This is a genomic window from Alcaligenes sp. RM2, assembly GCF_052931795.1.
Genome location: NZ_JBRFIO010000002.1, coordinates 115016 through 170974, shown reverse-complemented (window position 1 = coordinate 170974; position 55959 = coordinate 115016). Strand labels below are relative to the sequence as shown.

Below are 55959 nucleotides of genomic sequence, written 5' to 3'. Positions count from 1 at the left end.
CGTTGTCAAAGAGGCCGATGCCCCTTTGAGCTTTGTCGAGTGGACACCCGAGACCGAAATGGAAAAGGGTCGCTACGGCATCGAAATCCCCATTTCCACTAAAACCATGCAACCGGATATTGTCCTGGTCCCAACCCTGGGCTACACCAGACAGGGTGATCGTCTGGGGTATGGCAAGGGTTACTACGACCGGACCTTGGCGGCGCTGAAAGAACAAAACCACGCTTTTACCAGCATTGGCATTGCCTGGGCAGTGGGCGATTTATCCGGCCAGGCCTACCAGCCCGCCCCGCACGACCAACGCCTGGACAGTATTCTGACTGATAAAGGCTGGGCTGTGCCCGCTCCGGAACTATAAGTAACCCGCTACCACAAACTGTTTAATCCACAACTCTGTTTGCCAAGCAGCTGATTAAACCGGGTCAGATGCTGGCTAGTCAGTTCCCCATGAAAAAACCCGCCAAATGAATGTGGCGGGTTTCTTATCGCGACGCGAAGTGCTTAGCGCCAGGTCAGATTCGGCAAAATAGCCATGCTCGCATCTGCCCCGTTCAGGGTGTACATGTGAATGCCAGGAGCGCCGCCATCGAGCAGGTCCTGACACAAGCGCGCCACCACATCGATACCGAAAGCACGAATCGATGCACGATCATCACCAAAATCGGCCAGTCGCAGGCGAATCCAGCGCGGCACTTCTGCACCGCACATGGTCGAGAACCGCAGCAACTGGGACGAGTTGGTAATGGGCATGATGCCCGGTGTGATCGGAATCGTGACTCCTTGCGCCTGGGCTCGCTCAACAAAGCTGAAATACGAGTCCGGGTTGAAGAAGTACTGCGTGATCGCACCGTGCGCACCAGCCTTGACCTTGTTCACAAAGTGACCCAGGTCGTCGCTAAAGCCTGTGGCCTGAGGGTGCATCTCGGGATAAGCGGCCACTTCGATATGGAAGTGTTCGCCATAGTTTTCACGAATGAATGACACCAGATCGCTGGCATAGCGCAGTTCGCCCGCGTCACCACCCATACCCGAAGGCAAGTCACCGCGCAGGGCCACGATACGTCGTATGCCCTGATCGCGGTAATTGTCCAGCATCTCGCCAAGCTGCGCGGGCGCCGTACCAATGCACGACAAGTGCGGTGCGACATCAAAGCCCAGTTTTTGCAGCAGTGCTACCGCATCGACCGTGCCAGCACGGGTGGAGCCACCGGCTCCAAACGTCATGCTGACATAGGCGGGGTTCAAGCCCATCAAGGACTTGGCGGTGCGCACCAGTTTTTCCTGCGCCGCGATATCTCGCGGCGGGAAAAACTCCAGGCTCAAGGTTTGCTTGTTGCTCATTTCATTAACAATCCCGACAGCAGCCCGGAAACCAGACTGTAGACGATCGCCCCAATCACGGCCCACCAGAAGCCTTCAACCTGGAAGCCTTTGAGGATGGAGCCCGCAAACCAGAACACCAAGGCGTTGAGCACCAGAAGGAACAAGCCCAACGTCACAATAGTGATGGGCAAGGTCAGCACAATCAGCAAAGGTTTGACCAAGGTATTGAGCAGGCCCAGTACCAGCGCAGCGATCATTGCCGAGCCAAACGAGGCAACCGTAATACCAGGCAGGATGTAGGCGACAACCAGCAGGGCAACAGCATTCAGGATCCAGACAAGTAGCAAAGTCATGATAGGGCTCCAAGAATAGGCGTCCGAAGACGCCGGTGCGTTTTAGTAGCGGTAGTGCTCAGCCTTAAATGGCCCTTGCACAGGTACGTTGATGTAATCCGCCTGCGCCTGAGACAAGGTCGACAAGTTCACACCCAATTTCTTCAAGTGCAAACGAGCGACTTTTTCGTCCAGATGCTTGGGCAGTACATATACTTTACCCGTTTCGTAGTTCTCGCCACGAGTGAACAGTTCAATTTGTGCAATGGTCTGGTTCGTGAACGAAGCCGACATCACAAAAGAGGGGTGACCAGTAGCACAACCCAGGTTCACCAGACGGCCCTTGGCCAGCAGAATGATGCGCTTGCCATCAGGGAAAATGATGTGATCAACCTGAGGCTTGATCTCTTCCCACTCCAGATCTTCCACCGAGGCCACGTCAATTTCATTGTCGAAGTGACCGATATTGCACACGATGGCCTGATCTTTCATGCGTTCCATGTGCGAGCGGTCGATCACGTGGTAGTTACCGGTGGCAGTCACGAAGATGTCGGCCTTGTCGGCGGCTTCTTCCATGGTCACAACGCGGTAGCCTTCCATCGAGGCTTGCAGGGCGCAGATAGGGTCAATTTCGGTAACCCAAACCTGGGCGCGCAAGGCGGCCAGTGCTTGGGCACAACCTTTACCCACGTCACCGAAGCCGCAAACCACGGCGATCTTGCCGGCAACCATCACATCGGTAGCACGCTTGATACCGTCTACCAGGGACTCGCGGCAGCCGTACAGGTTGTCGAACTTGGACTTGGTCACCGAGTCGTTCACGTTGATGGCAGGGAAAGCCAGTTCGCCTTTCTTGGCCATCTGGTACAGACGATGCACGCCTGTGGTGGTCTCTTCGGTCACACCCTTGATTTGGGCCAGACGGGTGGAGTACCAGGTTTTGTCGTTTTGCAGACGGGCACGAATGGAGGTGAACATGACGCGCTCTTCTTCGCTGCCGGGTTTGTCCAGAACGGACAGGTCTTTTTCTGCACGGGCACCCAGGTGCAGCAACAAGGTTGCGTCGCCACCGTCATCCAGAATCATGTTGGCCTGTTCGCCGGGCCAGTCGAAAATGTCGTGGGCGTATTGCCAGTACTCTTCCAGGGTTTCGCCCTTGACGGCGAACACAGGCACGCCAGATGCGGCAATGGCAGCGGCTGCGTGGTCTTGAGTCGAGAAGATATTGCATGATGCCCAGCGCACTTCAGCGCCCAGGGCGGTCAGGGTTTCAATCAGAACCCCGGTTTGGATTGTCATGTGCAAACTGCCGGCAATGCGTGCGCCCTTCAGGGGCTGGGAGGCAGCAAATTCCTCGCGGGTGGCCATCAGGCCAGGCATTTCGGTCTCGGCAATGGTCAGCTCGCGGCGGCCCCATTCAGCCAAGGAAATATCGGCAATTTTGTAATCGGTAAAAGTCACAGTCGGGCTCCGTTATACGGCACGCAGACTGCAGGGAGAGCAAATGAATTCTCACCAGCAGCCCGCCATGCAGGTCGTGGTGAGCGTCGTTCTCCAAGGTGGATACCACCTATCCATGCCCCGAGCCTGGCAAGACCGTGAGTCTTGTCGCAACGCCCCTCGAGGATGGCAAATGAATGTGGGTGATTGTACCCGTTTGGATCATCTTGGGAAGACAGCCCCACGGGTAAAAATCATAATTTCTTCTCATGAGACTGGCACTTGCCCGTCCCACCCAGCGTTGCTGGCTGACTGGTTTCCCGGCCCCGACAACGCTGTCAAACTGCAGCAAAGCGCCGCCCGCAAGCGGCCTTTGCCTATCTGCACATCGCTTAGATAGCCTGACGCAAAGCCTGGGCCTTGTCCGTAGCTTCCCAGCTGAACTCGGGTTCGCTGCGGCCAAAGTGACCGTAGGCAGCAGTCTTGGAGTAGATGGGACGCTGCAGATCCAGCATTTCGATGATGCCGCGTGGGCGCAGATCGAAATGTTGGCGAACCAGCTTGGCGATCTCGGTGTCCGGGATCACGCCTGTGCCTTCGGTGTAGATGGTGATATTGATAGGCTCGGCCACACCAATGGCGTAGCTCAGTTGCACCTGACACTGGCGGGCCAGACCGGCTGCCACAATGTTCTTGGCCACATAACGGGCGGCGTAGGCAGCGGAACGATCCACTTTGGAGGGGTCCTTGCCGGAGAAAGCACCACCGCCGTGAGGGCATGCGCCACCGTAGGTGTCCACAATGATCTTGCGACCAGTCAGACCGCAATCGCCTTGAGGGCCACCAATCACGAACTTGCCGGTGGGGTTCACCAGGAAGCGGGTTTTCTCGGTCAGCAGATCCGAAGGGAAGCATGGACGAATGATGTGTTCGATCACGGCTTCGTGAATGTCTTTCTGGGACATTTCAGGCGCGTGCTGAGTGGACAGCACCACAGTATCCACTTCGGTAGGACGGCCATCCACGTAGCGGAAGGTCACCTGGGACTTGGCGTCAGGACGCAACCAGGGCAAACGGCCATCTTTGCGCAGCTCGCTCTGGCGCTGTACCAGGCGGTGGGCGTACCAGATAGGAGCAGGCATCAGATCAGGGGTTTCGTCGCACGCGTAGCCAAACATCAGACCCTGGTCGCCAGCGCCCTGGTTCAGCAACTCTTCTGGGCTGCGATCCACACCTTGGGCGATATCGGGCGACTGCTTGTCATAGGCCACCAGAACGGCGCAGGACTTGTAATCAATGCCGTAATCGCCATTGTCATAGCCAATGCGCTTGATGGTGTCACGGGCAACCTGGATGTAATCCACGTTGGCGTGCGTGGTGATCTCGCCAGCCAGCACCACCAGACCGGTATTGCACAAGGTCTCGGCAGCAACACGTGCCTGAGGATCTTGCTCGAAAATAGCGTCCAGGATGGCGTCGGAGATCTGGTCGGCTACCTTGTCGGGGTGGCCTTCAGAAACGGATTCGGATGTAAAGAGAAAGTCGTTGTTGTTCACAGCGTAGCTTCCTTGAATAAGGGCTGATAATCAGCACGAGGTTGAACAAACTGCGTTGCACCTCGAAGCCAGCGATGTGGATACGATAGACGGGGCGCGACGCTTTAGCGGTTTATAGTGGGCAGCTTGCTGCCCGATCGCTCCGCAAGTTGTCGTTTAACTCAGCGATACAATCCATTTTAAGCGAAAATACGTATTTATTTCAGCAAAACTTCATTTTCAAGGATTGCCTGGCCCATGCTAGTGGCTCTTTTGCGCTTGATGGCTCGCCTGCCTTTACCCGTCCTGCATGGCTTGGGTAGAGCTATAGGCCGACTGATTTACGCCTTTCCCGGACGCTATCGCCGCCGTCTGCAAAGCAACTGTCGTCAAGCGGGCTACAACTCTCCGGCGTTCTTCCGACAAGCTGCCGGAGAAACGGGGGCCATGATAGTGGAAACCCCGCGCGTATGGCTGCACCCGCAAGCCTGTCTGGAACACTGCACAATCGACAATCTGCCCCTAGTACAAGCAACCTTGGCCGAAGGGCGCGGCATACTCTACCTGACCCCGCACCTGGGCTGTTTTGAGATGATTGCGCGCTACTTTTCCGGTGTGGATCCGATGACCGTTCTGTTCCGCCCGCCTCGTCAAGCGTTTCTGGAACCCTTGATGGTGGAGTCACGTGAGCTGCCAGGCCTGCATGCCGTACCCGCCAATATCAAAGGCGTGCGCGAACTGGTTCGCGCGTTTCGCCGAGGTGAGTCGGTAGGCATGTTGCCCGACCAGGTCCCCAGTGGTGGCGATGGTGTGTGGGCCCCATTTTTTGGTCGCCCTGCCCTGACCATGACACTGGCTGGCAAATTGGCCCGTCAGTCCAATGTGCCTGTGATTGTGACCGCTGCCGAGCGCCTGCCTAAAGGGCGCGGCTGGCATATTCACACCTTGCGCCTGCCCGAGCCGTTGCCCGAAGACCCGACGGAACTGGCCACCCTGATCAACGAATCCATGGAAAGCTTGATACGCCGTTTCCCCACCCAGTATCTGTGGGGCTATAACCGCTACAAGATTCCCCACGATGCGCCCCCTTTGCCTGGCGATACCACCCCATGAGTTTTAATTCTTACCCGCTGCTCAAATCCGTTTTCACCTACTTTGGCCGTGCCTCGGTACGCACGCGCCAGCGTTGGGGTGCTGTGCTGGGCGGGCTGGTGCATCGCTTTGCCTCCCGCCGCCGTCATATCGTGCGTACCAATCTGGATCTATGCTTTCCAGACACGCCCGAGAGCACCCGTCGCGAGTGGGAAAAGCAGCACTTTCGCCTGCTGGCCCAATCCTATCTGGACCGGGGCCTGCTCTGGTTTGGTTTGCCCAGCACTATTCTGAACACTCTGCACCTGACGGGCGAAGAACACATCACCCAAGCTCTGGAACAGGGTCGCAAGGTCATGCTGCTGGTGCCTCACTTTCTGGGTATGGATGCGGCGGGTACACGCCTGTCCATGTCCATCTCGCCGTTGGTTGCCTTTTACACTCCCCAACGCGACCCCCATGTGGATCGCCTGATGTACGAAGGCCGTAGCCGCTTCTCCTCCGTCCCGCTGATTTCTCGCAAAGACGGCATTCGCGGTCTGATGCGTGCGCTGCAAAAGGGCCAGCCGATTTATTACCTGCCTGATATGGACTTCGGCACCAAGGGCTCGGCCTTTGTGCCCTTTTTCAATGTACCGGCGGCCACGCTCTTGTCCACAGCCCAGATCGCACGCAACCAGGACGCGCTGGTGATTCCGGTCATTTCCCGCGTGGACGCCGAGACTGGTCACTACCATATTCAGGTGCTGGAACCCATGTCCGACTTTCCGGGTGAAGGCAGCCTGGAAGAAGCCACGGAACGCATGAATGCCCTGATCGAAAAATATGTGCGCGAAGACCCGCCGCAGTATTATTGGGTACATCGACGCTTCAAAACCCGCCCTGAAGGTCAACCCGGCATCTACTAGGCCCCATCATGCACAGCCCCACCACACCCCAGCCCGCTTCCTCGCTTTGGCGTTTCAGCAAAATGCACGGCGCGGGCAATGACTTTGTCATGCTGGATGGTGTCAGGCAAAGCATTGAAATGACTCCCGAACGCGCCCGCGCGCTGGCGGATCGTCACTTTGGCATTGGGGCGGACCAGATCTTGCTGGTTGAAGCCGCAACCGAACCCGGCGCGGATTTCCGATACCGCATATTCAACGCTGACGGTGGCGAGGTCGAACATTGCGGCAACGGCGCTCGCTGCTTTGTCCGCTTCGTACACGAACAAGGCCTGTCCTCGGCCAACCCTTTACGAGCACAAATTCGTACCGGCATCATCAGTTTGAATGACGATCCGGAGCTTGGCGTGGATGTCATGATGGGCACCACCCGGTTTGCCCCTGCCGATGTCGCTTTTGACCCTAGCGGGCTAGAACAGAAAGCTCAGGGCGAAGATACGCTGTGGCTTCTGCCCGTACCCGATCAAGCCGAACCTGTCGCCCTGTCGCTGGTGTCCATCTCCAATCCGCACGCCGTGCAGGTGGTAGACGATGTGCTGCAGGCGCCGGTTGCCAGCGTCGGCCCCTTCATCGAATCTCACCCGCGTTTTGCTCAGAAGGTCAACGCCGGTTTCATGCAGATTCTGGACGCCCATCACATCAAGCTGCGCGTCTACGAGCGCGGCGCTGGTGAGACCCTGGCCTGCGGTACAGGCGCTTGTGCGGCTGTGGTGGCAGGCATACGGCGGGGATTGCTCCAAAGCCCGGTTGTCGTTGATACTCGTGGAGGCAGTCTGCGCATTGAATGGGACGGACAGGCGCTACGCATGAGCGGCCCGGCCCAAACCGTCTTTACCGGACAAGTCGATATAGATGCACTGTGTGCGTCCCTAGCCAGAAAGGAAACCTTCTAGACATGGATACCCCCAACAGCCTTAGCGCCGTGGAAGTGGCCCAGTTTTTGAAAGCCAACCCTGATTTCTTCGACGCGCATGCCGATGTTTTTTCCAAACTGATGGTGCCGCACCCCCATCAAAGCCGCGCTATTTCACTGGGCGAGCGCCAGATCATGCTGCTGCGCGAGCGCGGCAAGAAAACCGAGCGCCAACTGGCCACACTGGTCGCCAATGCTCGTGGCAATGAAAAGATCTCGCGCCAACTACATCAATGGAACTGCCAGATGCTGGCCGAGTCCGATCCCGGTGCCCTCCCCGCTCTTATCTGCAGCAGCCTGGAGCGCATTTTTGAAATGCCCGTTGTCCGCCTGCACTGCTGGAATCCGGACGAAGTGCTGGCTGACGACGCGCTGGTCAGCTGGGCCTACACCTTGATCAATCCCTATTGCGGCGTCCGACGCGAACAGGAGTTCCTGGCCGATTTGCAGCAAGACGCGCAATCGGTGGCCATTGTGCCCTTGACGTTTCCGGAGTCGAACACCCTGTTTGGTCTGCTGGTTCTGGGCTCGCCTGAAGCCACGCGTTTTACGGTCGATATGGGTACGGACTTTCTGGAAGGCATTGGCGAATTGTGCAGCGCCGCCCTGCAGCGTTTGTACAAGCCCAGCAGTGTTGATCAAAGCGAATGTCCGGCCTGAAAAAACAAGATCACTCCCCTTCTGGGGACACGCCTCAAAAGCAGCCAGCCGCCCCCCAGGCCCTCAGCCCGGCCATGCAAAGCTGGCTGCATCAACTAAGCCACGAAAAACGCTATTCGGAACACACCCTTAGTGCGTACCGTAATGATTTGCGCCACTTGCTGGCGCAGTACCCAGGTACAGACCCCGACACACTGACTCAAAGCCAGTTGCGACAGGCTGCCGCCCGCTTGCATGCGCAGGGCCTGGCACCACGCAGCCTGGCCCGCATTCTGGCAGCCTGGCGTGGCTACTATCAAGCGCGCACTAAAGAACTGGGTTGGCCCTTGAACCCTGCAGCCAGCCTGAAGGCACCCAAGATAGGCCGCCCTCTGCCCAAGGCCTTGTCCGTAGACCAGACCCAGCAGCTATTGGACCGCCCCACCGCCCCCATTCAGGACGACCCGGTCAGCTGGCGCAATCAGGCCATGTTTGAATTGTTTTATTCCAGCGGACTACGTTTGTCCGAGCTGGTCAGCCTGGACACGCACTATCACCAGGACGCGCACTATCAGTCCAAGAGCTGGTTACTGCTGGATGATCGTGAGCTGGTGGTCAGTGGCAAAGGCGGCAAGACGCGCCGCCTGCCTGTCGGGGAGAAAGCGCTGCATGCCTTGCAGCAGTGGCTGGAAAAGCGCCCGGCTTTGGCATCACTGGCGACCAGCGCAGATGCCAGCGCGGCCCTGTTTCTGGGTGCCCGTGGAGCCCGCATTCACCCACGCGTGGTGCAGCAAGAACTGGAAAACTATGCCCGCGCCAGCGGCCTGCCAGTGCATGTCCACCCGCACAGCTTGCGTCACAGCTTTGCCAGCCATTTGCTGCAATCAGCACAAGACTTGCGGGCGGTGCAGGAACTATTGGGTCATACCAATATTTCCACGACTCAGATTTATACCCGTCTGGACTTCCAGCATCTGGCCCAGGCTTACGATCAGGCCCATCCTCGGGCACAACGCAAGAACCGGGCCAGTGACAAGCCGGAGGAGTGAATCAGGGCTGCAAGGCCTTGACCAACTGGTCTGTGTTCGAGCGCATCATGCCCAGGTAGGTATCCACGCCCGAGCCTGGGGCTCCCAAAGCATCGGAATACAAGGTGCCCCCAACTTTGGCACCAGTCTCCCGTGCCACTTGCTCGACCAGTTTTGCGCTGACCGTGTTTTCCACAAAAATGGCCTGAATCTGCTCGCTACGCGCTTGCTGGATGATCTGCGCAATATCACGGGCTGAAGGCTCCGCCTGGCTGGATACCCCCACCAAGGGAATGAAACGGATGTCGTAAGCCTTGCCCATATAAGAGAAAGCATCGTGCGAGGTAATGACCTTGCGCTTTTCTACCGGCACCGCCTGCAGGCGGGTTTTGATGGAATCGTCCATCTCCTGAATGCGCTGTGCGTAATCCTTGGCGCGACGCTGGTAGTACTCGGCATTGGCCGGATCAGCCTGCTCCAGACCTTTGCTGATATTACGAACATAGATCTGTGCCAGGCCCAGGCTTTGCCAGGCGTGGGGGTCCTGGCTGCCGTGCTGATGACTATGGTCATGCCCGCCGTGGGACTGTGTATCCTCTTTGGCGTGGGTCTGCTCATGGTCGTGGGCATGCTCAGGTTCGGAGTCGTGACCGTGGTCATGGTCATGGTCATGGTCATGGTCATGGTCATGGTCATGGTCATGGTCATGGTCATGGTCATGGTCATGGTCATGACCAGCATGATCCTCGTGTCCGCCACCTTCAAATGCCAAAGGCGTAATACCTTCTGTCGCCACGACTTGCGGCCCTTTATAGCCTGCTGCCTGCTGCAAGCGTGGCAACCAGGTCTCGAACTCCAGACCATTGATCACCAGCAGTTGCGCGTTAGCCAAAGTCTTTGCATCACTGGGACGCGGCTCAAACGAATGGGCATCCCCATTGGCGGGCACAATCGTGCTGGCCATAACCTTGTCGCCGCCTATCTCCTTGACCATATCGTTCAAAATCGAGAAGCTGCTGACCACACGCAAAGGCTCCGCTTGCACCGACAGGCTGGCCGCCAGCAAGCCCAGGGCCAGCACCGTGCGGCCTGAGTAAATGTCTCGCATTTTCATCAATCGTGCTCCAAGAGAGAGGCCATGCGCCGACGCCGTGCACGCCATTGGGAATAAGCACGCAGCAAACCGCCTTGGGGGCCAAAGGTGATAGAAAGAAAATAGAAGGCGCCGGCTGCCAAAATAATCGCGGGCGAAGCAGGCACGTTGTAGTAGTACGAGAACAGCAGGCCCAGATAGGCGCTGATCATGCCCAGCAAGGCCGCCACCAGCATCTGACGACCAACGGAATACACCCAGAATCGGGCCGAGGCAGCGGGCAGCATCATGATCCCCACCACCATCAAGGTTCCCAGCACCTGGAAGCCAGCCACCAGCGTGATGACCAGCATGAACAAGAACAACATATGGACGACGGAACCGCGCCCGCCTTGCGTGCGCAAAAAGATCGGGTCCATGCACTCCAGCACCAGAGGCCGGAATACCAAAGCCAGAATAATCAGCGTAACCGTCGTGCTGCTGGTCACCAGCAGCAAGGAGGCATCATCCAGGCCCAGCACCGTGCCAAACAGCACATGGATCAAATCCATATTGGAGCCGCGCAAGGACACCAGCAGCACCCCCAGCCCCAGGGATACCAGGTAGAAGGCCGCAAAACTGGCGTCCTCCCGTTGTGGTGTCAGGCGGGCCACCAGTCCGGCCAGCAAGGCGACAACCAGGCCGGTAATCATGCCGCCTATGGCCATCGCGCTTAAAGACAGGCCCGCCGTCAGAAATCCAACCGCCACACCGGGCAGGATGGCATGTGCCATGGCATCGCCCATCAGGCTCATGCGGCGCAACACCAGGAATACCCCCAAAGGTCCGGCCGCTGCAGCCAGGGCGAAAGAACCAGCCAGTGCGCGCTTCATGAAACCAAAGTCCATGAAGGGGCCAAACAGCACATCAATCAGCGCCATCATAGGTAGTCCCCCGCGCACAAATGGCGAGCCAGATGCAGGTTCTCCGGCGTCAGCACCGCCTCGGTCTCACCCCAGCCCACCACCTGCCCGGCAAGCAGCACGGTTTGCGGAAAACAGCTACGCACCATATCCAGATCATGCAGCACGGCCATCACGGTACGGCCCTGTTTGTGCCAGTCCAGAATCAGGTTCATCAATTCGTCCGAGGTTGCACGGTCCACCGCAGCAAAAGGCTCGTCCAGCAACAATATCTGGGCGTCCTGCATGATCATGCGGGCAAACAGGGCTCGCTGTAATTGCCCACCCGACAAAGTGCCAATGGAGCGACGCGCAAAGTCGGCCAGCCCCACCTGCTCCAGCGCATGGCCAATACGTTCATGTTCTGCCTTGGGAAATCCGCCCCAGGCACCCACGCGCTTCCAGGCTCCCATGGCCACCAGGTCATGCACTGTCACAGGGAAGCTTTTATCCAGATCGCCCATTTGCGGCAACAAGGCCAACTGATCCAGAAAACCGCTATCGACGGCAATGCGCCCTTTCAGGGGATTGATCTGCCCTGTCAGCCCTTTCAACAAGGTGGATTTGCCCGCCCCATTTGGCCCCACAATGGCCGTCAGCGAACCGCGTTTGAAACAGCCGCTGATGTCGCGCAAGGCTATCTTGTCTTTCCAGCCCAGCGCCACATGGTCAAGCTCGATCAAGGTTTGGTGTGAACTCATGCCTCTACCACGCACCCAATGCCCAGGTGGTCAGCAACCACAGGACTGCTGACACGCACAAAGCGCCCAGTACGCGCTGCCCGGCCGAAGCCAGCAGGAGCGAACGGCGGGGTGCCGCACTACGGGGAGTCGAGGAAAATTGAGAACAGGACATGAAACAGGGATAATGCGGCTAGATTGGGAATTTAATTTTTCCAAATATGTTATAACATAACAAACACCTCATCAAGCGCCATGCCTGTACATATTCTTACGCCCAACGCCATTGAAGATCAGCTTGCTACCGCTGAACAGCTTTGTCTGGAACGCGGTAAACGGCTGACTTCAATTCGCCGCCAGGTGCTGGAAATCCTGATTCAGGCCCAGCGCAGTTTGCGCGCCTACGAACTGCTGGATCTGGTTCGCGAGTTCCAGCCCGGCGCCAAACCCCCTACCGTTTACCGCGCCCTGGACTTTCTGACGGAAGAAGGCCTGATCCACCGCCTGGATGCCGTCAATGCCTGGACGGCCTGTGTGGATGCCGGCGGCCACCCCCACGACTTGCTGATTGTCTGCACCCAGTGCGGCACCGTGGTGGAGCTGTGCGCTCCGGACCTGAGCCAAAGGCTGGCCGACTGTGTGCGCGGAGCGGGCTTTGCCCTGTCCGGCCACGAAACTGAACTGCGCGGCCTGTGCCAACGTTGCGTTGCAGCTAAAAACGAGCGAAAACCCTTATCTGCCCCCTAAAACGTGGTATTTTGCCGCCAATCGGTATATATTCCCCGATCTATTGGCAAACCTCTGTGAATTTTTACAGATCACCGTTTGCCCAACAGGCAAGGCTGTGATGTAATCGCACGTTGTTTTCGTGCGGAGCAGATGGGTGCAGGAAGCCGCGGTTGGTGCCGTGCCTTGTACCTTTCGCCCGCCACTGCGAGGCATGTTTATGAACGCGGCATCAGATCTGAACAACATGGTTCCAGTCACTGTTCTGACTGGTTTTTTGGGCGCTGGTAAAACCACGCTGCTCAAGCGCATCCTGAGCGAATATCACGGTCGACGCATTGCCGTCATCGAGAACGAATTCGGGCCCGAAGGTATCGACAACGAACTGTTGGTGCAGGACTCCGAAGAAGAAATCGTTGAACTGAGCAATGGTTGCGTATGTTGCACCGTGCGTGGTGACCTGATGCGCACCCTGAATGATTTGCGCGTTCGCCGCCAGGCAGGCGAACTGAAGTTCGAGCGCGTCATCATCGAGACCACCGGCATGGCTAACCCCGGCCCGGTCTGCCAAACCTTCTTCATGGACGATGATATTGCCGACTACTATCGGCTGGACGCGGTCATCACGGTCGTGGATGCCAAACACGGCATGGCCACACTGGACCAGCAAGAAGAAGCTCAAAAACAAGTTGGTTTTGCGGACCGCCTGCTGATCTCCAAAAAAGATCTGGTCAACGATGTGGATTACGAGGCCCTGCGTGCCCGTCTGATCCGCATCAACCCGCGAGCCACGATTACGCCGGTTCACTTCGGTGAAACCGACATCAAGGATTTGCTGGAAGTCAGCGGTTTCAACCTGAATTCCATTTTGGACATTGATCCTCAATTCCTGGCAGAGCAACACCCCGATGCGGCGGACGGCCATGATCACCACCACGATCATGCCCACGGCGACGAAGGCGAGTGCGGTCCGGGCTGCGGACACGATCACCATCATCACCACCACGAGCACGCAGCTCACAATGACGAAATCGGGGCTTTCGTGTTCCGTTCGGACCGTCCTTTCGATCCCGAGCGTCTGGAAGATTTCCTGTCGGGCATTGTCCAGGTATTTGGACCAGATCTGATGCGCTACAAGGGCATCCTGTATCTGAAGGGCATCAATCGCCGTATGCTGTTTCAGGGCGTACACATGATGATGAGCGCCGAGCCTGGCAATGCCTGGCTGGCCAAAGATAAAAAGGGCACCAAGCTGGTCTTTATTGGCCGCAAATTGCCACAAGACATATTCACCCAGGGCCTGGAGAATTGCCTGGTTTGAATTAATAATTATTCAGTAAATGCGGAGCGATTGCGCGTGACGACAGTTACAGGCTCCCAGACGTCAACAAGAGGTAAGCATCATGGCAACTAAGTCACATGACAGTACTACAACCCTGCTGACCGAGCAGGAGCTTTTGGCGATGCCTGAGTCAGACTACATGAACGCCGCCCAGCTGGAGTTTTTCAAGCATCGCTTGCGCCAGCTGGAGCAAGACATTCTGGCCAACGCGGGTGCTACAACGGAAAACCTGCGTGAAACCCAGTTCGTTCCTGACCCGGCTGACCGTGCCACGATCGAAGAAGAACACGCTCTGGAGCTGCGTACCCGCGACCGCGAACGCAAACTGCTCAAGAAAGTGCAACAGTCCATCGCCCTGATCGATTCGGGCGAATACGGCTGGTGTGAGGAAACCGGCGAGCCCATCGGCCTGCCACGTTTGCTGGCACGCCCAACGGCTAACCTGTCTCTGGAAGCCCAGGAGCGTCGCGAGAAGCGTCAAAAGATGTTTGGGGATTGATAGGCGGCAAGGCCTATCACCCTGATAAAAAGCCCGCCCGATCATTCTGGCGGGCTTTTTTGTGGGTCACCCAACTCGATCCAACCCACTTGTGTACGCTGCTGAAAATAAGCAGGCTCAAAAAAGCCGGCTGCGTCTACCGCTAGCAGGCCAACAGGCTGCTTGCACGCCAAGAAGCCAGGCGACATACGAGAACCCCTGCAACAGCCCCTGCCAAGGGAAGCCACCCTGTTTCAGCCCGGTTACCAGGCACGACCCTCAGTCGGCAAAAACTTCCTGCTGTCATGCGCTTGAAATTTCTTGCCCGGCCCCCAGATGGGAACCTTAAAGGAAGGAAATCATGGAACAATTTCACGCCACTACTATTGTCTGTGTACGCCGCGGAGATCAGGTCGCCATTGGCGGCGATGGTCAGGTCACCCTGGGCAATATCGTCATCAAGGGCACGGCCCGCAAAATTCGCCGTTTGTACAATGACAGCATCCTGGCCGGTTTTGCCGGTGCGACGGCTGACGCCTTCACCTTGCAAGAGCGCTTTGAAGCGAAGCTGGAAAAGCACCAGGGCAACCTGCTGCGCGCCGCCGTCGAACTGACGCGCGACTGGCGCACCGACCGCGTTCTGCGCCGTCTGGAAGCTATGCTGTTGGTGGCGGACAAGGAGCACACGCTGGTGCTGACCGGCAATGGCGACGTGCTCGAACCCGAACATGGCCTGGCCGCCATCGGCTCGGGCGGCTCCTATGCCCAATCTGCCGCCATGGCCTTGCTGCAAAACACCGATATGGCTCCCGCCGACATCGTCAAGAAATCGTTGGAGATCGCAGGTGATCTGTGCATCTACACCAACCAGAACCATATCGTCGAAACACTCTGACAGCCGGATACACCACCATGTCTACACCTAATATGACTCCCGGAGAGATCGTCTCCGAACTGGACAAGCATATCGTTGGCCAGGGCAAGGCCAAGCGCTCCGTGGCCGTGGCCCTGCGCAATCGCTGGCGCCGCCAGCAGGTTGCCGAGCCCCTGCGTAGCGAGATCGTCCCCAAGAACATTCTGATGATCGGACCCACCGGCGTGGGTAAAACCGAAATCGCCCGTCGTCTGGCCAAGCTGGCCAATGCGCCTTTCATCAAGGTCGAAGCCACCAAGTTCACGGAAGTGGGCTATGTAGGCCGCGACGTTGAAACCATCATTCGCGATCTGGTGGATATTTCGGTCAAGCAAACCCGCGAAATCGAAATGCGCCGTGTGCGCACTCAGGCCGAGGAAGCCGCTGAAGACCGTATTCTGGACGTGCTGGTGCCCCCTTCGCGCGATGCTCACGGTCAACCCCAACGCGAGGACAACTCTGCCCGCCAGGTGTTCCGCAAGCGCCTGCGTGAAGGCAAGCTGGACGATACCGAGATTGAAATCGAGATGGCCCAGGCCATGCCTCGTATGGAAATCATGGCCCCTCCCGGCATGGAAGAGATGACCGAGCAGCTGCGCGGCATGTTCTCCGGTCTGGGTCAGGAAAAGACCAAAGCCCGCAAGCTGACGGTCAAGGAAGCCTTCAAGCAACTAACCGAAGAAGAAGCGGCCCGTCGAGTCAATGAGGACGATTTGCGCACTGCTGCAGTGGCCAATGCCGAGCAGAACGGCATCGTGTTCCTGGACGAGATCGACAAGATCACAGCGCGAGGCGAAAGCCAGGGTAGCGGGGGCGATGTGTCCCGCCAAGGCGTGCAGCGCGACCTGCTGCCTTTGGTAGAAGGCACCACCGTCACCACCAAATACGGGGTGGTACGTACCGACCACATCCTGTTTATTGCCTCGGGTGCGTTCCACCTGTCCCGCCCATCGGATCTGATTCCTGAACTGCAAGGCCGCTTCCCCATCCGTGTGGAACTGGAATCGCTGAGCGCCCAGGATTTTGTACAGATTCTGTCCACGACCGACGCTTCGTTGACCAAGCAATACGCAGCCTTGCTGGGCACCGAAGACGTACAACTGGACTTCCGTCCCGACGGTATCCAGCGTCTGGCCGAGCTGGCCTTTGAGGTCAACGAGCGTACCGAAAACATTGGTGCCCGTCGCCTGTACACCGTTATGGAAAAACTGCTGGAAGAGCTGTCCTACAGCGCTGGCAGCCACGGTGAACAAAACGTGGTCATTGATGCGGACTACGTGAACAAACAGCTGCAGGAAACCGCAGCCAGCCAGGATCTGGCGCGCTACGTGCTGTAAGCCTGACTTCGGTCGGACATGAAAAAGGGGCAGATTTCTCTGCCCCTTTTTTACATTTCGCTTGCAGACCACATCCAACACGGCATCAGGCTCTACCCTGTCAACGTAAACGCGATGGTCATCACATCACCCTGTCATCTCGACCACGAACCCACACCAGTGTTTCTCCTGCGTCGGAGATGAAAAAACCGGGCGAACCCGGCTTTTATCAACCCACTCAAACAGGCTTATTTGCTGATCTTGGTGACCACGTAATCACCACCGTCACGTTTGGCAGTGAACTTTACCTTGTCACCCGGTTTGATGTTGGCCAGCAAGGCGGGATCAATTTTGTACACCAATGTCATGGCGGGCAGTTCCAGGTCGCTGATCTCACCATGCTTGATGGTAATTTTGCCGGCCTCGGCATCCAGTCGGCGCACTTCACCCGACGCACTGGCTTCCTGAGCCTGGGCGACCACGACATATGCCGAGCCAGCTACCACACCCAAAGTTCCCAACGCCAAGGCTGCGCTTCGTTTCGTCCACGTCATTTTTCACTCCTGCAAATTGGGCAGAGCCAGACAATTAGCTCATAATGCCTACTTTCGGACGCCTGAGGCGTCTGTTTCCGATCAAGCATAACGCTAAACCTTTGCAAAAGCATGAGCGAATTTATTAAAGGGTATGTGCTGCGTCCAGCCACCCCCGCAGACCTTCCGGCCATTTTGGGCCTGATGCGCGATATGGCCGCCTTTGAGAAACTGGAGCATATTTTCAAGGCCAGCGTTGAGTCTCTGCGCAACAGTTTCTTCTCCGACGAGCCCAGTGCCTACTGCCTGGTCATTACTCCCGAAGATCAGCCCGACGCACCAATTTCTTACATTATGTGGTTTTACAACTACTCCAGTTTCCTGGATCGCCGCGGCATCTATCTGGAGGATTTGTATATAGACCCGGCTCACCGCAAGCACGGTCTGGGCGCTGCGGCCCTGCGCCATCTGGCTCAAATGGCCGTGGCCCAAGGCTGTGGCCGCCTGGAGTGGGTAGTACTGGACTGGAACCAGAACGCCATCGACTTCTACAAGTATCAGGGAGCCCAAGTGCTGGAAGACTGGCGCGTGGTACGCGTCACTGGCGATGCCCTGGTCAATTTGGCTCAAGGCACCCCTACTCCTGCCGAAACATAAGGCTTCTTCATGTCCACACGACTTTCCATTATCAGCACCCGCACCGGCGACGATGGCACAACGGGCCTGGGCGATGGCAGCCGCCTGCCCAAGACTGCCCCCCTGATTCATGCCCTGGGCGACGTGGATGAACTGAACAGCCATATCGGCGTCTTGCGCAGCATGGCACTGCCCGAGGATGTTGATGTCCTGCTGTCCGACATTCAGCACGACTTGTTCGATATGGGGGCCGAGCTGTGCATCCCTGGCCATCAGGTCATAGGCAGCGTCCATGTGGAACGTCTGGACCAAGCGATTCGTCACTACAACGAGCCCTTGGGCATACTCAAAGAGTTCATTTTGCCCGGTGGCAGCCCGGCAGCCGCACAAGCACATGTACTGCGTTGTGTGGCGCGTCGTGCAGAACGTAGCGTCGTGGCGGTGCCCTCAGAATCCTTGCCGCAAGAAGGCCCGCGCCTGTATCTGAACCGCCTGTCGGATTTGTTGTTTGTGCTGGCGCGTACCTTGAACCGCCATGCAGGCCGCTCTGACGTGCTGTGGGAGCCCAAGCGCAACGAGCCTGACAAGAGCTGATCGCCCCATCGCGACTGCGACTATAAGAATAGGGCCCTGCTTTAGCAGAGCCCTATTCCTTTTCAGGCCAGATCAATGCGAGTGGTATCCGCAAACCTCAGCACAGGCTCGTCCGTGGGGTCCTCATAGACCTGCCACTTCAAGGACTGGCTGCCCACCTGAATATCCACAGTAGCCAGGGTGTTTTCCGCATCACTGTCCGCTGGGTCACAGCGCCAGATCGGAAATTCCGCATGGTGCTGATCCGCCAGGACGGTCAAAGGATCAAGCGCAGCACCGGCTTGTGCCAACAATTGATCCCCACGCTCCTGCCGCAGCTCTGACGACCGGGTAATACGCTGCTCAAAGCCTTTCATGGACGGATGTACCGCATGGTTGGCGTGCAGATGGTTTTGCTCAATGGTCTGCACAGAAACGGCCTCGGCACTGAACTCCACGCTCAGCAAGCGTGGATCGCCACGCTGCGCCAGGCTCAAATGGAAAGCGCCGGAACGTGGGTGATCCTGCAAGATCCCTACTGCCTGATCCAGATCAGGCTGATCCAGCATGGCACGGGTCAGGACCATGCGCGGCACCCCTGGGGCCACATGCCGCGCCCGCACATTATTCACCGTCATGGCCAAACCGGCCTGGGTCACTGCAAAGCTGTGGCCCGGCAAGGAAGCAGGGTAAAGAAAGGAGACAAAGGACATGCCGCTGTCGGGGATGAATTTGGCCACCCCGCAGTAACCGGCAAAACCTGGATCACCATCTTCGTTATGCACCAGACGAGGTTCGCCCTGGGCGGGCATTTGCACGGTGGTGCAACCATCGGGAGCCATGGCCCACAAGTCGCCCCGGCAATTCCACAAGAAAACGTCTTCAAAGGGGAGCTCCAGACCCAATGCCAGGCCCTGGAGCTCGGTCCATATTCGGGGGAAATAACGCTCGGTGTACTGAGCCAGCTGACCGGCTACAGCCGTCCCCTTCGATTGCATGATGCCTTGCCATGCTGCTGAGTTCAGCAAGTAGGCATGCACGGCGGGGGCTCCGAAACGTCCCAAAGAATGGCCAATTTCTTTGGGACCACCACTTAACTCCAGATAGGACAACTTAGCCATTGCGTCTATTTCCAGTAAGCACCGGACTGGTGCAATTGATTTTCAACCAACTCAATACCGCTGACAGCACGACTGCCCGCCTTGGCCAGAACCTGTTCCAGCAAGACCTCCACCAGTGCCTGCGCAGCAACCAGAGAAGGAAAAAAAGACGGACTGTCGGTTCCAAACAATAATGTGGCATCTGCCTGCTGCGCAATAGGGGCAAGCAAGCTGTCGCAAATCGCCAGGATTTGTGCATCTGCCTGTCGGGCCGCTGCATGGGCCAGCACGGCTTCCTGGGAATACGGTGCAAAACCGAACAAGACCAGCACATCCCCTTTTTGCAGCGCCCGCAGATCCATATCCAGAGTACCGGACTCGCCACGCAACAAGCCAATCGATGGCCGGAACAGACGGTACTGATAATGAAAGGAAAAAGCGGGTGCAAAAGAGGCTCTGAACCCGGCCACAAAAACCCGCTTGGCCTTGTTCAGCAATTCCACAGCCTGTGGCAAGCGTGCTTCATTCACCTCGCGCAGCAGCGCCAGAGTATCCATTTGTGCTGTCAGCGTCTGCGCCAGGCGATCTTCTTTATTTCGATTGCGTACCACCGCCCGGGCCTGATCGGCATAACGCCGTGCACCCTGGCCATGCAGCGCCTGGGTAAACACAGCCTTGAACTCTGCCCAACCGCCAAAGCCCAAAGACTGGGCAAAGCGCAGCAAGGTGGCAGGCTGCACCTGTGCCTGCGCGGCCAACTGACGCATGGACATCAAGGGCACCTGATCGGCATGATCCAGCACATAGCGCGCGCTTTGCTGGAACTGCGGCGACATGGTGGCAAACACTGCCTGAATACGCTCGGTCAGATTGCTCAAGGAGTTCATGGGCCAACACGCTTCAAAAGGGGACATCAAGTATATATCGGGCGCAAATGCAGTCTGGGCGCAACAGTGAGGCCTTTATCCACCTGTCCCGACAAATCAATGATGATTTATTTGTTGAAAGTATTATTATATATTCAACATACGTTGAAAATCCTTCCGGGCCTACTTTCTGGATCTGCGCCATGACACATGTCTTTCATCGCAACCCCAAACAAACCTTGCCCTGCGCCGTCAAAGGTGATGGTATCCGCATCGTGGACAGCAATGGCAACGCTTATATAGACGCCAGCGGTGGCGCGGCCGTATCCTGCCTGGGCCATAGCCACCCTGTTGTGATCGCTGCCATCAAGCAACAGCTGGACCAGATTGCCTACGCCCACACCTCCTTTTTCAGCAGCCAGGCCGCCGAGGACCTGGCAGATTTTTTGACCAGCCGATCCCCCGGTGATCTGGACCATGTGTACTTTCTGTCCGGAGGCTCGGAGGCCGTAGAAGCCAGCCTGAAGCTGGCACGGCAATATTTCGTGGAGATTGGCCAGCCCGAGCGTCATATTTTCATCGCACGCCGTCAGAGCTATCACGGCAATACGCTGGGGGCTTTGGCCATTGGCGGCAATGAATGGCGTCGCAAGCCGTTCCTGCCTCTACTGGCTCCGGCCCAGCATGTCTCGCCCTGCTACCCCTACCGCGACCAAGGCAGTGATGAAAGTGCCGAGCAATATGCCGACCGTCTGGCTCAGGAACTGGACGACATGATTCAAAGCCTGGGTCCCCAGAACGTCGCGGCCTTTGTCGGCGAGACTGTAGTGGGCGCGACCGCTGGTGCCTTGGCGCCAGTAGGCGATTACTGGAAAAAGATCCGTCGGGTCTGCGACAAGCACGGCGTGCTGCTGATTCTGGATGAAGTCATGTCGGGCATGGGGCGTACCGGCTATCTGTTTGCCTGCGAAGAGGACGGAGTCGTGCCGGACATCATGGCCATTGCCAAGGGTCTGGGGGCGGGCTATCAGCCTATTGGTGCGATGTTGGCCAGTGACCGGATTTACCAGGCCATCCTGAATGGCTCGGGCTTTTTTCAGCACGGCCATACTTATATGGGTCACGCCACAGCCTGCGCTGGTGCTTTAGCCGTGCAACAAGTGATTGAGCAAGACCAGTTGCTGGAAAACGTCCGTCAGCGCGGCGAGCAATTGCGCCGGGAGCTGCATCAGGCGTTGGACAGCCACCCCAATGTGGGTGATATACGTGGTCGTGGCCTGTTTGTCGGAGTCGAACTGGTGCAAGACAAGGCCAGCAAGCAAGCGCTGGACCCTGGCTTGAAAACCCACGCCAGGATCAAGCAGCATGCGTTTTCCCAAGGTTTGATGCTCTACCCTATGGGTGGCACGATAGATGGAGTTCACGGCGACCATATCTTGCTGGCACCGCCCTTTATCTGCACCGAGGCCGACATTCACGAAATCGTGACACGTCTGACCCAAACCATCGAACACATCCTGCCCCGATAAACCCGTCAAGCAGAGCGTCGAACAAACAGTCAGAACGCTCTGCTGACTGCGCTGCGGCAAGCCAGCCGCAAGAGGCACCGCTAGTTATACATAAAGGAGAACCATGGCCCGCCTACCCTATGCTGACCTGAAAGCCCCCGACGCCGCCCCACTGGTAGAGCAGATCATTGCAGAGCGCGGCAGCGTCTTGCACCTGTACCAGATGCTGCTGCACAGCCCACCCATTGCCAAAGGCTGGCTGAATCACCTGACCGGCATACGCCACAACAGCAGCCTGCCAGGCGATCTGCGCGAACTGGTCATCATGCGCGTAGCCCTATTGAACCGTGCCCCTTACGAGGCCGATCAACATGCCCCTATCGCGCTGGCAGAGGGGCTGAGTCAAGCCCAACTGGATGCCCTGCCCGACTGGCAAGACTCCGATGCCTTCACGCCCATTCAGCGTGCTGTGCTGGCTTACACCGATGCCATGACTCTGAATGTGCAAGTGGAGCCCGCTGTTTTTCAGGACGTACGCCAGTATTTTGATGAAAAACTGACGGTTGAGCTGACCGCCACCATCGCTACCTACAATATGGTGTCGCGCTTCCTTGAAGCCTTGCACATTCATTCCGACGACTCGCGTTAAAACGGCACCTTGAGCGCCTCCGTCCGGCCACCTCCCAGGCGCCCCGCCAGAAACTCCACAAACAAACGCAATTTGGGAGGCAAATGGCGGGTGGGCGGATACAAGGCCCACAAGGCACCACAATACTGCGTGCGGAACTCCCAATCGGCCAGCACGCGCACAATACGCCCTTCCAGCTCCGGCTCCCTGGCCACAAAGCAGGGCAAACTGCCTATCCCCAAACCACGCTCTACCGCATCCAGACGCACACCCGTATGGTTCGCCGCATAGCGCCCGCTAACCGACACATTCAGTACCCGCCCGCCTTTATTGAAACGCCAACGTGAATCGCTGGGTGCCTCGCCCAGGTAGATGCAGCTATGTTCGCGCAACTGCTGGGGATGAACGGGCAGGCTGTGTTCGGCCAGATAATCCGGACTGGCGTACAAGCCATGCCGAATATCCGTCAGATGACGCCCCATCAAACCGGGCGGCGGCTGATCCGTGATGCGTATCGCCAGATCCAGCTGATCGTCGATCAGGTCTGCATAGCGATCATCCAGATTCATCAGCACATTCACTTTGGGGTGCGCCGCCAGGAAATCAGGCATATGCGGATGAATCAGAAAATGCCCCACGGCTTTGGGAACACTCAAGCGTATCTGCCCCTCCGGCTCGGTCTGGAACTGCCCTGAGATCTCCATCGCGGCCTGGGCGCAGGACAGCATGTCACGGGCATGCTCGTAAATCGCCTGGCCACTGTCGCTTAGCCGTAATTTACGCGTCGTGCGCTGCAATACCCGCGTTCCCAAACCTTTCTCCAGACGCGCAATGGAGCGGCTGACTGCCGACGGGGTATAGCCCAGGTGGCGAGAGGCTTCGGAAAAGCTGCCGGTCTCCACCACTTTGACAAAAACCACCATATCGCTCATCAGGGAAGTGAGATTACTTGTGCTCATAGGGAATAAATTATTTCAATGAATTGCAATTATCAGGACTGCTCACTATGCCTACAATGCCTTAAAACCAACCTACAGGTAATAAAATGCAAGATAAATTATATTTGACTAGCAATAGTCTTACCTGCATAGCGGAAATCCTGGAGTGTTATCACTCCGAAAATGAGCGTTATGCTGTCAGGCTGGATAAAACCTTATTTCATCCCCAAGGCGGAGGTCAGCCTTGCGACAAAGGCACGATAAATGGGCACGAGGTCCTGCATGTGGCTCAAAACCGCGACGGCCACGTGCTGCACTACCTGCATGTGCGCCTGCCCCTGGGGCCCGTAGAACTGCATATTGATCGCGCTCACCGACTGGAGCACGCCCGCCTGCATACGGCCGGCCACCTTATCGGCCATCTGGTTGAACGCATAGGCTGGCAGGCCGTAAAGGCGCATCACTGGCGGGGCGAGTCACGGGTGGTCTTTCGCAACCCCAAGGATGCTCTGCCCCCCTTTCTGGATGATTTGTCCAATCGTTGTGCTGAACAGATTCAATTGGCTCAGCCAATTTCCATCAGTTTTCAGGAAGGGCTCCGCGAGGTTGCGATTGGTAGCCTGGGGTGCTACCCCTGCGGCGGCACACATGTTGAAAACACATCCGAATTAAATGGACTGAAAATAATCCGTATAAAAAACAAAAAAGATGAATTGAGCATTCATTATGAAATGATGAATTAATAAATAACAAAAACCATGGCAGTGTATTAGCTTTGGCTATTATCGGAAAAGAAAAACAATTCTTTTAGAACCCCCAAGGGAAGTGAGATATGTATTTAGAGACCGAACGATTGCGGACTGAGCATATGCAGTCCCTGCTAAATGGCGAACTCCTGGCTATCCGCCTCTCCGGCTTCATTGATGCGCCCACCTCACAAAAGCTGGGCGAGCAAATCATAGACAAAGGCTTTGATCGCTATGTGAACGCTCCGAGCATTGGCCGCATTGGCATGGCTTTTTACGAAGCCGAAAACCAGCCCGAACGCATGGCCTCCTATTTCGAGGGGGTTTTTGACAATATCGACGAACTGCGCCGCCGCTGCGCCCCCTACCTGTCCCCGATTGACGTGCTGCGTTGCACGCTGGATGAAGTCTGGCCTGCCGGAGCCACACTGGAGACCTTGTACGGAAAGAAAATGTATGTGGGTTTGTCACGCGTGGTGCAACCCGATGTGCGCTTTCTGGCGCATCACGACATTTTGGCCAAGGACGCCCCCGGTAATTACCAGGCCATCAGTCTACAAGGCCAGTTGGCCGCCAATGTCTATTTGAAAATGCCCGAACAAGGAGGTGAACTGCAAATCTGGCAAACCGAACTGAGCCCGGATGAATTTGATGAAATGCGTGGCGACAGCTATGGCATCCATCCTGATTTGTTGGGCACCCCCGAAGTACAGATACGCCCCGGTCCGGGCGATCTGATTATTTTCAATTCTCGCAAAATGCATGCCGTCACCCCCGGCAAGGGCGATTTGCGCCTGAGCCTGTCTTGCTTTGTGGGATATCGCGGTCCGGCCATGCCGCTGACCTTCTGGAGTTAACGTGTTGCAAACCTATTGGCCAGAGTTCGCTACTCTGGCTTTGATTCATTTTTTGGCCGTTATTGCCCCTGGACCAGATTTTGCTGTCACCATCCGCCAAAGTGTGCGGCTAGGCCGCCAGGCCGGTATTGCCACTGCCATTGGTATTGGCGCCGGAATCTCCGTCCATGTGATCTATACCTTGATGGGCGTGGGAGCCCTGCTGCACTCCACCCCCTGGCTGATGAGTGTGGCCGAGGTATTGGGAGGTGCCTACCTTCTCTATATAGGCTGGGGATTCCTGCGCCAGGCCAGCACACCGATGGAAGTGAGCCTGGCCGAGTCCGACAATGGCAAACCCGCTGCTGTCAGCGTGCGCCAGTCCTTGACGCTGGGCTTCATGACCAATGCCACCAACCCTAAGGCTACGCTGTTCTTTCTGGCCGTGTTTACTACCGTGGTCAGCGCCAGCACGCCTTTGACGACCCAGATGCTCTACGGCGTCTGGATGTGCCTGGTTAATGCGGGCTGGTTTATTGTGGTCAGCCTGATCTTTACCAATCCTCGCGTACGTCAGCGATTCCTGCGTATGGGGACCTGGTTTGAGCGCGTGACAGGGGTTCTACTGCTGGGGTTTTCGCTGCGCCTGCTGATCCATGCCGGTCAGCGCATCCTGCTTTAAGCCCGCCAACAAGCCATGGAGCCCAAGGCTACGAGTGATAAGGTCTGCGCAGCAGAACCATCAGACGCTAAACAGCACACAGGTTTGACTTCATGCCTGTACTCACCATCTTGGCCTGAGCACCGTCTGGCACCTATGCGGCGCTTTGGTCTTGGCTTGGGCTCTGCGCATCATAAAAAAATCCCCGCCCTGAAAACAGGGCGGGGATTTTTACTCCTTAGACCATGGACTCACCCGTCTTGCGGGCGTTGCGCCAGTCACGTACCAGGTTACCGACCAGCAGAACCAGAATGATGGCCGACATGACCGGCCAGACCAGAAAGTAAATCGTCATAAGCATAGTGTTCTCCTTTTAACGTCTTGTCTCATACTCTCAAGCACGAGCCGAGGCCGGCTCACCTTGTTTCGACTCCCGAACTTTCTGCTTGCTCGGTGCAGGTGTGTCATCGTAGTGAAACGACTGCACACGCTCGGCAAGCACAGAGAAATCAAAATGTTCCTGACTACGCAAGCTGATGGCCACACACACCACAGCGCTAACGCCATAGGCGGTCAGGGAACCCAGCAAAACAATGTACTCACGCAAGAAGCCAATGAAGTTGGGCAAAAGAATCGCAGTGGCAATCACCCCCACCGCAATCGCAATACGGCTGCGGAAGAAGGCAAAAGCCATCAGACCGGCAACCACACCGCCACCAATCGAAGCGGTAATCTCGTAGAACACGGCGACCGCACCTTCGATAGGAATCAACTCAAAACGCACGATCGTAAACAGCACGACGGCACACAAAACCGACCAGCTAAAGGCTTTGTTGGTAACACGATCCCAGTAAAAGCTGACAATGACCGGGAACACAATCGCGCCCCACAAGGCACCCACAAACACCAGCATGACCAGAATATCCAGCTTCAGGCTGGCGAAGATCACCCCCACCATCGTGGCAACCACCATGGTGATACGGCCCCACCACAACATGCGGGCAGGTTTTGGACGACCACGAGCAATGTTCTTGGCGTAGATGTCGGTCATCACGATAGCCGACAATGCAGCCAGGTCCGAGTCCGCCGTAGAGGACAAGGAGCCCACCACCAGGATGAAGAACAAGGCAATGCCAAATGGCGGCAAGTAGGTGGACGCCATCTGCGGGATGATGTTGTTCATGTTTCCATCCACAGGCTGCAAGCCGGTGAACAGAGCCAGCAAACCCAACATGCCCAGACCAATCACCACGGCACCATAGCCAATGGTGGCCGTCAGGAAAGTGGGTTTGATCAGGTCCTCGCGTACGGCGAACAGGCGCTGGGCAATGGTTTGGTTACCAATCGCGTACGCCAGCACCGCTACAAAGTACGGCGCCCCCTGCTCCAGAATTGCCTTGGTGGAATAAAAGTTGGCTTGCTCGGAATCCAGACGCCACCAGTTGGCCTGCACCATCTCCGGGCCACCGGCGTTAAAGAAGATCAGCGGGATAATGACCACGGCCGACAAAATCATGGCAACCAGCTGGGCAAAGTCCGTCATCACCGAGGCGCGGAACCCCGACCACAGGGTATAGGACAAGACGCCCAGACCCGCAATCAGCACACCTTGAATAAATGTCAGAGGGCTAAGGATCGAGACCAACGCACCTGCCGCGGTGAAGTTCACCATCAGGCTGATCCCACTGCCTACCACGTTGGAAATCGCCATAATCATCTGGCTGGACGAGCCGTGCCGTGCATGCAGCACCTCGGCCAGGGTGTGCGCCTGCGGGGCCAACTGGCGAAAACGTCGCCCGAAGGGGTAGATGAACAAGATCATCAAGGCTCCCCATAGCCCGTAATGCAGAGGGCCGGATAGCCCGTACTTGAAGCCCGAGGTCGCGCTTGCATAAAACGACGCCGCCCATACCCAGGTGGCAATCATGCTGGCCGCCGACAGGCCAAACCCCACCGCACTGTTGGATACCATGTATCCGTCCACGTTTTCTTTCTTTTGACCAATCATGAGCGACATCAGGAACGTCGCGCCATAAAAGCCGACCAATAACAATATGGCCGTCGTGGTTGAAAGCGTAAAAAACTCCGCCTCTTGCATGTCTTTCCTTTTCTCTTCTGCGCGAGAGCCACTTGCACCACCTGGCTCACTCGCATGCATGCCGATTCCGCATTAACGCGCTGGGCGACACCCATCCCAGGACCAGAACCGAAACACTTGAACCGAACGCGCGCGCACACGCCCCCGCCCTTGGCACAAGCCAAAGCGAGAAAAAAGCAAGACACAGCGCAAAGTGCCTCACATTGCGGCGAGTCTGCGGGCCTTACAGCAAATAAACATGGCCAGAGACAAGCCGCTCTGTTGCAGGCCGATGTCGTGTGAGACAGTCGGCTGGTTGTTCCGCGACCCAAGGGCCGGGCAAGGTGTTTCGGGCTAAAGCCGGGTTGTTGTGCAACAACCTGTTGAAGAACGGGCCGTCATTTTTTTATGCAATTTTGTCGCACCTGAACGGCCTGCTCGAGAAGCTGATTCAATGAACCAGAGCGACCAATTATACATATTTAAAATTTAAGGGTCTATATCATGCTGTTTCAGCATCGAGAACGGGCTATCAAGCCCTTTCCGAGTCATTCATAGACCTCATCATTATTAAAGCTCACGCGTGCCAGCTCCTGACATGCTACGGGCACTTTACCCACAAAGGCGTAGCCTTCCCCGCGCACCGAACGAATGGGCAGCTCCTCTCCCATGGCGGTTAATTTACGTTTCAAGCGACTGATCAAAACGTCCACAGAACGGGCAGTTGCCTCCCGCCCGTCCTCCAGCGGAAAAAGACGATCGCGCTCTACGGTTTGGGGGCTGACAGCAAAGAGAACCTGGACAATACGTCGCTCGCCGCGAGTCAACATGACCGAGTGCCCTCTGGGCGTGATCATGGTCCAGCCATTCTCCATCAAATCCCAAAGCTGGGAATCTGGCTCCTGCTCGGATCTATAAGCGATATTGCCTGCATTGACCGGCTCTGCAGGAGAATCACGCAAGCTTCGCTGCAGGGCATAACCACGCCGGCGCAAGGCCTGCACGCAAGCGACCACCTCCACCGGCAAAGCCTCCTGATCGAAGCAGGCGTCCGCCCCGGCAAGCAACAAATGTCCACGTTCCAGGCCGGCCATTTTGTCGCGCCGCACAACGATGACGCCGGCAGCAGGAAAATCCATACGCAAACGATTGATGTGTAAAAAAACGTTGTCTGCCTGACACACCAAAGCAAACACCGTCTCCGCCCCGCAAGCATGTGCCTGAGACAGACACTGCTCCATCGTCTCTACCGTCTGGATCCTGCCCCCCCACTGCTCCGACTCCAAAGCGATCTGCTGCAAACCAGCCTTGTCGTCATACAACAGAAAAATCTGTTCTACCGTCATAGTCCTCACCCTTGCTGGCCCTATCAGGCACTTTATGTTTTTTTACCCTTGGACCTGCCTTAACAAACGCTGTGCTGCTGCGTCGTCAGGCATGGATAGATAAATAGCCCCCTGCTTCAAGGGCTCGCCAATTCGGGCGACTTGTGCCACCTGATCTTCCATGACCAAAACCAGCAAGGCTCCCACATTACCAGAGCTGATCTCGGCCAACTTACGCGCGCCCAAAGAATTCAGTTGGAATCGAACAAGATGCTGTCCCTGTTCGGTCCGCAAGGACGCCACACGCGTCAAATCGCTGCGTTGCACAACAACTTGCGGATACAACCACAGAGGGCCTTGCGGTCCCTGCACTTGCACCAGACCGGGGGAGGCTTGGCGCATTCCCACGTAGAAATCTACTTGAGGAACCTGCACCGAGCGCTGTGTCTGAGAGGCCAAAAAACTGCGTGTTCCATCTGCCCCTTCCCGCTCATAGTTGCTTGCCAGTGCAGGCGGGCTCAAATCAGCCCCGCCTCCTGCTGCTGTGGTCTGGCACCCGGCCAGTAAAAACAGCATCATGCCTATCGCCGTGCCCAGTACTGCTTGCCCTGTTTGACTATGCGTTGTCGCCATATTCACTCTCCGCTTTGACCCGCCGCTGCGGCCCCGTTCAAGACACCGGGCATAGCCCAGAAAAAAGGGCCGCGTGCCCAGGCACGCGACCCTTATCCCTCACCCCTTTACCATTGATACCCCACACCCACCGAGCCACCGTAATCACCACGGGAGGATCCCGCAACGTTGCCCTTCAGGACCCAACTGCCGCTGTCTGTCACCGTGGACAAACCCATGGCGTAGCCACTTTCACCACGCCATACACCGCCAGAAACGGAGAACATGCTCTTGCCGGGAACATAGGCTTGCGGCAAACCGGCCATTGCCATGGCGGCTGCCACGCCAGCACTCGCCCGGTTCTCCACCTTGTCGATACGACGGTCCAGATGGTTGAACTGATTGGTGATATTGGAGGTCGCCTGGCTCAACTGACGCACGTTGACGGCATCTTGCGGTGCCTGACCATCGGCCAGATTGCTGATGGTCTTGTCGTGCATGTCGATACCCTGCTGATTCATGGTTGGGCCATCGACAATCTTCACTTCATTGGTAGTGACGGACTTGGCCACCACACTGTTCACCTTGATGTCCTGCGCCAGGGCTACTGTCACATCCGTACCGGAGCGCGAGATTTCGATGTTGTCGCCATTAAGGAACTGCACCGTGGACTTGGGGGCGACATTGCTGGCCGTATCGCCATTGGTCTGGATGTTCCAGCCCGCACTGGCCAGCTCGGTCACGTTCTCTACCTTGGTATTCAAGCCACCCAAAGCATCGTTCACGTTGTTGTAGGTTTTATCGCCTACGTTCAGCTCCGTAACCAGCTTGCCGTTCTCGAACTTCGAACCCCCACCCATGCCGCTGGCGATGCTTTCACCCATATCGTGAATCTGGCTGCCATTGACCGCATCGGTACTGTTCGCGGAGATATCACCACGCGCCACATTAGTGATGCCCGTGCCACCCGTACGACCGCCATCAGTAGACTCGGCTCCGGCCATGGTGACCTTGCCATAGTTCACTGACTGGTCCGGATTCAGGTCGTACTTGACAGCACGATCCCCCAGATTCTGGGTTTCGCCCCGCACCAGATCCAGTTGCTCTTCAGTGGCGGCACGACCGCTCTTGCCAAAGTTGGCCCCCGTCAGGGTACGGTTGCTCAAGCCGGTAATGTCATTGTCCGTTGCCGACACCATCACGTTGCCAGCGCGCAGTCCGGCAGTGCTCAAGGCAATGTTCGTCCCGATAGCAAAGCCCAGATTATTCATGACTACATCAGGAGCGCCACCCGTGCCTTTCACGGTCACACTCTTGAGGTCCAGATCGTCATTCAAGGCAATGCTCAAGGTATCGCCGCCGTCGCCACTGGTGCTCAGATTGCTATTGCTGCCCACAATCTTCAGCGTCTCTCCCAGATCACGATGCACTGCCGTGCCGGTGCTGCCCGCAAAGTTCATGCCCTTGGCGGTCAAACCATCATCACGGCCTTCCAACTGACTGACGTTCACCGCATCAGTAGGCGCCACGCCTTTGGCCACGCCGGTAATCTTCTGATTACCAGCATGGATGCCCTGGTCATTGATCACCACATTGAAGGCGGTCAGACCGGCATTGGTCAGATTGACTTGCCCGATCGTCAAGCCGGTATTGCCCAGAATGACATCAGGTTTGCCCGTGGCACCCTTGACCTTCACTCCCGCGGTCGTCATCTCGGTATCACCTGTGGTGACGCTGGTCAGTGTCAGATCATCATTCAGAGCCACTTGCACTGTATCGTCCCCCACTGTGGAGGTACTCAGATTGGCATTGCTGCCCTTGATGGTCAGTGTCTGGCCCAGATCACGATGTACGGCTGTACCGCTTTGTGCAGCAAACTCCATGCCCTTGGCCGTCAAGCCACCTTCGGCGTCCGTCAACTGGCTCAGATTCACCGCGTCGGTACCTGTGGTTCCCTTGGCCACATTGGTGATCTTCTGGCTGCCCATATCAGCACCCTTGAAGAACGGGATCTCGGCAATCTGTACCTGCAACTGACCATTCAGGACCTGGGTGCGCAGATTGGCACCGCTGTAATTACCCGCAGTCGTCGCCCCACCCAGAATCTCCAGGCGTTGCCCCAGATTCTTGTGAATCGTCGTATTGCTGTTGCCGCTACTGAAGTTATTGCCGCTGTAGTTGGTCCCCAGGGCCGTCAGATCCTGGTCCAGCTTGATCAACTGAGCAACGTTGACCGCATCAGTCAGATCCTGACCACCGGCCAGATTGGTGATACGGCGTTTTTCTGAACCATTACCGATCGATACCACACCCTGCCTGGCTTCCTGGGTAACCGTGCCTGTATAACGCGCAGTCGAGGACGTGTAAGCCGCATTCGTTGTGGCCCCCGCCCCCAGCGCCACTGCACCGGCTGCCGACACGGTTGCACCCGCACCCAGAGCCATACCCTGAATTGCCGTCTCATTGGCAATCGCGCCCTGCCCCATCGCCAGCGACTTCTCGGCAGAAGCGCGCGTATCCTTACCCCAGACCTGGGACCCGGCCGCCAAAGCCTGGGCATTAGTCCCCAGAGCCGAGGCATCCAGGCCTTCGGAAATGGCCTTGAAGCCCAGGGCCAAGCCACCATCTTCCTTGGCGTTGGAGCCTGCGCCCACGCTCATCGCCCCTTCACCGTGCAGGATGTATTCGATCAAGCCATTGGGACCTGTTTTTTCTTCAATCCAGCCGGCTTTGGCCTTGTCACCCACAGCAATGGAACGGCGACCATCAGCCTCGACATCCGAACCGGCCCCCACAGCATTGCTGGCACGGGTCTTGCTGCCTTGGCCCAAGGCCAGGGAGCCACTGCCCGCCACAAAAGCCTGATGGCCCAGCGCCACGGACTGGCTGCCCGAGGCCGAGGAGCCACTGCCCAGCGCCACGCTCTGCGATGCTCCCCGAGCAACACTGGAACTGGTACCAATCGAGATGCCATCTATCGCTTGATCGTAGGCATTGCGTCCAAAAGCAATCCCCCCTTCCTGGGTAACTCGAGCCTGCTCCCCGATTGCCACAGCTCCTTTGGCATGCGCCAGCGCATCACCCATCACCTCTGCTTTGTAGCCAATGGCCACCGCGTAATTCGACGTATCCGATACCCGCGACTCCTGACCAAGGGCAATGGAGCTCTCGGACGCTGCCGTGGCAGAGGTGCCCAAGGCGGTAGCCCCCAAGCCCGAGGCCTCGGTATGTGAACCAATAGCGGTGGTCAGATTTGCCTGCGTCAACCCACCCGCTGATGAATTCAAGCCAATCGCCGTTGCCCCTGTTCCGGAACCACGAGCCACAGCCCCAATGGCTATCGCATCAGCACCAGTGGCACCGTTATTATTTTCATTGGGGTTATTGGAGGAGTTAACACTGACATAGCGCTGGCGGCTCGCAATCAGCGTTGACTCCAGTTCTTCCAACTGTCCTTTGTTGACAGCATCACCTGCAGCTATCCCTGCGGCCAAATTGGAAATTCGCACAGGTGCTCCTGTCGAACTGTCAAGATCAATCAAGCTGCGATCGGCATTGGAGTAGGTGACAGCAGACAGTCCCGAAATCGCTCCTGCTACCCCCGTGCGCATGGCCTCAAATGCGGACCCGATAGAGGTATAGGTATGATCATTCCCGTTTTCGTCTTTAATAATAAATGCCGGGCCAGTCATCTGCCCGTTTGCGTCCCATTTCAAGTTGCCACCCACAATGGCCGTTAAATCTCCATGGAGCAGCTTGAGCTGACTGACATTGACTGCATCCGTATCCAAACGGCCAGCAGCCAAATTGCTTAAGCGACGCTCCCCTCCTACCGTGCCAATTGACACACTGGATGAAGGTAACAATGCCCCAGATGCGGAACCGTAACCCGCTCCCACTGTCTGGACGGACCTCGAATTGGCACCAATTGCAACGCTATTGGCATGCGTGACATGAGCCTGATCGCCCAACGCAATTCCACCTGCAGCCGCATTGGTTGAAGTACCCGCATAAACCAATGCCTGATTACCAATCGCAATGCCGCCAATATCGTAATCAACGACGGTAGCCATGGAACCCAATGCAATAGAGCCATCTGCACCTGAACGAGACCGCTCACCAATGGAGACTGCATGTGCCGCTTTCACGGGTGGGGCAACCGGGCTGCCTGAACCCGTTTGACCGGGCAGATTATTGGCACCGTAGCCAATGCTGACCGTACGGTCGCCAGTAAGCTTGTTGCCCGCCTCCCGTCCAATAGAAACCGTATCGTCGCCCGTGATATCACTACCTGATTTGTAGCCAAGAGCGACGTTATAACCACCATATACTCCCTGCCCTGCCAGCCCCCCTACAGCCACCTGACCGAAGCGGTTGCCAATCACCGGTGTACCCGCATTCGAGCCGGCGCCTTCTCCAATAGACACACCTGAAGTGGTGTTGCTCATCGCCCCTGCGCCTACTGCCACCGAATTACTACCGAATGCCTTGGAGCCACTCCCCCCGGCAAAAGCAGCACTACCGGATGCCTCGGCCACGTTACCAATCGCTGTGGATCCTGTCCCGGAACTACTTGCACCAGTGCCCATTGCGGTACCAGCGACGCCCCAAACCCTTGCTCCTGAACCCACCGCCGTTGCCCCGGCAGCATCCTGCGCAACGGTGGAGTTGTGCCCCAATGCAATTGCATTGGTCGCCAACAAACCTACATTCGCGCTATTGCCCACCGCAATAGCTCCAGTTGCCTTGGCCTGGGCTTGATTACCAACCGCAACCGTGTTGTCGACTTCCAGAGGATCGACCAAGCTGGCCGCCGCATTACCAATTGCTACATTATTGTTACCTTCCAGCCGCTGGCCCGCCTTGTTACCCAAAGCAACCAAGCCATTGCCTTTGCTCTGTATCCCGGCATCACTGCCAATCATCACCCCATTGACAACCGTGTTGTCGACTCCAGCACGAGCACCCAGGGAAACCGATTCCTTGCCCGCAGCCTGGGACTGCAGCCCCGCCGCCAGAGCTGCCTCACCGGAGGCTAAAGCCTGCGGACCGATAGCCAGCGCATCCGCTGCACTGGCCACTGAATCGGCCTTGGTTGACTTACTATGGAAATATTTCATTCCATCGCCCGAGTTCAACGCACCATACAAAACCTTGCCAGACACTGCCTCCGTGCTGGCAGCGCTGACTGTCGCATCCGCCAAGCCAGTGATTTTGTTGTTATTTACATTCACCCCGTGCAAGCTACTGTTGCCTGCAACTGTCAAACCACCGGTGTTCACATTACCAGCCGTCACAGTATTGGTAATAGCCGCAGAGCTTGCCTGTAATCCGCCTTGCAAGACGGCTGAGCCCGCGCTTAACTGCCCAGTGAATTCCCCACTCGCCCCTTTGATTGCGCCAGTGGCCGTGACAGAGTCCACATTAAGGTCAGAGCTCAATGCAACAGAGACGGCCTGACCTGTCTGGGTCAAGACCATATTACTGCCCGAACTCAGGACGAACGCCCCACCCGGAATAACATGGAAGGGAGTGGCCCCATCCACGCTAAGCTCCCAACCGTCTGTTATCTGGGCGGTAACAGGAGAGGAAAGTCCACCCAGGAGCAGTAAAGACAGAACAACTGAGCGCAACTGCAGGACCGGCCGCAAGCCTGCAAAAGCTGGCGATGCACTGCACCCTGCGCTGCTGCGCTTACCGCAGGTTTTGGTATTTTCCGCAACAGCCACAAAGGTTGCTGTCCGCTCGTTCCAAACCGACTTATAGATTCTGTTCATGATCTGTTCGCTTACAAAAGTAATTAGTCATGTCTGCCCCCCCCTGAGCTCATTCCTCGCGCTGGCGTAACAAAGTTTCAAGGCACAGCACAGCCCCTCACCTCGTTATGGCGATAAATTGAAATTTATTACTCAGAAAAGTCTTACCGAACCCTTACACCTATTCGGATATTTTTTATTCTCTTACCAACTTTTAATAATTACTTTTGAATTTTTACGTTAGCCGTTTGAATTATTGCAAAACATGAGCGTTCATTGAATCATCAATTTAAATTTAGCTCTAAATATTAGTTCTGTTCTGCTGCCTGTAGACTGAGGGTGACAAGCCGCTGTACTGCCTGAAGGCAGTAGCAAAATTGGCAGGGTTCACATAACCGGCCTCAACCGCCACGTTCGTGACAGCTATATCCGTGCCCCTGAGCAAATGCATGGCATATCTCATCCGGCTGGAACGCACGTAATCATGCACAGTCAAGCCGCAGCTTGTCTTGAAAAGCTCATTCAGGCGTCTACCCGTCGTCCCGAACAAGTCGGCCAGACTCTCTGTGCTCAGGGGCTCAGACAGATTGTGAAGCACGTACTGCTGCACAGCCTGCACCAAATGATGGCGCACCTGCAGCCCATGACAAGCCTCCAGGCTAGAAGGGGAATCATGAGCACCACCCGCTTGAGGCATCTCCTTCAAACTCAGATGCAAACGAATCCGTTCCAGTACCAATTGCACATTCGTTCGATAGTCGATGAAGTCACGAGCACCACTGCGCAACGCCATCAACTGGCTGTCAGCACACGACAAGGCCGACAAAAATACGACAGGGATAGCCGCCGTATGCGGGTTGGCGCGCAACAGACGCATGAAAGAATCCCCGCGCAAGCGAGGTAGATGATATTCACTCAAGATGAAATCAGGCCGCAGAGACTGGCATCGAGCCAGACCTTGTTGCGCATCCAGCGCAAAACTGATTCGACCAAAATTAGTGCGTAATAAAACCAGCAAGTCTGCAACACCGGCCGGTTCCGGAGCAATAAATAGAATATGAGCTTCAGACGAGACGTGCATAAGCTATCCACCCAAGATCAGACAGGCCGTATTACTCCAAATTAGAACAAATTCTAATAATCAAGAAGACTTGCTTATAAATGAGCTATTTTTCTTAAACCCCCTATTTACTTAATTTCCAAAAACAAAAGTTACACTATTTCAATTTCTTTCTTTAAACACCCATTAATTGCTTAGCAAACCGCAACGAATAGAAATTAAACCTGCATTAAACATCCATATTTTATTTTTGTTTCTAAAGAGTAAATATAGATTCATAAAGCTACGGAAAATCCAAATAAAAACCCCGCTGTAGCGGGGTTCATCGTGTCCAGCTGGGTCAAACCCAAGAATCAGGCGCGGCGAGCATAGCCTGCACGAGCCAGCACACCCAGTGGGCCAATTTGGCGGACCAGATCTATTTGCTCGGGGGTACGCACATAAATGCAGCCTGCATACGACAGTGCATTGACCGAAATACCGTCAACTAACTCCACGCTGCGAGGCACCACCAGCATCCACCCCTGGCCTGCCAACATATTATGTGGCGGCAGCAAGCCATCTTCTGCCGTTTCCAATCCCAACTCATTGCAGGCATTTCGGTACGAACTCAAAAGACTGGCTGTCAAGACATCCGGCTCCTGCGCATCCTGCAACCGCACAAAACAGTGTTCAAAAGCCAGCGCGGGATGTTGATGCGCACTGCCTGCCGCAGCCTGGGCAGGGAGCTTGTCCAGATACAGGGCCAGCGAGCCGTTGCTAGCCGCCTGCGGAATCCATTGTGTATGTTTATGACGCTGACTGGCCCCAGCCGGGCCACCGCCGTTATAAAAGCCCAGACCGCCTTGCACGGCCAGGAAATCCGCCAGAATTCGGAAATCAATCTCGCGCAACGGGCTGAGCTGTTCGGAAAACACCTTGTCGGCCAGCACCAGATGCAGATCACAGACGGCAAACTTGTTCAGCACGATATTGTGCGTACTACTGGCGTCATCCACTGTCAGTGCCGGAGCAGGTGGCAAAAAGGGATTGAAGTTGGGGTCACGTGGTCCACCTGGAATCGAGACGCTGGCGGCATCCTTGGCCGCCAGAGTGGATACCCAACGCACAAAAAATGTCAGTCCCTGATCGTGCAGCAGCTCTTCCTGAGCTTGCACGGGCAACAAATCACCGCTGGCCAGCGCGGCCTGGCTCAGTTGGTCCAGGCGTTGCAAAATTTCCTTGCTCACGTCGTCTCGCTCCTCATTTGAAGTTGTATAGTGACGCCTTATTGTAGGCAAGAGACGCGAATAAACGCGCATTGCTGCCTAGTCCGAATTTTCCACCATCCCTATCAGGAGTATTCCATGTCCGGTATCCGCCGTATTGCCAGCCCACTGCCACTACCCTTCTCGCGTGCCACCATGGCTGGCGGCTTTCTGTTCTTGTCCGGCCAGATTCCTTACGACGCCCAAGGTGAAGTGGTGCGCGGTTCCATCCAGGACCAGACCCACGCCGTCTTTGATCGCCTGATCGAAGGCCTGGCTCTGGCTGACGCCACCCTGGCCGATGTAGTCAAAGCCACTGTCTGGTTATCCGACATGGCCTTGTTTGCCGACTTCAACAAAGTCTACGCCGAGCGCTTTGGCGACACCCTGCCTACCCGCTCGCTGGTTGAAGCCAAGCTGGCCAAAAACGTAGACGTAGAAATCGAAGTGCAGGCCTGGCTGGGCGATCGCGCCTAAGCAGCCTTAAGGCCGACGGGCCGTCACACAAATTAACGCTGCCTGGCCCTGGCTATGGCACACTGAATTCCCCTAGTCCAAGGAGAATCCTGATGCGTTTTTTTGCTTCGGCCCGTCACATTTTGCTGGCTTGTTCTGCCTTAGGTCTTGGCGCCAGCAACCTCGCCTATGCCGCCAACACGGGCAAAACCGCAGAACCGACTGCGATCAAACGCTATCTGGGCGACTCGGACATGCCTTTTTCCCGCGCCGTGCAGGCCGGGGACTTTCTATTCCTGTCGGGACAAATCCCGCTGAATGAAAAAGGCGAAATCATACGCGGCAGCATTGAAGATCAAACCAATGCCACGCTGGACCGGATTGAAGAGACCCTGAAGCTGGCAGGTGCCGACTTCAGCCATGTCATCAAAGCCACGGTCTATTTATCTGATATTGCCTTGTACGAGCAATTCAACAAAATCTATAAAGAACGCCTGGGCAGCAACTTCCCGGCCCGCTCTCTGGTACAAGCCAAACTGGCGGGTGGTGTGGATGTGGAAATCGAGGTTCAGGCCTGGGTGGGTGCGCAAAACAGCCCCGCCAAGCATTGATGCAGGCCACTTACTATAGGCAATTCGATATAAGCAGCACGCTTACAGCCTGGCTATCTTGTATGGCACACTAACCCCTTAGCCAGACCCCTTACCTACGCCAGGCTTGCCGCCTGGCGTTTTCGTGCCTTTACGGAAACTCTCATGATCTACGCGATTACTGCCCTTTTCGCCTTTCAGCTATTAGGCGAGATCCTGGTGCAGACCTTGTCCTTGCCATTGCCAGGCCCTTTGGCCGGCATGCTGCTTCTGACTGCCGCCTTGCTGATTCGAGGCGGCGTGCCCAGCTCTTTGGAGAGCACGGCCAGTGTCATGTTGCAGAACTTGATGCTGCTGTTCATCCCCGCTGTCACTGGCGTGATGTTGTATTTTGATCGGGTAGCCGAGGAATGGCAGCCCTTTTTGATCGCCACCCTGGGCGGCACCGTCATCACCATGGTGGTCACAGCCCTGGTGCTCAATCGTCTGCTTAAGAATCGTCAGGAAGAAGAATAATGACGGACGGACTTTTTCAAATCTGGGTCTTTTTATCCAGCTCGCCCCTGCTGTGGCTGACCTTGACCTGCTCGGTCTACGCAGGCTCGGTCTGGATGTACCGCCAGTCCGGCAGTAGCCCCTTTTTGTTGCCGATTCTGGTCTCGGTCGTTGTGATTGTGGCCCTGCTCTTGCTGACCCGCACGCCTTACCCCGTTTACTTTGAAGGGGCCAAGTTCATTCACTTCCTGATTGGACCGGCAACCGTCGCCCTGGCTGTACCGCTCTACAGTCAACTGCGTCAGCTGCGCAAGATCTGGAAGCCGCTGACCATTGCCCTGATCATTGGTTCGGTTACCGCTATTTTCAGCACGGTCCTGATTGCCTGGGCTTTGGGCGGATCAATTGAAACCATCATGTCGGTTGCCCCACGCTCGGCCACCATGCCGATTGCCATGGCCTTGGCAGAACAATTTGACGGTCAGCCTTCCTTGGCTGCTGTGGCGGTTGCCATTACCGGGATTGCGGGCACGATCATGGCGCGCCCGCTGTTGAACTTGCTGCGTATTGATCGCCCCGAGGCTCGGGGCTTTGCGGTGGGTGTAACGGCACATGCCATTGGTACGGCACGTGCCTTGCAGGTTCACGAAACGATTGGGGCATTTTCCGCCATTGGCCTGAGCCTGAACGGGATCATGACTGCCGTGCTGGTTCCTTTTGTTCCTATAGTCCTGCGCTGGTTAGGCGTGGCCTGACCCGGCAAGACAGGCTGGCTCTAGCGCCACTCGTCTCGATAGACGAAGCGGGGCATCTGCCAATTGCGGTGCAAAGCCAGCATACGAAAACTCAAGCCGATGATCATGGGGCCCAGCAGGGTCACATACGGGTGCCAGTCCAGGTGCTGGGCACCCAAATACAAAGCACCTGTCAGCATGGAAACGCTGGCATACATCTCCTTGCGTAGCAGCAAGGGGATGTCATTACACAAGATGTCGCGCAAGACGCCACCGGCACAGCCGGTAATCATGCCGCTTAGCAGCACCACCGTAATGGGCAGCTTCATTTCCAGTGCGATCTGACAGCCAATCACGGTAAAGACCACCAGTCCCATGGCATCGAGCAGCAGGAACAGGCTGTGCAAACGCCGCATGATCGGAGCGATCAAAGCTGTAAGGATGGCCGCGCCTGCCGTGATCCAGAGGTACTCAGGATGCTGCACCCAGGTCAGCGGGTAATGCCCCAAAAGCACGTCCCGCACCGAGCCACCGCCCAGAGCGGTGACACAGGCGATGGTACAGACCCCCACCCAATCCATGTCACGACGGCCCGCGGCCAGCGCTGCGGTCATGGCCTCTGCGGTGATGGCGATAATGTAGAGAACAAGTAAGAGCATGATATTTTTTACGCATCAAGCTGTTGAATAAGACCCCGATAACAACGCAGCATCAGCAAGCCAGGCACAGCAATAAAGACGGTACAAATAAAAAAACCTGGCCAACCCAGGGATTCGACCAGCACAGGCGTAAGAGGCCCGGCCAGATAGGTACGCCCCACTGCCGACAGGGCCGACAGCAGCGCAAATTGAGTGGCGGAATAGGTCCGATTACACAAAGCCATCAGCAAAGCGACAAAAGCCGCTGTGCCCAGGCCACCACACAGGTTTTCCAGACCGACCACAATCCCCATCAGCCACATGGATGGCGCGGTTTCAATCGCGATCAGCCAATAGCCCAGGTTGGAGACGGCCTGCAAGATACCAAAAATCATCAAGGCCCGGTATAGCCCCAGGCGGGCCATGATCGCCCCCCCCATCAAGGCTCCGACCACGGTAGCAGCCAAGCCAAACACCTTGTTGATGGTGCCGACCTCGGACAAGGTAAAGCCGGCTGCACGAATCAGAAAAGTGGTGGACAAGGCGCCTGCAAAAGCATCACCCAGCTTGTAGAGCACAATCAGCGCCAGAACGCTCCAGGCACCTGGACGCGAAAAAAAATCGGCCAAAGGCGCGATCACAGCTTCTGACAAACTGCGCGGCGGACGGCTTTGTTCCTGCGGGTCGGGTGAAATCAGGGTCACCAGCGCGCACAGCGCCATGAAGGCACCCATCAGAAAATACGTGTTGGACCAGCCCAGCCAGCGGTCCGCCAGAATCAGGGCCAGACCGCCAGACACAATCATGGCAATGCGATAGCCCATGACCTTGACCGCCGCCCCCGCCGCTCGCTCATGTGCTTGCAGCACGTCCGTGCAATAAGCATCGAAGGCTATGTCCTGCGTGGCCGACAAGAAGGCCACCCACACGGCCAGCAAGGCCAGTGCGGTCAAATTCACCGAGGGAGAAAACAGGCCCATGGCCGCAATGGAGGCGGCCAGCAGCAGTTGAGTGACAAGAATCCAGCCGCGCCTGCGCCCCATGAACGGCGGCGCGTAGCGATCAATCAGGGGAGCCCAGAGAAACTTCAGCGTGTAGGCCGAGCCGACCAGGGTCAGAAAACCAATCTCGGTCAGTGAAACATTTTCAACTGTTGCCCAGGCCTGCAAGGTGCCTGAAACCAGGGCCAGAGGCAGGCCGCTGGCGAACCCCAGAATCAGCAAAGGCAAGACTCGGGGACTGGTATAGACACGTGACACGTCAGGCCTTATTAGCGCTAAGCAGCAAGAAAATGGGGAGACTCGAAACGATACATGGCCAAGGTACTGCGCCAGCCCGGCAAAAAACGCACCGTGTCGCGACCATTGAAGGCAGCACGATCAAGAATACGTACGCCCACCGCCTGGGCCAGATCCTGAAAGTCTTTCATGGTGCACAAATGGATGTTGGGCGTGTTGTACCACTGGTAAGGCATTTCGCCCGTGACTGGCATGCGCCCGCGCAAAATGCTCCAGCCATGCGGCCAATAACCGAAGTTAGGAAACGAGACGATACCATACCGCGCCACCCGCGCCATCTCGCGCAGGATGTGCTCGGTATGGTGCATGGATTGCAGTGTCTTGGACAGGACAACGGTATCGAACTGCTGGTCGCTGAACAGCGCCAGGCCTTTTTCCAAGTCCTGCTGAATGACATTGACGCCACGGCGTACCGAGGCAATCACAAACTGGTCGTTCAGCTCCACCCCCGTTCCGACAACCTGGCGCGTGTCACGCAGATGCGCCAACAAGGTGCCATCGTTACAGCCCAGATCCAGCACACGCGAACCTGGCTCAATCCACTGCGCAATGCGCAGCAAGTCCGGTCTTAACATGGCGGCATCCACCTGAGTTTGCGGCTTAGTCATTCGGCCAACACCCCTGTAGTACGGGTGCGCGCAGGCAAGCCCAAATTAGCGGCAATCTGGTCATAGTATCCCTGCACAACGGCATGATAACGAGGGTCCTCAAGCAGGAAAGCATCGTGTCCGTGCGGAGCATCAATTTCGGCATAAGTGACCTCGCGCTGGTTGCGCAACAAAGCCTGCACGATTTCGCGCGAGCGCTCGGGCGAGAAACGCCAATCCGTGGTGAAAGACACCAGCAGGAATTTGGCCTGCACCTTTTCAAGCGCCTTGACCAGGTCCCCCTGGTGCTGGCGCGACGGATCAAAGTAATCCAGCGCACGGGTGATGATCAGATAGGTATTGGCGTCAAAGTAACGCGAGAACTTTTCGCCTTGATAACGCAGATAGGACTCGACCTCGAATTCCACGCCGTAGTTGTAGTGATACTCGCCGCCCTGGGCTGGGGCACGCTGGTTGCGGCCAAACTTCTCGGCCATGACGGTGTCGGACAGGTAGGTGATGTGGCCCACCATGCGAGCAACACCCAGGCCAGCCTTGGGCACCACACCGTGCTCGTAATAATTACCACCGTGAAACTGCGGGTCGGACAAAATGGCGCTGCGGGCCACTTCGTTAAAAGCGATGTTCTGGGCCGACAGGCGCGGGGTACTGGCAATGACCACGCAGTTTTCCACGCGCTCCGGGCAGCTGATGGCCCAGCTCAGGGCCTGCATGCCACCCAGGGAGCCACCCATAACGGCCGCAAACTTGCGAATGCCAAAGTAGTCGGCCAGACGGGCTTGGGCACGCACCCAGTCTTCTACCGTCAAAACGGGAAACTCGGAGCCCCAGGGTTTGCCAGTGGCCGGATTGATGCTGGACGGGCCGGTAGAGCCAAAGCAGGAGCCGATATTGTTGACCCCGATGACAAAAAAACGATCCGTATCAACGGCTTTGCCGGGGCCGACCATATTGTCCCACCAGCCAATGCTTTTAGGATCGTCGTCGTAATAACCGGCAACGTGATGCGAGGCATTGAGTGCATGACACACCAACACCGCATTGTTGCGTTCTTCGTTCAGGGTGCCGTAGGTTTCGACTGCCAGCTCGTAGCTGGGCAGCACTTGCCCACTGCGCAGATGCAGGGGTTCGTCAAAGGCGATCAGTTCGGCATGTACAGGGCCCACAGAACCTTCGGGGATCAAACCGCAGGATGGGCTAAGGGCGCCAGTGTCGGCGCTAGGGACGGAATCAGTGGCCATCAGGACCTCTTTAGCTGGATTTATGGAGCGCCCGCAAGCGGATCAGGCAAATCGGCGCAAAACGTATAAGACAAAATTCTAGCATCGCTGCGGCGCGGCGTCCAAATCGACCAGCCAGGATCGATTCAGAACTCTGGGCAACGGTAACGTCATAGAAAAGACAATGCTTTGATTTACATCATTATTTTCATGCACATTTGTCTGCCAGCTAAGCTAAATTTGAGTACATTGGCCCGACGTCTACCACGAATGCATGAGGAATGGCTTTACCGTGACGCACTTAACTTCACGCGAGCAGTCCTGCCTGAACTGGGCTGCCCATGGCAAGACCAGCTGGGAAATCAGCATCATCCTGGGCATTACTGAACGCACGATCAACTTCCACTTCCAGAACGCCTACGCCAAGCTTGGAGTCTATAGCCGCCAAGCTGCCATTACCCTGGCCTTGCAGCAGCACCTGATCAGCGGCGACCCGGCTAGCGAGCTAAGCCGTCAAAGAAAACCTTTGCCTGAGCCGCGTCCGGGGCCTTCCCGGAATCCGTCATAACAAAGCCCTGCACCAGCCAGCCCGGCTCCATGCGTATCATCGCTTCCAGGCGCAAGGCCACACCGCCCACATCGCGCGTCATGAAGAAAATCTGTCCGGGTGGTGGCAACTGTATCTGGTTTTTCTCGCTGACTTGCCCATCGGGTATGAATTTCTCGCGCAGGGAATCGTGCAGTGCCTCGTACAAGCGTTGGCGAGCAGCCTGGTCCTGCTGCAGTTCCTTGGGCAAAATCACATGGCCCACGGTGTAGCTTTGCCCGCCCGCCGTGGCGGTGGTCAGGTAAAAATCCAGTTGATGCTGCTCGAAATCCAACAGTCGGTGACTGGTCGTGGGCTTGCCGGGCAGCATGGCCGACAGGCCCGTTTGTTCAAGCTGAACCTTGCGCCAGTTAAACTCTGGGCTGCAGGCTGCCAACATCAAGAAAGCCGCCAGTACCGCGGTAATGCGCCTGATCATCATGGTGCTAATCCCATATCCCGTTTCATGCTTTTCATCGGCTGGCTAAACAGCCGTCTTATACTCGCCCTGCCCGATACGCCTTTTGGCGCAACTTAACAAAGCAAGTCTGGTCGGACTACTATTTATAGACGGGGCCAGGCCCCCTTGAACAGTCCCGTATCTTGCACCCGATTTCGAAAGTGGGAAACACCACCATGAACACCAGCCACGAACGCCGCCTTGCCCTGCAACAGAATCCCGAGATTTTGACGGGAATCTTGCGCGGCATCGAAAAAGAAGGACTGCGCGTCGATGCGCTGGGCCAATTGGCAAACACCCCCCACCCGCAAGCCATTGGGTCGGCCCTGACCAACGGCCATATCACGACCGACTACGCCGAGGCCCTGCTGGAGCTGATTACCGAGCCGCAAGCCCGGGTCGAGGACGTGCTGCAGGAGCTGACCGACATCCACACCTTTGTGGCCGGCAAGCTGGACCAGGAGATTATCTGGAACCAGTCCATGCCCGCATTGCTGCCCGCCGAAAAAGACATTGCCATTGCCTGGTACGGCAACTCCAACACGGGCATGCTCAAGCATGTATACCGCCGTGGCCTGGCCGAACGTTATGGCAAGCCCATGCAATGTATTGCCGGCGTGCATTACAACTTTTCCCTGCCTGATGGCATCTGGCCCTTGTTGAATGTCTGTGGCGACAATCTGCAAGATCAGCGCTCCAATGGGTATTTGGCGTTGATCCGCAACTTCACGCGCTATTCCTGGCTACTGATGTACTTGTTGGGTGCCTCGCCCGTGCTGGATGCGAACTTCCTGCAAGGTCGCCGCAACAATCTGGACAAGATCGACGAGGACACCTTGACCATGCCCTGGGCAACCAGCTTGCGCATGAGCGATCTGGGCTATCACAACAAGGAAGCCCAGGCCGAGCTTCAGCTTTGCTACAACGACCTGGACACCTTTGTGATGCGCATGTATCACGCTGCCGTAACTCCTTGGCCGGATTACGAAAAACTGGGTACCCACCGCGATGGCGAGTGGATTCAACTCAACACCCATATCCTGCAGATTGAAAACGAGTACTACTCCAGCATTCGTCCCAAGCGCACCACCCAGCGCAGCGAGCGCCCGGCTACAGCCCTGGCCCAGCGCGGTGTGGAATACATCGAAGTTCGCTGTCTGGATATAGACCCTGAATCGCCTACTGGAATTTCCGAGCAAACCTGCCGCTTCCTGGATACGTTCCTGCTGTTCTGTGCCGTGCAAGACAGCCCCTTCTTCCCGGACGGCGGCTACTGTCAGGACAGCAAGAACAATTTTGCAACCGTCGTGCGCGAAGGCCGTCGCCCCGGCTTGATGCTGACCAATCAGCAAAAAGAGAGCGTCAGCCTGCAAGACTGGGGCCACGAAATTCTGGAATCGCTGCTGCCTTACGCGCAAATGCTGGATCAGGCCCTGGATACCCAAGGTCACACAGAAGCTGTGCAAGCCCAAATCCGCAAACTGGAAAACCCGGAGCTGACACCGTCGGCTCAACTGCTGAGCCGTTTGCGCGAAACCGGCTTGAGCTTTCACGACTACGCCTTGCAACGCAGCCGCGAGCATCACCAGACCTTGCTGGCCCATCCATTACCTGCCGACAAGCAAGCCGCTTTCGAGCAACAGGCCAAAGAGTCTCTGCAAGCCCAGATTGATATCGAAGCACAGGATCAGGAGTCCTTTGAGGACTACGTCCATCGCTACGAACGCAATCTGATTCCGCCTGAAGTGGAAAACAGCTAAGCGTCACACAATTACAACAAGCCGCCGCCCCAGGGCGGCTTTTTTTTGACCGTTACCTGCAGGCTCATACAGCAGGAAGTTTCTCTTTCTCCCTTTTCTCAAAATGGCTTTTCCTCTATTTCGAATAATTATTGTTATGTTATAACATCTCGAAAATTAACAAACCGGAAGATGAGATGCGTTTCCAACCCCGTCCCCTGCCACTAGCCCTGGCTCTGCTTTTGTGCGCCTCGGCCCAAGCCAATGAAATTGAAGAAGCTGTCCCTGAACTGGCCCCTATCCGAATCTCTGCCAGCCCCCTGGCCTTGCGACAAACCGAGCTGGCCACCGCCAGCACGGTCCTGCAAGGCCCCAAACTGGATTTGCGCCGCAGCAGCACCTTGGGTGAATTGCTGGACGGTGAAGTCGGCATCCATGTAGACAGCTTTGGTAGCGGTGCCAGCCGCCCCGTCATTCGCGGCCAAACGGCACCCCGCGTCAAAGTTCTGAGCGATGGTGCAGAGGTCATGGACGCTTCGGCCATTTCGCCCGACCACACCATCACGGTCGATACCTGGCAAGCGGACCGCATCGAGGTGCTGCGCGGCCCATCGGCCCTGCTTTACGGAGGCGGTGCTATTGGTGGCGTGGTCAACGTGCTGGATCGCAAAATCCCCACAGCCATCCCCGAAAAAGGTTTTGAAGGCTCGGTACGTGCCCAGGGCTCCACGGCTGATCGTGGCAGAATCGGCGCAGTTGAGATGACAGCCGGCGAAGGCAATATCGCCTTGCACGTAGAAGGTGCCTCGCACCGTAGCCGCGACTATCGCGTCCCCAACTGGACCGATGGACGCGTCAAGGACTCCGACTCCAGCACGGACACAGGCAGCGTTGGCCTCTCCTTTATTGGGGACCGTGGCTATATAGGCGCGGCCTACTCCTACCGTGAAGGCAGCTACGGTCTGCCCGGTCACAGCCACGAATACGAGGACTGCCACCCGCACGGCGCCACTCTGCATTGCGGCGGCCACAGTCACGATCACGGCCATGCCCACGATCATGGCCACAGCCACGAACATGATCACGAACACTCGGCCACCGCTCACCTGCGTACTCAGCGTTTCGATATCCGTGGCGAACTGCGTGACCCTCTGCCCGGCTTCAAACGGGCTCGCCTGCGCGCTGGTGCGACCAACTACCAGCACGTTGAAAAAGATGGCGATATTGATGGCACCCGCTTCACCAATCGCGGTTACGACACGCGCCTGGAGCTGGAACACAACCCTTGGGGACCGTTTGAAGGGGTCATCGGCCTGCAGACCAGTCAGTCTGATTTTGCGTCCCGCGACGGTGCTGAAAACTTCATTCCGCCCACCCGTACTCGCAGCCAGGGCCTGTTCCTTCTGGAAAGCGTGAACTGGGACGACTGGCGTCTGGAACTGGGCGCTCGTCAGGAATGGCAAACCGTTACGCCCGACTCGCAAACGCTGGAACGCCGCAAAGGCACGGCGACCTCCTTCTCTTTAGGTACGGTCTGGGACTTCGCACCCGAATACGCCGCCAGCCTGTCCGTGTCCCGCTCTCAACGTCTGCCCACGGCTCAGGAACTGTTTGCCAAAGGCGTGCACTTTGCCACGCTGAGCTATGAGCGTGGCGACCCAAACCTGGATCGTGAGACCAGCCATACTGTCGACCTGGGGCTACAAAAACACCTGGGCGATCTGCGCTTTGATCTACGTACCTTCTACACCCGTAGCTCGAACTACATTTATGGCCGCAGCCTGGACCGTCACGAAGACTTTCAGCTGATTCAATACAGCCAGGACAAGGCCCAGTTCTGGGGCCTGGAAGCAGAAGCCTCTTACCCCGTCAGTTCCTGGGCCTCGGTCAGCGTGTATGGCGATCTGGTGCGCGGTAAACTGCAAGATCCCGGCCGCAACCTGCCCCGCATGCCCTCCGCCCGCCTGGGTATTCGCACGGAGCTGAACTGGCAGAACTGGTCCGGCTTTGTCGGCTACACCCACACCTTTGCCCAGGACCGACTGGCTGAACATGAAGAGCGTTCGCCGTCTTACGGTTTGCTCAGCATGGGTTTAAGCTACCGCCTGCAGATGGACCAGAACACCTACACCCTGTACCTGAGAGGAAATAACTTGCTGAACAAGTTGGCTTACCGCCATACCTCCTTTATTGCCCGTCAAGCCCCGCTGATGGGACGCAACATCCTGGCCGGGATACAGGTGGAATTTTGAGCAAGACCGCCATACACACGGGTAGCCGCCTCTACCAGATCGTGGCCGACATGCAGGGCGAGCGTCCTTGGGGCAACTTTCTGGATGCCGGCACCGGCAAGGGTTCGCTGCGCTGGTTGCTGACGCTGGACACAGAACGCTGGACGGCCATTACCGCCTCTCCCAGCATGGCCGAACAAGTCACCCGCGAGCTGGGCGATCAAAAACGCCCCGAGGACCGTCTGCTGGTGGGCAACTGGAGCGACCCTGAATTTTTGCAGGGCGAACGCTTTGATACGGTTCTGGCCGATTATCTACTGGGTGCCATAGACGGCTTTGCCCCCTACACCCAGGACCAGTTGTTCAGCCGCCTGCGGCCGCTTACCGGCCAGCGTCTCTACATTATTGGTCTGGAGCCCTACGTGCCCTATAGCAGCACGGACCCGGCGGGCAAATTGATTGTGGAAATAGGCCGTTTGCGTGATGCTTGCCTGCTGCTGGCAGGCGAGCGCCCGTATCGCGAGTACCCGATGGACTGGGTCCTGCGCCACCTGCGACAGTCCGGCTATCGCTGTGTGGATGCGCAGCGCTTTGGCATTCGTTACGGCGACAGCTTTATCCACGGTCAACTGGATATGTGTGACGGGCGCTTGCGCCGTCTGAAGGACCGCAACCTGGCCATGGCTTTGTCCGAGCATGTCCAAGCCTTGCGCAAGCAAGCTCTGGCCTTGAACCAGACCTTGGGTGGTCTGCGTCATGGCCACGACTATGTAATTTGTGCCGAAGCTGTTTAAAAACCAGAAAGCTGCTCAGGAAAAAGCAAAAGGGGCCTCGGCCCCTTTTGTCTTGCATAGACTGCGATGGCAGCACATCTGGTTGTAGCGACGGCCACAAGTTCAAGACTCCAGGCACTGCCTGTCCAGACATCGCCTATACGCCTGATCGTCGTCCCGGCCAAACTCCCAAGCGCAAGCTCGCCTGTCAACGCAGGCGAATACGCAATTTCGTCCCAGGCCAAATGATCAGGATCAATAATTAGCCCACTTCACCTGAGCCGCGCATGAGGCCGTGTTTTGACAAACAACAGACACAAAAAAAGCAGCCTTTGGCTGCTTGCATCGCGACACTTTATAACTGGAAATTCAAGCCAGGTCTTGAAAAGCAGCCCTAAAGAGCCGTATAAACAAGAAGTTCTGGCGCGTCCGACAGGAATCGAACCTGTATCGAGGGCTTCGGAAACCCTAATTCTATCCATTGAACTACGGACGCCAAGCTCGCTATTGTAGCGCGAGTTTGGAGTTTTTTTCAGCATCTATCCGGCAATTATGAGTGCGCTAAATCAAGAGTCAGATACAAGAGCGACACACTCCGCTATAATCCATGGTTGCGCGATCTGGGTCGGTGGCTTGGTAGACACGTCCTTGCGCACACCCATTAGGTAGGCGCAAGCCTTTATTGGTGGCCTTTAAAGGCCCTCCCGTCATTTCTTGTACGAACTCGCAGGATCCGATAATGAGCAACACGGAACAAAAACCCGAAGAACACAACGAGGGTCACTCAGCCATGATCAAAACCCCTAAGCAATTGCTTGTGACCGTGGCTCTGGCTTTCTTGGTGCCCATCGCGATTATTGTCATGCTGGTTAGCCTGGTTACCTCCACCATGGGTGCTGGTGCTGGCTCCGCCGCCCTTTCCCCTGAAGCCATTGCAGCCCGCATTCAGCCTGTTGCCGGTTTCAAACTGGTTGACGCCAATGCCGTCAAAGAGCTGAAAACTGGTCAGCAAGTTTACGAAACCACCTGTACCGCCTGTCACGGCGCCGGTGTAGCCGGTGCGCCTAAATTTGGCGACAAGGGCGCTTGGGGCGAGCTGATCAAGCTGGGTCAGGACGAGTTGGTCAAGAACGCTATTCACGGTATCCGCGCCATGCCTGCCAAGGGTGGCAACCCTTCGCTGGACGACATCGAAGTGGCTCGTGCCGTTGCTTACATGGCTAACGCCGCTGGCGCTGACTTCAAGGAACCCGACGCTCCCGCACCAGAAGGTGAAGAAGCTGACGCCAAGCCTGAAGCCACTGCGGCTGCCGATACCAAACCGGCTGAAGAGGCTCCTGCTGCAGAAGCTCCCAAAGCAAGCCAAACCGCTGCTGCAGATGACAACAAGGTCGACCCGGCCGGTATCAAGCTGTACGACACCATCTGCTTTGCCTGTCACGCAGCCGGTGTTGCTGGCGCGCCCAAGTTTGGCGATCAAGCGGCCTGGAAGCCATATATCGAATCCGGTATGGACACTATGGTTCAAAAAGCCATTCACGGTGTAGGCGCCATGCCTCCACGCGGTGGCTCTCAAGCCTCCGACGACGAAATCCGTGCTGCCATCCAGCACATGGTTAACGCCGCCAAGTAAGACTGCGACAAGGCTCTGGCACCGTACAGAGCCTGCGAATACAAAAAGCCCGATGAATATTCATCGGGCTTTTTTATTGCCTGAAGCGGTTGCAGATGACGGATGCAGAAGCTGCCCCCTACAATCTAGCCCTCGAATCCCTGCACCCTGCAGCTATCAAACAGCTGCGGATACTTACCATGACACGTGTTACTTCCGCTGCCCGTCTGACCGTGACGGGCGTCTTGTCAGCCCTTGCCGCTTTAATTTTTCCTTCGGCTCAGGCCTTCGCCAATGAGTCGACAACGGCAGCCACACAGAGCACAGCGCAGGCTACCAGCATCCTGGATCGAGATAGCCTGGAGCAGGCTATGCACACGCTGCTGCAAGCCACCATGGCCAGAGACCTGGAAACAATTCTGCAATTTCAGTCGCCGCGCAAGATCCAGAAAATTTCAAAAGCAATGGGCAAGGACCATGCAGAGACCATTGCCGAACTGATCCGGGTAGGCCGCTCTATGGATGAGCATCAGCCCGTACAGATTCTGTCTGGCCACTACGACGTGGATACTGCACAGTTCGGCAAAACCAGCACAGGACGCGACTACGCCGTACTGAACTACAGTCGTACTTTCAAAAAGGACGGCAAGACCTTTGAGCTTAGTTACCCCACTTTAGCCAGCGTAGATGGCAAGACGATTTTCATCATCCCGCTCAGCGAGGATGCGCTGCTACCCGAGCTGATTGAGCTGTATCCGGACCTGGCCTCGGTGAAAATGCCCGCGACCAAAACACAGAAGTAATAGTCTGCTCTCCTGGAGTCCTGAGCCCGGCCTAAGCATCCGTTTATTGAGCACCTGGTTCAGGCTGCCTTTTAGAGACAGGCAGGGTCCGCCATGGGCTTGGCGCAAAGAACTATCCGCCGCCCCCAACAGCCCCCGTCTGCCAATAAAAAAGCCTGAGTCCGGTGTCATCCCGGACTCAGGCCGACTCATAAGCTTGTAGGCTGATCTACCTCTAGAACACGCTATAAAGCGTCCAAGAGAGCAATCTCAGGCCTTACTGCGCCTTGCACTGAGCCAATGCCGTCAAGGACATACCCAGTTGGACACGGCGTTGCAGCCAGGGGCTGGCGCGGTAGCGCATATCGCCCGTGACAGCTTGCAGGGTGTTCAATACATCCAGCAAATCACGCGAGCCGACGGCATCACCCATGGACAGCGGGCCATTGTGCGGATAACCCAGGCCCAGACGCACAGCGGCGTCGATATCTGATGGGGTAGCAATCTGCTGCTGAGCGATATCGCTGGCGATGTTCACGATGGTCGCCACTAAACGCTGGGCCACAAAACCGGCAGAGTCTTCGATCACGCTAACCGCCGTACCATCACTGGCCAACATGGCCCAGGCTTGATCGCGCCATTCTGGTGTGGTCGCAGCCGAGCACATCAGCACGCGGCGGCGGCCTTTCTCCAAGCCGAACAAGGTATCCAGCGCCACGGTGCGAGCTGGGTCCAGGCCATGCAAGGACACCAAAGTCGCCACGTCTTCACCATAAGGCGTCAACAGAATCAGCGCATCAGCAGGTGGCTGGTCGCCTTCCACCACTTTTACGCCCAGTTCGCTCAGCAATTGCAGCGCGCGAGCCTGACCTTGCTCGTGGTAAGGCGAGACCCACACAGGAGCAAAGGAGGTGACAGCGGGAACAGCAGGCTCTTGAGGAACCTGTTTCTTGCCATCTTCATACTTGTAGAAGCCTTCGCCGTTCTTGCGACCAAACAATTTACCGGCGTGACGCACGGCGGTAATGGGCGAAGGACGGAAGCGCGGCTCATCGTAGAACTGACGGTAAATGGATTCCATGACCGGATGGGACACATCCAGCGCGGTCAGATCCAGCAGTTCAAAGGGCCCCATGCGGAAACCGGCCTGCTCGCGCATGATGGCGTCGATCTGGTAAAAAGGCGCCACGCATTCCTGGGCGATTTTCAGGCCCTCGATGTTCATGCCACGACCGGCGTGGTTCACGATAAAGCCGGGCATATCCTTGGCGCGCACCGGCGTGTGGCCCATATCGCGCGACACTTGCATCAAGGCATCGCCCACTTCCGGCGAGGTGCGCAGGCCGTCGATAACCTCGACCACTTTCATCAGCGGTACGGGGTTGAAGAAGTGATAGCCAGCCACGCGTTCGGGGTGGCGGCAAGCTTGGGCAATGGCGGTAATGGACAGCGAAGAGGTATTGGAGGCCAGCACACAGTCGGCCGACACAATCTCTTCCAGCTGTTGCAGCAAGCCTTGCTTGACGTCCAGACGCTCCACAATGGCTTCCACGACCAGATCGGCAGGGGCCAGAGCTTGCAGATCGCTGGCGGTTTGCAGACACGCTTTGGCCGCGTCCACCTGTTCAGCCGTCATGCGGCCTTTTTCTTGCAAACGACTCCAGACGGCGTGTACATCCGCCAAAGCAGCCTTGACCGAGTCCGCATTCAGGTCATACAGCAAGACCTGCTTGCCAGCCTGGGCAGCAATCTGGGCAATGCCCCTTCCCATAGCACCTGCGCCAACAATAGCGATGGTTTGTATCTGTTTCATGATTCACAACCTGATCGAAAAGCAATAAAAATTAAGCCTGTGCAGCGGAGCCGGATACAAGGGCCTCGACCTTGTCGGGCGACAGCTCCAGCACTCGCGCCAGGACCTCGCGGGTGTGTTCTCCCAGACGCGGGGGCGCACTGCGATACTGCACCGGCGTGGCCGACAAACGTAAAGGACTGGCTACCGAAGGCACGCTCCCCCCCTGCCCGGTCGGCAAGTCCAGGCGCAAGCCGCGCGCCAGCACCTGCGGGTCCTGATAAACCTGTTCCATCGTATTGATGGGCCCGGCTGGAATACCCACGGCTTCCAGCGTCTGCAACCAGCTATCGCGCCTGCGGCTTCGCATGATCTGCGCCAGCATGGGCACCAACTCGTCCCTGTGCATGACTCGTCCGGCATTGCGCGCAAAACGGGGATCATCCGCCCACTCGGGGTGACCCAGCTCCCGCGCAAAACTGCGAAACTGGGCATCGTTGCCCACCGCCACAATCAAATGCCCGTCACTGGCCTCAAAGACCTGATAGGGCACCAAATTCTGATGTGCATTACCGGGGCGCTGTGGCGCCTGTCCGGTACACAAGTAATTCATGTTCTGGTTAGCCATCATGGCCACCTGACAATCCAGCAGAGCAATATCCAGATGCTGACCCAGGCCACTACGGTGGCGCTCCACCACGGCTGCCAGCACAGCCACGGTGGCGTACATGCCTGTCATGACATCGGCTACAGCCACACCCGCTTTTTGCGGCTCGCCACCTGGCTCACCTGTCAGGGACATCAAACCACCCAGCCCCTGGATCATGAAGTCATATCCTGGACGACTTGCATAGGGGCCAGTCTGCCCAAATCCGGTAATCGAACAATAAATCAGGGCCGGGTTGATGGCTTGCAGGCTTTCATAGTCCAGTCCGTACTTTTTCAGGCCACCGACCTTGAAGTTTTCCACCAGAATATCGCAGCGACTGACCAGCTGACGCACCACCTCGGCACCTTGTGCAGTGCCTATATCCAGGATGATGGACTCTTTATTACGGTTGGCAGCCCCAAAATAGGCTGCATCTTCCGTGTCCGCCCTGTGACCATCCTGCAGATACGGTGGCCCCCAGCCTCGGGTGTCGTCCCCGGCACCGGGACGTTCGACCTTGATGACTTCCGCACCAAGATCAGCCAGGTTTTGAGTACACCAGGGCCCGGCCAGCACGCGCGTCAAGTCCAGAACACGCAATCCCGCCAAGGGCGCTTTTCGTTCAGTCGTGGTCATAGCAAACAAAAATCCTTCAAGTCGCTTATTGTGCACTACGTCTTCTTAGTCCGGTCTACGGACAGAAAAAAGTGCTCAAACCATGGTCATTTTCGAGGCCGGAGGAATTTGTGCAGCGCACCAAGCCGGGCGACGATAAACCGTCCTAGAATAGGTGACGATAGATTATCAGCGGCAGATCTTCCTTGCAGGACCCCGCCCCTTCAAGAGGCAGGGCACTTCTTTCGATAACAGGAGACCGACCTTATGCCATCGGCATTAACGCAGCAGCTTTATCAATCTATGACCCTGCCTGTAATGGCAGCGCCCATGTTCATTGTTTCGAACCCCGCCCTGGTGATTGCACAATGCGCCAGCGGCATCATCGGTTCCGTCCCCGCCTTGAACGCCCGCCCCCAGGAAAAACTCAAGGATTGGCTGGACGAGATCGACGACACCCTGGCCGAACTACGCGAGCGCCATCCCGAGCGCCGTATCGCCCCCTACGCCATCAACCACATCATCCACCAATCCAATGACCGCCTGGAGCAGGATTTGCGTGTGTGCGCCGACCACAAGGTGCCACTGGTGATTACCAGCCTGCGCGCCCCGCAAGACATCGTGCCGCATGTGCACGCCTGGGGTGGCAAAGTCTTCCACGACGTAACTACCTTGCGTCATGCTGAAAAAGCGCTGGAAGCGGGTGTGGATGGCCTGATCGTGGTGGCTGCAGGTGCTGGCGGCCACGCCGGTACCTTGAGCCCCTTTGTGCTGGTTAACGAAATCCGTCAGATTTTTGATGGCCCGATTGCCCTGTCCGGCGCCATGAGCCGGGGTCGCG

55 protein-coding genes, 1 tRNA gene, 1 pseudogene and 2 riboswitches (2 of these 59 only partly in view) are annotated in these 55959 nt (G+C 56.8%); of the genes and pseudogenes, 29 read left to right on the top strand and 28 right to left on the bottom strand.

Annotated features, from left to right (window positions below; all coding sequences use genetic code 11):
• A protein-coding gene (locus ACU6HM_RS07630) for a 5-formyltetrahydrofolate cyclo-ligase (protein ID WP_009462592.1) crosses the window boundary here: on the top strand, nt 1-358 show its 3' portion. Its footprint begins 272 nt before the window's first position; 358 of the gene's 630 nt are visible here — the last part of the coding sequence; the start codon falls outside the window, past its left edge; its stop codon occupies nt 356-358.
• Between the two features lie 143 nt (nt 359-501).
• Here ACU6HM_RS07630 and metF read toward each other — a convergent pair whose 3' ends face one another.
• The 4 genes from metF to metK form a co-directional block, all read right to left on the bottom strand.
• Nucleotides 502-1341, bottom strand: a complete 840-nt coding sequence (metF, locus tag ACU6HM_RS07625; protein ID WP_021447042.1) for a methylenetetrahydrofolate reductase [NAD(P)H] — start codon at nt 1339-1341, stop codon at nt 502-504.
• A complete protein-coding gene (locus tag ACU6HM_RS07620; protein WP_446763604.1) occupies nt 1338-1676 on the bottom strand; it encodes a phage holin family protein in 339 nt (112 codons plus the stop codon). Before ACU6HM_RS07620 ends, metF begins: the two co-directional genes overlap by 4 nt.
• Nucleotides 1677-1718: 42 nt before the next feature.
• Nucleotides 1719-3116 (bottom strand): adenosylhomocysteinase, encoded by a 1398-nt coding sequence (ahcY, locus tag ACU6HM_RS07615; protein ID WP_446763603.1) that lies wholly within the window; start codon nt 3114-3116, stop codon nt 1719-1721.
• Between the two features lie 74 nt (nt 3117-3190).
• A riboswitch (S-adenosyl-L-homocysteine riboswitch) is annotated at nt 3191-3283 on the bottom strand.
• 204 nt (nt 3284-3487) lie between these two features.
• Entirely contained in the window at nt 3488-4651 is a 1164-nt protein-coding gene (metK, locus tag ACU6HM_RS07610; protein ID WP_009462596.1) for a methionine adenosyltransferase, read from the bottom strand.
• A gap of 237 nt (nt 4652-4888) precedes the next feature.
• Between metK and ACU6HM_RS07605 the strand changes: the two genes are divergently transcribed.
• Genes ACU6HM_RS07605 through ACU6HM_RS07585 form a run of 5 tightly spaced genes read left to right on the top strand, consistent with a single transcriptional unit; the run spans nt 4889 to nt 9270 of the window.
• Nucleotides 4889-5743: a lysophospholipid acyltransferase family protein gene (locus ACU6HM_RS07605; protein WP_250756641.1), complete on the top strand. Its 855-nt coding sequence runs from the start codon at nt 4889-4891 to the stop codon at nt 5741-5743.
• Entirely contained in the window at nt 5740-6630 is an 891-nt protein-coding gene (locus ACU6HM_RS07600) for a lysophospholipid acyltransferase family protein (protein ID WP_009462598.1), read from the top strand. Before ACU6HM_RS07605 ends, ACU6HM_RS07600 begins: the two co-directional genes overlap by 4 nt.
• Before the next feature lie 8 nt (nt 6631-6638).
• On the top strand, nt 6639-7562 hold the full coding sequence (gene dapF, locus ACU6HM_RS07595) for a diaminopimelate epimerase (protein WP_446763602.1): 924 nt from the start codon (nt 6639-6641) through the stop codon (nt 7560-7562).
• A 2-nt stretch (nt 7563-7564) separates the two neighbouring features.
• Complete coding sequence (locus ACU6HM_RS07590; protein ID WP_446763601.1) at nt 7565-8242, top strand: DUF484 family protein; 678 nt, start codon at nt 7565-7567, stop codon at nt 8240-8242.
• Complete coding sequence (locus tag ACU6HM_RS07585; protein WP_009462602.1) at nt 8230-9270, top strand: tyrosine recombinase XerC; 1041 nt, start codon at nt 8230-8232, stop codon at nt 9268-9270. Before ACU6HM_RS07590 ends, ACU6HM_RS07585 begins: the two co-directional genes overlap by 13 nt.
• A gap of 1 nt (nt 9271) precedes the next feature.
• On the opposite strand, the gene ACU6HM_RS07580 is transcribed toward ACU6HM_RS07585, so the two are convergent.
• The 4 genes from ACU6HM_RS07580 to ACU6HM_RS07565 are packed head-to-tail and all read right to left on the bottom strand — an operon-like array spanning nt 9272 to nt 12138.
• A complete protein-coding gene (locus tag ACU6HM_RS07580) occupies nt 9272-10363 on the bottom strand; it encodes a metal ABC transporter substrate-binding protein (protein WP_446763600.1) in 1092 nt (363 codons plus the stop codon).
• On the bottom strand, nt 10363-11262 hold the full coding sequence (locus tag ACU6HM_RS07575) for a metal ABC transporter permease (protein WP_031232761.1): 900 nt from the start codon (nt 11260-11262) through the stop codon (nt 10363-10365). Before ACU6HM_RS07575 ends, ACU6HM_RS07580 begins: the two co-directional genes overlap by 1 nt.
• Complete coding sequence (locus ACU6HM_RS07570; RefSeq protein WP_009462606.1) at nt 11262-11984, bottom strand: metal ABC transporter ATP-binding protein; 723 nt, start codon at nt 11982-11984, stop codon at nt 11262-11264. Before ACU6HM_RS07570 ends, ACU6HM_RS07575 begins: the two co-directional genes overlap by 1 nt.
• A gap of 4 nt (nt 11985-11988) precedes the next feature.
• Entirely contained in the window at nt 11989-12138 is a 150-nt protein-coding gene (locus tag ACU6HM_RS07565) for a hypothetical protein (RefSeq protein WP_164837991.1), read from the bottom strand.
• 80 nt (nt 12139-12218) lie between these two features.
• On the opposite strand from ACU6HM_RS07565, the gene ACU6HM_RS07560 reads away from it, so the two are divergent.
• From ACU6HM_RS07560 to hslU, 5 genes are all read left to right on the top strand, one after another.
• Nucleotides 12219-12710: a Fur family transcriptional regulator gene (locus tag ACU6HM_RS07560; protein WP_009462608.1), complete on the top strand. Its 492-nt coding sequence runs from the start codon at nt 12219-12221 to the stop codon at nt 12708-12710.
• Nucleotides 12711-12909: 199 nt separating this feature from the next.
• Nucleotides 12910-14010: a CobW family GTP-binding protein gene (locus ACU6HM_RS07555; protein WP_009462610.1), complete on the top strand. Its 1101-nt coding sequence runs from the start codon at nt 12910-12912 to the stop codon at nt 14008-14010.
• Between the two features lie 82 nt (nt 14011-14092).
• Nucleotides 14093-14530 (top strand): RNA polymerase-binding protein DksA, encoded by a 438-nt coding sequence (gene dksA / locus ACU6HM_RS07550; RefSeq protein ID WP_026484112.1) that lies wholly within the window; start codon nt 14093-14095, stop codon nt 14528-14530.
• A 340-nt stretch (nt 14531-14870) separates the two neighbouring features.
• Entirely contained in the window at nt 14871-15404 is a 534-nt protein-coding gene (hslV, locus tag ACU6HM_RS07545; RefSeq protein ID WP_009462614.1) for an ATP-dependent protease subunit HslV, read from the top strand.
• Nucleotides 15405-15421: 17 nt separating this feature from the next.
• A complete protein-coding gene (hslU, locus tag ACU6HM_RS07540) occupies nt 15422-16759 on the top strand; it encodes an ATP-dependent protease ATPase subunit HslU (protein WP_026484111.1) in 1338 nt (445 codons plus the stop codon).
• A gap of 227 nt (nt 16760-16986) precedes the next feature.
• Here the strand turns inward: hslU and ACU6HM_RS07535 are convergent, their stop codons facing one another.
• Nucleotides 16987-17292: a copper-binding protein gene (locus ACU6HM_RS07535; RefSeq protein ID WP_009462618.1), complete on the bottom strand. Its 306-nt coding sequence runs from the start codon at nt 17290-17292 to the stop codon at nt 16987-16989.
• A 111-nt stretch (nt 17293-17403) separates the two neighbouring features.
• Between ACU6HM_RS07535 and ACU6HM_RS07530 the strand changes: the two genes are divergently transcribed.
• Entirely contained in the window at nt 17404-17928 is a 525-nt protein-coding gene (locus tag ACU6HM_RS07530; protein ID WP_080748114.1) for a GNAT family N-acetyltransferase, read from the top strand.
• Between the two features lie 9 nt (nt 17929-17937).
• Nucleotides 17938-18501, top strand: a complete 564-nt coding sequence (locus tag ACU6HM_RS07525; protein ID WP_446763599.1) for a cob(I)yrinic acid a,c-diamide adenosyltransferase — start codon at nt 17938-17940, stop codon at nt 18499-18501.
• 62 nt (nt 18502-18563) lie between these two features.
• Here the strand turns inward: ACU6HM_RS07525 and ACU6HM_RS07520 are convergent, their stop codons facing one another.
• Complete coding sequence (locus ACU6HM_RS07520) at nt 18564-19601, bottom strand: C45 family autoproteolytic acyltransferase/hydolase (RefSeq protein ID WP_009462624.1); 1038 nt, start codon at nt 19599-19601, stop codon at nt 18564-18566.
• Between the two features lie 5 nt (nt 19602-19606).
• Nucleotides 19607-20494, bottom strand: a complete 888-nt coding sequence (locus ACU6HM_RS07515; RefSeq protein ID WP_235484291.1) for a MurR/RpiR family transcriptional regulator — start codon at nt 20492-20494, stop codon at nt 19607-19609.
• Nucleotides 20495-20649: 155 nt separating this feature from the next.
• Here ACU6HM_RS07515 and ACU6HM_RS07510 point away from each other — a divergent pair, with 155 nt between their 5' ends.
• Complete coding sequence (locus tag ACU6HM_RS07510; RefSeq protein WP_083054278.1) at nt 20650-21975, top strand: aspartate aminotransferase family protein; 1326 nt, start codon at nt 20650-20652, stop codon at nt 21973-21975.
• 103 nt (nt 21976-22078) lie between these two features.
• Nucleotides 22079-22603, top strand: a complete 525-nt coding sequence (locus tag ACU6HM_RS07505; RefSeq protein ID WP_026484105.1) for a carboxymuconolactone decarboxylase family protein — start codon at nt 22079-22081, stop codon at nt 22601-22603.
• Here ACU6HM_RS07505 and ACU6HM_RS07500 read toward each other — a convergent pair.
• On the bottom strand, nt 22600-23541 hold the full coding sequence (locus ACU6HM_RS07500) for a LysR family transcriptional regulator (RefSeq protein WP_051359130.1): 942 nt from the start codon (nt 23539-23541) through the stop codon (nt 22600-22602). The two genes, ACU6HM_RS07505 and ACU6HM_RS07500, sit on opposite strands and share 4 nt — an antisense overlap.
• 86 nt (nt 23542-23627) lie before the next feature.
• Here ACU6HM_RS07500 and ACU6HM_RS07495 point away from each other — a divergent pair, with 86 nt between their 5' ends.
• The 3 genes from ACU6HM_RS07495 to ACU6HM_RS07485 all read left to right on the top strand — a co-directional run bounded on the left by ACU6HM_RS07495 (nt 23628) and on the right by ACU6HM_RS07485 (nt 25784).
• On the top strand, nt 23628-24263 hold the full coding sequence (locus ACU6HM_RS07495) for a threonine--tRNA ligase (protein WP_250756636.1): 636 nt from the start codon (nt 23628-23630) through the stop codon (nt 24261-24263).
• Nucleotides 24264-24388: 125 nt separating this feature from the next.
• Nucleotides 24389-25123 (top strand): 2OG-Fe(II)-dependent halogenase WelO5 family protein, encoded by a 735-nt coding sequence (locus ACU6HM_RS07490; RefSeq protein WP_009462634.1) that lies wholly within the window; start codon nt 24389-24391, stop codon nt 25121-25123.
• A gap of 1 nt (nt 25124) precedes the next feature.
• Nucleotides 25125-25784, top strand: coding sequence for a LysE family translocator (locus tag ACU6HM_RS07485; RefSeq protein ID WP_021447051.1), 660 nt, complete (start codon nt 25125-25127; stop codon nt 25782-25784).
• 217 nt (nt 25785-26001) lie between these two features.
• Here ACU6HM_RS07485 and ACU6HM_RS07480 read toward each other — a convergent pair whose 3' ends face one another.
• The 8 genes and pseudogenes from ACU6HM_RS07480 to ACU6HM_RS07445 all read right to left on the bottom strand — a co-directional run bounded on the left by ACU6HM_RS07480 (nt 26002) and on the right by ACU6HM_RS07445 (nt 37822).
• Entirely contained in the window at nt 26002-26124 is a 123-nt protein-coding gene (locus ACU6HM_RS07480; RefSeq protein ID WP_009462638.1) for a putative transporter small subunit, read from the bottom strand.
• Nucleotides 26125-26157: 33 nt separating this feature from the next.
• Nucleotides 26158-27861: a sodium:solute symporter family protein gene (locus ACU6HM_RS07475; protein ID WP_446763598.1), complete on the bottom strand. Its 1704-nt coding sequence runs from the start codon at nt 27859-27861 to the stop codon at nt 26158-26160.
• Between the two features lie 527 nt (nt 27862-28388).
• Nucleotides 28389-29186, bottom strand: a complete 798-nt coding sequence (locus ACU6HM_RS07470; RefSeq protein WP_446763597.1) for a winged helix-turn-helix domain-containing protein — start codon at nt 29184-29186, stop codon at nt 28389-28391.
• 42 nt (nt 29187-29228) lie between these two features.
• Nucleotides 29229-29798, bottom strand: coding sequence for a SecDF P1 head subdomain-containing protein (locus ACU6HM_RS07465; protein WP_152978318.1), 570 nt, complete (start codon nt 29796-29798; stop codon nt 29229-29231).
• 107 nt (nt 29799-29905) lie between these two features.
• Nucleotides 29906-35323, bottom strand: a complete 5418-nt coding sequence (locus ACU6HM_RS07460; protein ID WP_446763833.1) for a YadA-like family protein — start codon at nt 35321-35323, stop codon at nt 29906-29908.
• Nucleotides 35324-35434: 111 nt separating this feature from the next.
• Nucleotides 35435-35554 (bottom strand): annotated as a pseudogene (locus ACU6HM_RS07455) (ESPR domain-containing protein); the annotation flags it as partial.
• 280 nt (nt 35555-35834) lie between these two features.
• Complete coding sequence (locus ACU6HM_RS07450) at nt 35835-36614, bottom strand: helix-turn-helix domain-containing protein (protein ID WP_446763596.1); 780 nt, start codon at nt 36612-36614, stop codon at nt 35835-35837.
• A gap of 332 nt (nt 36615-36946) precedes the next feature.
• Entirely contained in the window at nt 36947-37822 is an 876-nt protein-coding gene (locus ACU6HM_RS07445; RefSeq protein WP_009462648.1) for an ATP adenylyltransferase family protein, read from the bottom strand.
• Nucleotides 37823-37939: 117 nt separating this feature from the next.
• Between ACU6HM_RS07445 and ACU6HM_RS07440 the strand changes: the two genes are divergently transcribed.
• The 4 genes from ACU6HM_RS07440 to ACU6HM_RS07425 all read left to right on the top strand — a co-directional run bounded on the left by ACU6HM_RS07440 (nt 37940) and on the right by ACU6HM_RS07425 (nt 40136).
• Nucleotides 37940-38317 carry a RidA family protein gene (locus ACU6HM_RS07440; protein WP_009462650.1) on the top strand — a complete coding sequence of 126 codons (378 nt, stop codon included), beginning with the start codon at nt 37940-37942 and terminating at the stop codon, nt 38315-38317.
• 92 nt (nt 38318-38409) lie between these two features.
• Nucleotides 38410-38907, top strand: coding sequence for a RidA family protein (locus tag ACU6HM_RS07435; RefSeq protein WP_009462652.1), 498 nt, complete (start codon nt 38410-38412; stop codon nt 38905-38907).
• A gap of 144 nt (nt 38908-39051) precedes the next feature.
• Nucleotides 39052-39402, top strand: a complete 351-nt coding sequence (locus ACU6HM_RS07430; RefSeq protein WP_009462654.1) for a CidA/LrgA family protein — start codon at nt 39052-39054, stop codon at nt 39400-39402.
• Nucleotides 39402-40136 carry an LrgB family protein gene (locus ACU6HM_RS07425; RefSeq protein ID WP_021447054.1) on the top strand — a complete coding sequence of 245 codons (735 nt, stop codon included), beginning with the start codon at nt 39402-39404 and terminating at the stop codon, nt 40134-40136. The genes ACU6HM_RS07430 and ACU6HM_RS07425 overlap by 1 nt, the downstream gene beginning before the upstream one ends.
• A 20-nt stretch (nt 40137-40156) precedes the next feature.
• Here the strand turns inward: ACU6HM_RS07425 and ACU6HM_RS07420 are convergent, their stop codons facing one another.
• From ACU6HM_RS07420 to metX, 4 genes are all read right to left on the bottom strand, one after another.
• Complete coding sequence (locus ACU6HM_RS07420) at nt 40157-40774, bottom strand: trimeric intracellular cation channel family protein (protein WP_009462658.1); 618 nt, start codon at nt 40772-40774, stop codon at nt 40157-40159.
• An 8-nt stretch (nt 40775-40782) separates the two neighbouring features.
• Entirely contained in the window at nt 40783-42012 is a 1230-nt protein-coding gene (locus ACU6HM_RS07415) for a muropeptide transporter (protein ID WP_080655531.1), read from the bottom strand.
• Nucleotides 42013-42029: 17 nt separating this feature from the next.
• Complete coding sequence (gene metW / locus ACU6HM_RS07410) at nt 42030-42659, bottom strand: methionine biosynthesis protein MetW (protein WP_009462662.1); 630 nt, start codon at nt 42657-42659, stop codon at nt 42030-42032.
• The gene (gene metX, locus ACU6HM_RS07405; protein ID WP_009462664.1) at nt 42656-43900 is read right to left on the bottom strand and encodes a homoserine O-succinyltransferase MetX; all 1245 of its coding nucleotides are present in this window, start codon (nt 43898-43900) and stop codon (nt 42656-42658) included. Before metX ends, metW begins: the two co-directional genes overlap by 4 nt.
• A riboswitch (SAM riboswitch) is annotated at nt 43890-43968 on the bottom strand. (Overlaps the previous gene by 11 nt.)
• 203 nt (nt 43969-44171) lie before the next feature.
• On the opposite strand from metX, the gene ACU6HM_RS07400 reads away from it, so the two are divergent.
• On the top strand, nt 44172-44447 hold the full coding sequence (locus tag ACU6HM_RS07400) for a response regulator transcription factor (RefSeq protein WP_009462666.1): 276 nt from the start codon (nt 44172-44174) through the stop codon (nt 44445-44447).
• Here the strand turns inward: ACU6HM_RS07400 and ACU6HM_RS07395 are convergent.
• Nucleotides 44377-44907, bottom strand: coding sequence for a hypothetical protein (locus tag ACU6HM_RS07395; protein ID WP_009462668.1), 531 nt, complete (start codon nt 44905-44907; stop codon nt 44377-44379). The two genes, ACU6HM_RS07400 and ACU6HM_RS07395, sit on opposite strands and share 71 nt — an antisense overlap.
• Before the next feature lie 194 nt (nt 44908-45101).
• On the opposite strand from ACU6HM_RS07395, the gene gshA reads away from it, so the two are divergent.
• The 3 genes from gshA (at nt 45102) to ACU6HM_RS07380 (ending at nt 49689) form a co-directional block, all read left to right on the top strand.
• Nucleotides 45102-46685, top strand: a complete 1584-nt coding sequence (gshA, locus tag ACU6HM_RS07390; RefSeq protein WP_369326131.1) for a glutamate--cysteine ligase — start codon at nt 45102-45104, stop codon at nt 46683-46685.
• A 176-nt stretch (nt 46686-46861) separates the two neighbouring features.
• Entirely contained in the window at nt 46862-48916 is a 2055-nt protein-coding gene (locus tag ACU6HM_RS07385; protein WP_446763595.1) for a TonB-dependent receptor domain-containing protein, read from the top strand.
• Nucleotides 48913-49689 carry a class I SAM-dependent methyltransferase gene (locus ACU6HM_RS07380; protein WP_035269227.1) on the top strand — a complete coding sequence of 259 codons (777 nt, stop codon included), beginning with the start codon at nt 48913-48915 and terminating at the stop codon, nt 49687-49689. The genes ACU6HM_RS07385 and ACU6HM_RS07380 overlap by 4 nt, the downstream gene beginning before the upstream one ends.
• A 400-nt stretch (nt 49690-50089) precedes the next feature.
• Here ACU6HM_RS07380 and ACU6HM_RS07375 read toward each other — a convergent pair.
• Nucleotides 50090-50164, bottom strand: a tRNA-Arg gene (locus ACU6HM_RS07375).
• A gap of 243 nt (nt 50165-50407) precedes the next feature.
• Here ACU6HM_RS07375 and ACU6HM_RS07370 point away from each other — a divergent pair.
• Nucleotides 50408-51301 (top strand): c-type cytochrome, encoded by an 894-nt coding sequence (locus ACU6HM_RS07370; protein ID WP_203145166.1) that lies wholly within the window; start codon nt 50408-50410, stop codon nt 51299-51301.
• Nucleotides 51302-51480: 179 nt separating this feature from the next.
• Nucleotides 51481-52083, top strand: coding sequence for a hypothetical protein (locus ACU6HM_RS07365; protein ID WP_446763594.1), 603 nt, complete (start codon nt 51481-51483; stop codon nt 52081-52083).
• Nucleotides 52084-52339: 256 nt separating this feature from the next.
• On the opposite strand, the gene ACU6HM_RS07360 is transcribed toward ACU6HM_RS07365, so the two are convergent.
• Both ACU6HM_RS07360 and ACU6HM_RS07355 read right to left on the bottom strand, forming a co-directional pair.
• A complete protein-coding gene (locus tag ACU6HM_RS07360; RefSeq protein WP_009462680.1) occupies nt 52340-53875 on the bottom strand; it encodes a 3-hydroxyacyl-CoA dehydrogenase in 1536 nt (511 codons plus the stop codon).
• Nucleotides 53876-53906: 31 nt separating this feature from the next.
• Complete coding sequence (locus ACU6HM_RS07355) at nt 53907-55139, bottom strand: CaiB/BaiF CoA transferase family protein (RefSeq protein ID WP_250756627.1); 1233 nt, start codon at nt 55137-55139, stop codon at nt 53907-53909.
• 246 nt (nt 55140-55385) lie between these two features.
• Here ACU6HM_RS07355 and ACU6HM_RS07350 point away from each other — a divergent pair, with 246 nt between their 5' ends.
• A protein-coding gene (locus ACU6HM_RS07350) for an NAD(P)H-dependent flavin oxidoreductase (protein ID WP_009462684.1) crosses the window boundary here: on the top strand, nt 55386-55959 show its 5' portion. Its footprint extends 398 nt past the window's final position; 574 of the gene's 972 nt are visible here — the first part of the coding sequence; the start codon lies at nt 55386-55388; the stop codon falls past the right edge of the window.

What these genes read in the sequence shown, in the direction of transcription:
- ACU6HM_RS07420 (WP_009462658.1), bottom strand. Translation starts at nt 40,774, where the DNA reads ATGCTCTTACTTGTTCTCTACATTATCGCCATCACCGCAGAGGCCATG.
- hslV (WP_009462614.1), top strand. Translation starts at nt 14,871, where the DNA reads ATGGAACAATTTCACGCCACTACTATTGTCTGTGTACGCCGCGGAGAT.
- ACU6HM_RS07430 (WP_009462654.1), top strand. Translation starts at nt 39,052, where the DNA reads ATGATCTACGCGATTACTGCCCTTTTCGCCTTTCAGCTATTAGGCGAG.
- ACU6HM_RS07495 (WP_250756636.1), top strand. Translation starts at nt 23,628, where the DNA reads ATGCAAGATAAATTATATTTGACTAGCAATAGTCTTACCTGCATAGCG.
- ACU6HM_RS07465 (WP_152978318.1), bottom strand. Translation starts at nt 29,798, where the DNA reads ATGGCGACAACGCATAGTCAAACAGGGCAAGCAGTACTGGGCACGGCG.
- ACU6HM_RS07515 (WP_235484291.1), bottom strand. Translation starts at nt 20,494, where the DNA reads ATGTCCCCTTTTGAAGCGTGTTGGCCCATGAACTCCTTGAGCAATCTG.
- ACU6HM_RS07440 (WP_009462650.1), top strand. Translation starts at nt 37,940, where the DNA reads ATGTCCGGTATCCGCCGTATTGCCAGCCCACTGCCACTACCCTTCTCG.
- ACU6HM_RS07510 (WP_083054278.1), top strand. Translation starts at nt 20,650, where the DNA reads ATGACACATGTCTTTCATCGCAACCCCAAACAAACCTTGCCCTGCGCC.
- ACU6HM_RS07370 (WP_203145166.1), top strand. Translation starts at nt 50,408, where the DNA reads ATGAGCAACACGGAACAAAAACCCGAAGAACACAACGAGGGTCACTCA.
- ACU6HM_RS07585 (WP_009462602.1), top strand. Translation starts at nt 8,230, where the DNA reads ATGTCCGGCCTGAAAAAACAAGATCACTCCCCTTCTGGGGACACGCCT.
- ACU6HM_RS07500 (WP_051359130.1), bottom strand. Translation starts at nt 23,541, where the DNA reads ATGAGCACAAGTAATCTCACTTCCCTGATGAGCGATATGGTGGTTTTT.
- ACU6HM_RS07425 (WP_021447054.1), top strand. Translation starts at nt 39,402, where the DNA reads ATGACGGACGGACTTTTTCAAATCTGGGTCTTTTTATCCAGCTCGCCC.
- ACU6HM_RS07435 (WP_009462652.1), top strand. Translation starts at nt 38,410, where the DNA reads ATGCGTTTTTTTGCTTCGGCCCGTCACATTTTGCTGGCTTGTTCTGCC.
- metX (WP_009462664.1), bottom strand. Translation starts at nt 43,900, where the DNA reads ATGGCCACTGATTCCGTCCCTAGCGCCGACACTGGCGCCCTTAGCCCA.
- metF (WP_021447042.1), bottom strand. Translation starts at nt 1,341, where the DNA reads ATGAGCAACAAGCAAACCTTGAGCCTGGAGTTTTTCCCGCCGCGAGAT.
- ACU6HM_RS07570 (WP_009462606.1), bottom strand. Translation starts at nt 11,984, where the DNA reads ATGAGTTCACACCAAACCTTGATCGAGCTTGACCATGTGGCGCTGGGC.
- ACU6HM_RS07490 (WP_009462634.1), top strand. Translation starts at nt 24,389, where the DNA reads ATGCAGTCCCTGCTAAATGGCGAACTCCTGGCTATCCGCCTCTCCGGC.
- ACU6HM_RS07605 (WP_250756641.1), top strand. Translation starts at nt 4,889, where the DNA reads ATGCTAGTGGCTCTTTTGCGCTTGATGGCTCGCCTGCCTTTACCCGTC.
- ACU6HM_RS07560 (WP_009462608.1), top strand. Translation starts at nt 12,219, where the DNA reads ATGCCTGTACATATTCTTACGCCCAACGCCATTGAAGATCAGCTTGCT.
- ACU6HM_RS07575 (WP_031232761.1), bottom strand. Translation starts at nt 11,262, where the DNA reads ATGGCGCTGATTGATGTGCTGTTTGGCCCCTTCATGGACTTTGGTTTC.
- ACU6HM_RS07555 (WP_009462610.1), top strand. Translation starts at nt 12,910, where the DNA reads ATGAACGCGGCATCAGATCTGAACAACATGGTTCCAGTCACTGTTCTG.
- ACU6HM_RS07600 (WP_009462598.1), top strand. Translation starts at nt 5,740, where the DNA reads ATGAGTTTTAATTCTTACCCGCTGCTCAAATCCGTTTTCACCTACTTT.
- metW (WP_009462662.1), bottom strand. Translation starts at nt 42,659, where the DNA reads ATGACTAAGCCGCAAACTCAGGTGGATGCCGCCATGTTAAGACCGGAC.
- gshA (WP_369326131.1), top strand. Translation starts at nt 45,102, where the DNA reads ATGAACACCAGCCACGAACGCCGCCTTGCCCTGCAACAGAATCCCGAG.
- ACU6HM_RS07530 (WP_080748114.1), top strand. Translation starts at nt 17,404, where the DNA reads ATGAGCGAATTTATTAAAGGGTATGTGCTGCGTCCAGCCACCCCCGCA.
- ACU6HM_RS07395 (WP_009462668.1), bottom strand. Translation starts at nt 44,907, where the DNA reads ATGATGATCAGGCGCATTACCGCGGTACTGGCGGCTTTCTTGATGTTG.
- hslU (WP_026484111.1), top strand. Translation starts at nt 15,422, where the DNA reads ATGTCTACACCTAATATGACTCCCGGAGAGATCGTCTCCGAACTGGAC.
- ACU6HM_RS07470 (WP_446763597.1), bottom strand. Translation starts at nt 29,186, where the DNA reads ATGACGGTAGAACAGATTTTTCTGTTGTATGACGACAAGGCTGGTTTG.
- ACU6HM_RS07360 (WP_009462680.1), bottom strand. Translation starts at nt 53,875, where the DNA reads ATGAAACAGATACAAACCATCGCTATTGTTGGCGCAGGTGCTATGGGA.
- ACU6HM_RS07590 (WP_446763601.1), top strand. Translation starts at nt 7,565, where the DNA reads ATGGATACCCCCAACAGCCTTAGCGCCGTGGAAGTGGCCCAGTTTTTG.
- ACU6HM_RS07520 (WP_009462624.1), bottom strand. Translation starts at nt 19,601, where the DNA reads ATGGCTAAGTTGTCCTATCTGGAGTTAAGTGGTGGTCCCAAAGAAATT.
- ACU6HM_RS07355 (WP_250756627.1), bottom strand. Translation starts at nt 55,139, where the DNA reads ATGACCACGACTGAACGAAAAGCGCCCTTGGCGGGATTGCGTGTTCTG.
- ACU6HM_RS07580 (WP_446763600.1), bottom strand. Translation starts at nt 10,363, where the DNA reads ATGAAAATGCGAGACATTTACTCAGGCCGCACGGTGCTGGCCCTGGGC.
- ACU6HM_RS07535 (WP_009462618.1), bottom strand. Translation starts at nt 17,292, where the DNA reads ATGACGTGGACGAAACGAAGCGCAGCCTTGGCGTTGGGAACTTTGGGT.
- ACU6HM_RS07480 (WP_009462638.1), bottom strand. Translation starts at nt 26,124, where the DNA reads ATGCTTATGACGATTTACTTTCTGGTCTGGCCGGTCATGTCGGCCATC.
- ACU6HM_RS07505 (WP_026484105.1), top strand. Translation starts at nt 22,079, where the DNA reads ATGGCCCGCCTACCCTATGCTGACCTGAAAGCCCCCGACGCCGCCCCA.
- ACU6HM_RS07565 (WP_164837991.1), bottom strand. Translation starts at nt 12,138, where the DNA reads ATGTCCTGTTCTCAATTTTCCTCGACTCCCCGTAGTGCGGCACCCCGC.
- ACU6HM_RS07620 (WP_446763604.1), bottom strand. Translation starts at nt 1,676, where the DNA reads ATGACTTTGCTACTTGTCTGGATCCTGAATGCTGTTGCCCTGCTGGTT.
- dapF (WP_446763602.1), top strand. Translation starts at nt 6,639, where the DNA reads ATGCACAGCCCCACCACACCCCAGCCCGCTTCCTCGCTTTGGCGTTTC.
- ACU6HM_RS07365 (WP_446763594.1), top strand. Translation starts at nt 51,481, where the DNA reads ATGACACGTGTTACTTCCGCTGCCCGTCTGACCGTGACGGGCGTCTTG.
- ACU6HM_RS07385 (WP_446763595.1), top strand. Translation starts at nt 46,862, where the DNA reads ATGCGTTTCCAACCCCGTCCCCTGCCACTAGCCCTGGCTCTGCTTTTG.
- ACU6HM_RS07475 (WP_446763598.1), bottom strand. Translation starts at nt 27,861, where the DNA reads ATGCAAGAGGCGGAGTTTTTTACGCTTTCAACCACGACGGCCATATTG.
- ACU6HM_RS07525 (WP_446763599.1), top strand. Translation starts at nt 17,938, where the DNA reads ATGTCCACACGACTTTCCATTATCAGCACCCGCACCGGCGACGATGGC.
- ACU6HM_RS07450 (WP_446763596.1), bottom strand. Translation starts at nt 36,614, where the DNA reads ATGCACGTCTCGTCTGAAGCTCATATTCTATTTATTGCTCCGGAACCG.
- dksA (WP_026484112.1), top strand. Translation starts at nt 14,093, where the DNA reads ATGGCAACTAAGTCACATGACAGTACTACAACCCTGCTGACCGAGCAG.